Source organism: Nocardia amamiensis, assembly GCF_015477605.1.
Lineage (GTDB): Bacteria > Actinomycetota > Actinomycetes > Mycobacteriales > Mycobacteriaceae > Nocardia > Nocardia amamiensis_A.
The window spans coordinates 166,918-223,033 of the sequence record NZ_JADLQX010000007.1 but is presented as its reverse complement, the minus strand read 5'-3'; the positions used below and the strand labels follow the sequence as shown (position 1 = coordinate 223,033).

Genomic DNA, 56,116 nt, shown 5'->3' with positions numbered 1-56,116 from the left:
GAAGATCAGCGCGATCGCTGGAATCGCCAGCAGGCTCGCCGGTCCGAGATTGCGCCAGACGCCGAACGCGGCGAGCATCACCAGGTAGATGACCATGTTGTGGGCGAAGAACAGCAGCTGTCGCCACACCAGCCGGTAGACGTGCACGCTCAGCGCGGAGGGCAGCTGTTTGATCAGGCCCTCGTTGGCGATGAACACCTCCGAGCCTTCCAGGATGCTCGCGCTGATGACGTTCCAGATGATCAGCCCGACCGTCACGTAAGGCAGGTACTCCCGCAGCGGCTGGCCGAGCAGCGCCGCATAGAGCACGCCCATCGCGATGGCCTGCAGGCCGGTGGCGATGGTGATCCAGAACGGGCCGAGCACCGAGCGGCGGTAGCGCTGCTTGATGTCCTGCCAGCCGAGCGACAGCCACAGCTCCCGCTGGGCGAATCCGCCCGAGAAGTCCTGGAAGGCGCGCCGGAACGTCTGCGAGTCCGGCACGATCTTCGCCACGGTCGCCCCGGCGCGCGTGGCCTCGGTCTGCGGGGTGGCCGCGCTCACCGGAGCCTCCTGCGCCGAGTCGTCGCCGGAGCGCACGTCCTCGTTCGGGGAGGTCGGTGAGGTGTCGTCGGTACGCGCTTGGTCATCGGAACCAACTGGGCTCTCTTCAGGAGGCACCGCACTCGGATCGGATACCGAGTCGGGGCGAGCGGCAGCGGCGGGCACGGTGCACGAGACTACCCCTGCGGCTTGCCGCCACCGCGTGGCACACGCGCGTCGCCGGTCTCACAGGTACTGGCCGGAACCGCCGGTGACCGGACTGGACTGGCTGCCGCGCGGGTCGGCGGCGTGGATGCCGGGCGGCAGGGCGCCTTGACGCATCTGCTCGAGCTGGGCGCGTGCGGCCATCTGCTGGGCGAACAACGCGGTCTGGATGCCGTGGAACAGCCCCTCCAGCCAGCCGACCAGCTGCGCCTGCGCGATCCGCAGCTCGGCGTCGGACGGGACGGCGTCGTCGGTGAACGGCAGGGTGAGCCGCTCGAGTTCCTCGCGCAGCTCCGGGGCGAGGCCCTGCTCCAGCTCGCGCACCGAGGACGTGTGGATCTCCTTGAGGCGATTGCGGCTGGCCTCGTCGAGCGGGGCCGCGCGGACCTCCTCGAGCAGCTGCTTGATCATGGTGCCGATCCGCATGACCTTCGCGGGCTGCTCGACCATGTCGGCGAGCGATTCGCCGACGTCGTCGCGATCGTCCGAGTCGTCCTTCTTGTCGTCGTCGGTCACCACGTGGGCGGTGTACGGCGTGTCCGACCCCGGGGCCGCCGGGATGGCCAACGGCCTGCCGTTGGGACCGACGACGACGATGTGGTCCGGTGCCTCATCCGAGTGCGTCATGATCCCTATCATGTCGCGTCCGCCGCGAACGCGCTAAGCCGGTGCCCCTGGCCCCGGGGTGCAGAGGGACTGCGACGGGTTGCCCGGTCGACGCCGCCGCGCGGCCTCGGCGTTCTATTCTGTTCGCGTCGTGTGGTTCGGATCTGTCGAAAGTCGGTCACCATGCTGAGTCCCAGGTCGCTGTGCTCCCACCAGGTCGCGGAGGGGAACGCGGTTACACAGGCTCGCCCGCTGCCCTTAGAGTGGCCAACATGACTTACGACGTCGCGAGGGTTCGGGGCCTGATACCGTCCCTGGGCGACGGCTGGATCCACCTCGACCCGCAAGCGGGCATGCTGGTTCCGGATGCGGTATCCCGTGCCGTCTCAACGGGTTTCCGGACTTCTTCTTTTTCGCATACCGGTCGAACCAGTGCCGCGGTGCGCAGCGCGGCGATTCTGGACGCCGCTCGGGAGGCGGTGGCCGACCTGGTCGGCGGTGACCCGGCCGGTGTCGTGCTCGGCCCCGACCGCGCGGTCCTGCTCGCCTGGCTCGCCGAATCGCTGAGCTCCCGGCTCGGGCTCGGCACCGGCATCGTGCTGTCCCGGCTGGACGACGAGGCCAACGTCGCGCCCTGGCTGCGCATCGCCAATCGATACGGCGCGCACGTGCGCTGGGCCGAAGTGGAGATCGAGACCTGCGAGATGCCGTCCTGGCAGTTCGAGGAGCTGATCGGCCCAACGGCGCGATTGGTGGCGCTCACCGCCGCCTCGCCCATCGTCGGCTCGGCGCCTGCCGTGCGGGTGGCCGCGGACCGGGTGCACGAGGTGGGCGGGTTGCTGGTGGCCGACGCGTTCGGCGCCGCCCCCTACGCGCTGATCGACATCGACGAATTGAACGCCGACGTGGTCGCACTGAGCGCACCGGCGTGGGGTGGTCCGCAGATCGGCGCGCTGGTCTTCCGCGACCCCGCGTTCCTGGACCGGATTCCATCGATGTCGCTGAACCCGTATGCGAAGGGCGCCGAACGCCTCGAGGTCGGCGGGCATCAGTACGCGCTGCTCGCCGGCCTGACCACCTCGATCGACTTCCTCGCCGGCCTCGACGAACGGGCGCGCGGAACCCGGCGGGAGCGCTTGGAGATGTCGATCACCTCGCTGCAGGACTATCACGACGAGCTGTTCGAGCACTTGATGGCCGTCCTGAGCGCGATCCCGAGTCTCACCGTGATCGGCCGCGCGTCCACCCGGATCCCCACCGTCAGCTTCACCCTCGCCGGCATGCAGGCGGAGAAGGTCGCGGCCAAGCTGGCCGACCACCGGATCGGAACGGTCAGCGGCGTGCACGGCGGCAGCAGGCTGCTCGACGCGCTCGGCGTCAACGACGAGGGCGGCGCCGTGACCATCGGCCTCGCGCCCTACACCACCAAGTTCGAGATCGATCAGCTCGGCAGGGCGCTGCTGGCGCTGGAGTGAGCGGGTCGAGCGAAGGCAGCCGCTCAGAGTTCTTTCACGCGCAGCACCACTTTGCCGAACACCTCGCCGGAGTCCAGCAGCCGGTGCGCTTCGCCCGCCTCTTCGATCGGCAGCTCTGCCGCGATGACCGGGACGACGGTGCCGTCGGCGATCAACGGCCACAGATGCCTGCGTACCTCGGCAATGATCTCGGCTTTGCCGCCGACGCCGGTCGCGGGCCGCGCCCGTACGTTGGTGGCGTGGACGGTGCCCCACTTAGCCAGTAGCGCGGCCAGATTCAGCTCCGCACTCACACCGCCCTGCATGCCGATCACCACGAGTTTGCCGTTAGCGGCCAAGGCGTCGACATTGCGCTCCAGATAGGCCGCGCCCATGTTGTCGAGGATGATGTCGGCGCCGGGGCCGCCCGCGCCCGATTCCTCGGCGCGCACCGCGGTGACGAAATCGTCCTCGCGATAGTTGATCAGCACGTTCGCCCCCAGTTCCGCGCAGCGCGCCAGCTTATCGGCCGACCCGGCGGTCACCGCGACGCGCGCGCCGAGCGCCTTGGCGACCTGGATGGCATGCGTGCCGACACCGCCTCCGCCGCCGTGGATCAACACCAGGTGATCGGCGCGCAGGCCCGCGGTCATCACGAGGTTCGACCACACGGTGGCCGCCACTTCGGGCAGTCCGGCCGCCGCGCCCAAGTCGAGGCCGTCCGGGACCGGGAGCACTTGGGTCGCCGGAACCGCGACTCGCTCGGCGTAACCGCCGCCGGACAGGAGCGCGCACACCCGATCGCCGACCGCCCAGTCACGCACCCCGTCGCCGACTTCGGCGATGACACCGGAACATTCCAGGCCGATGACCGGGCTCGCGCCCGGCGGAGGAGGGTAGTGGCCTCGGCGCTGTAGCAGGTCGGCCCGGTTGACGCCGGCCGCGGCCACATCGATCAGGACCTCGCCGTGCCCGAGCGTCGGATCGGGCGTCTCGGCCCAGGACATCGTCTCGGGTCCGCCGAATCCGTTCAGATCGATCGCACGCACCGTGCCATAGTGCTCCGCCGGTGCGGACCAGCGCGCGCTGACCCCCGCCGAGCGGCGCTGAACCGGGGCGGTCCGCCTCGGCGTGGAGATGCAATCGTGGCAAGCGGCCTGCGGTGACCGGCGGCACAGACTACCGTTCCGGGGATGAGCGGCGGCTTCATCAATTTTCAGAACGAGATCTACCTGGGCGGACTGGGTGGCGCGGTGCCCGAATTGCCCATGACCGCCGCGGGTTTGGAGTCGCTCGCGCAGCAGCGGCTCGATCCGGCGGCTTTCGCCTACGTGGCGGGCAGCGCCTCTGCGGAGCGCACGGCCGCGGCCAACCGGTCGGCTTTCGATCGTTACCGCATCCTGCCGCGGATGCTGCGCGGCGCGACCGGGCCCAATGCCCGCGACCTCTCGGTCGAGGTGCTCGGGACCCGGCTCGCCGCACCTGTCCTGACCGCACCGATCGGCGTCCTCGAACTGCTACATGAGGGCGGTGAGGTGATCGCGGCCGAGGTGACCAAGGAGCTGGGCATCGGCACGGTGCTGTCGACCGCGGCCTCCTCGACCATCGAAGAGGTCGGCGCGGCGGCAGGCGCCTGGTGGTATCAGCTGTACTGGCCCGCGGACAACGAGCTGGCCCGTTCCTTCGTCCAGCGCGCCGAGCGAGCGGGGGCCTCGGCGATCGTGGTGACCGTGGACACCCCGACGCTCGGTTGGCGGCCACGTGACCTGGAGCTGGCGCACCTGCCGTTCCTGCATGGCAAGGGCATCGCCAACTACCTCTCCGATCCGGTGTTCCGCGCCAAGCTCCCGACCGCGCCGGAGGAGAGCGAGGAGGCTATGCGGACGGCCATCCTCACCTGGGTCGGGTTGTTCGGCAATCACACGCTGCGGCCCGCCGACCTCGCGCACCTGCGGGAATGGACCGACCTGCCGATTGCGGTGAAAGGCATCCTGCACCCGGAAGACGCGCGGCAGGTGGTCGATGCCGGCGCCGACGCGGTGGTGGTGAGCAACCACGGCGGCCGCCAGGTGGACGGCTCGATCGCGGCGCTGGACGCATTGCCCGCGGTGGTGGCCACCATCGGCGACCGTGCGGACGTGCTGTTCGACTCGGGCGTGCGCACGGGCTCCGACGTGCTGGTCGCGCTGGCGCTGGGCGCGAAGGCGGTGCTCTACGGGCGGCCCTGGGCCTATGGTCTGGGCCTCGCCGGCGCCGCGGGCGTCCGGCACGCGCTGCGGGTTTTGCTCGCCGACTTCGACTCGGCGCTCGGACTCTCCGGGTGCGCCGACTTGGCCGCGGTGGGCCGCTCGCTGCTGTCCACGGTGCGCTGACCTGCGGCACTCTGCCGATTTGCGCAGTTCGCCGCGCATAGAATGACCATCGTGTATCCCGAACCGAGCGGTCCAGCGGTGGCCGAACCGCGGTGGCTCACCCCAGCGCAGCAGCGCGCCTGGCGCGCGTACATGGACGGCCACCAGCGCCTGATGACGGCACTGAACCGTCAGCTGCAGCGCGACAGCGACCTGACCATCGCCGAATACCGCATCCTGGTCCTGCTCTCGGAGGCCCCTGATCACTCGCTGCGGATGAGCGAGCTGGCCGACGGCGTGCTGTCCTCGCGCAGCAAGCTGACCCATCAGATCCGGCGGCTGGAGGCCCAGCAGATGGTGCGCCGCAACACCTGCCTGGAGGACGGCCGCGGCGTGCTCGCCGAACTCACCGAAGAGGGCATGCGCCGACTGGAGGCCGCCGCCCCCGGCCATGTCGAAGCCGTCCGCCGCCACTTCATCGATCTGCTCGCCCCCGCCCAGCTCGAGGTGATCGGCGAGGTGTTCGGACGCGTCGACGAGGAAATCGGCAAGCACCCGGTCTGAGCGGTCCGCTACGATCAGGTCCCTGGAGACGTGGCAGAGCGGCCGAATGCACTCGCCTTGAAAGCGAGCGTCGCGAGAGCGACCGGGGGTTCAAATCCCTCCGTCTCCGCTCCACTCGTCGTCGGCTCATGCTCATGGAGAGCATGAGCCGGGCTCGTTTCGCCATGTCTTGTGGGGGTGCAACCCCCACACCCCGCCCGGCGGTCTTCGCCCCCGGACCCCCGCTTATGGTCGGGCCGCCCAAAGCTCCCTGCCTATGTCTGCGCTAGCTATGGTTCGATTCCCGTTGGGCCTCAGCTTCCCAAGCCAGGACTGCGTGGGGCGGCGTACCCGGTGGGTATCAGAGCCTGATGTCTACGCTGGAGTCCCTTCGGACGAAGTTGGGCCGGATATCCAGGTCGGGTGGGTCGTAGTAGCGGTGGAAGGTCGGGGTCAGGCCGGAGGATATCGGCGGATTGATCCAGGTCCAGTCGGTGGGGCAGGCGCGGCCTGCGGCCTCCTCGCGCCGGACGTGATCGCAGAACTGCTTGGCGACGGTGTGGTGGTCCACGATGTGGACGCCCGCCTTGCGGAAGCTGTGGAGCACCGCACGGTTGAGTTCGACCAGCGCCTGATCGCGCCACAGATTGCGCTCGGCCCTGGTGTCCAGGCACATCATCTCGGCGATCAGCGGCAGCATGTTGTAGCGATTGGCGTCGCTGAGGTTGCGTGCACCGATTTCCGCGCCCAGATACCAGCCGTTGAACGGCGCGAACGGGTAGGTCATGCCGCCGATCTCCAGGTTCATATCGGACACCGCTGGCAGCGCGTGCCAGCGTAGGCCGAGGCCGGCGAACCACTCGAATTCCGGATGCTCCAACTGCACCTCGCGAGCGAGTTCGGGCGGTATGTCGAACCAGCGTATCGGCTCGTCGGGCGTGCTGATGAGCAGCGGGAGGATGTCGAAAGGAGTTCCGGCCCCGCGCCATCCGAGCTTCATCGCGAATTCGGTGAGCGCGATGTTGGCCGCGTCGCCGGTGACCGTGCCGTCACCGTTGCGGTAGCCCGCGTAGCGGATGAGCTGCGGGCTGACGATGCGGAATTCGCGCCCGTCCGGCTGGCGCGGTGGGCCGACGGTGATCATCGACTGGATCGCTCCGCCGTTGGTGGCCATGTGCAGGTGCTGCCAGCAGACCTCGGCCAGATCGCGTGCCGATCGCACGCGGCGGGCGTCGAGCAATTTCAGCGAGCGCCAATGTTTCCGGCCCACGCAGCGAGCGTGATTGCGCCAAGCGAGTCTGGCTCCGATGAGGATCTCTTCGGCGGTCTGCAGATAGCCGCCGGTCTGTTCGAGCTGCTCCAGTGCGCTGCGGCGACGATGGGGAGACAGATGGGCCAGCTCGGGCAGCCGGAAGAACTCGTCGCACTCGCGCAGCCGGCGTTGCAGATCGGTGTGGAAAGGTTCGGTCTCCGGGTCGTTGTCGAGCGAAGACACAGGTGACACTGGATTCACGATTTTCTCCGGTCGGGCATAGGTGCTGTGGTGAAACAGACGGGTCGAGCAGAGAATTCGCGCGAGTGCACAGCCGGTGCCACCCATCCGGATGGACCGCGAAGTCGCGCGGAGCAGATTAAGCCACGAAATAGCTTCCGGCCGAAAACTGCTCGGATTACGCCGGGCCGATCCCGGCCATGACCGAGCGGACGGTTCGCTTACCGCGTCGAACAGCAGCGCGGTGACCTCGACACCGGTGGTGTGGATACGCGATCCCGCCCGTCCTGGTCAGATGCCCGGAAAAGGCCTGACGAACAGGGTACGGCCGGTGTGCTGGCGATGTGCCACGATTCGCTGGATTTGCTGGATCGATTGAACACGCGGCCCGGAATCGGCGCTGTCGAGTATCGTTGACATGATCTGCTTTTCGAGGATTCGAGGGGGTCGCTCGTGCGGAGCGTCATCGGGATGGCGGTCACCGTAGTCGCGCTGCACGTCGTCGGCTGGGGCACGCTTCTGCTCTTCGTGGCGCCCGGCCATTATCTGATTCAGGGATCGGTATTCGGCGTCGGACTCGGTGTGACCGCGTACACCCTCGGCATGCGGCACGCCTTCGACGCCGACCATATCGCCGCGATCGACAACACCACGCGAAAACTGGTGGCGGAGTATGGGAAACAGAATGCCCGAACCGTCGGTTTCTGGTTCGCGCTCGGCCATTCCACCGTGGTGTTCGTGCTCGTCGCGCTGCTCGCCTTCGGTGTACGTGCGCTCGCGGCCGACCTGGAGAACGAGGATTCGGCGCTGCAACGGTGGGCCGGTCTGTGGGGTACCAGCGTCTCGGGCACGTTCCTGATCCTGATCGGCCTGCTGAATCTGGCCTCACTGGTGGGGATCTGGCGGGTATTCCGGCAGATGCGCCGCGGCGAGGTCGACGAAGCGCACCTGGAGCGGGAGCTGGACAGCCGGGGGGTGCTGAACCGAGTGCTGCGTCCGGTGATCGGCTTGGTTCGCAAGCCGAGGCACATGTATCCGGTGGGTGTGCTGTTCGGTCTCGGCTTCGACACCGTCACGGAGGTCGGGCTCTTGGTCATCGCGGGTGGTGCGGCGGCGACCGGGCTGCCCTGGTACTCGATTCTCGTTCTGCCCGTGCTGTTCTCGGCGGGCATGGCGCTGTTCGACGCGCTGGACGGCTCGTTCATGAGCTTCGCCTACGACTGGGCCTTCGCCAAGCCGGTCCGCAAGATCTACTACAACCTGGTGATCACCGGACTGTCGGTCGCGATCGCACTGCTGATCGGCGGGCAGGAGATCGTCTCGATCTTCGCCGAGAAACTGGAGGTCGAATCGGGCGTCATCGGCTGGGTCGGGAACCTCGATCTGGGTGATCTCGGTTACATCATCGTGGGACTGTTCGTAATCACCTGGGCGGTCGCGATCGGTGTATGGCGGTTCGCCGGAGTGGAACGGCGCTGGCAGGCCGGCCTCGCCACGCGATGAGCGCGACGAACGGGCTTCGACACGGATATGGCCTACGGCGCACCCATGGTGGCTCTGGCAGGATGGTTCGCATGCTGTCTCGCCGCGGGGTGCGGCGTTGGGTTTCCAGCGCCCTGGCAAGCGCCGCACTTGTTTCGGGTGTGGTGGCGTTCGGCGCCCCGCAGGTGACGGCAGCCCCGGGTGCTGCTCCGCCGGTGAACACCGGCTCCTCGGACGGCCCCGGGCCGGCCGAGCCGACCAGTAAACAGCCCTCGACGCCCAAGATCGACCACATCGAACCGATCAACGACCGGTGGCTGCGGGTGTTCGTCGCGTCGCCGTCGATGAGCCGGGTGGTCGAGGTACAGGTACTGCTGCCGCGCGACCAGTCCCGCCCGCGCCCGACCATCTACATGCTCGACGGCCGCAGCGCGAGCCCCGAGAGCAACAACTGGACCGAGCTCGGGCACGCGGACCGCTTCTACGCGGACAAGGACGTCAACGTGGTGCTCACCGTCGGCGGGCCGGCCAGCTTCTACACCGACTGGCAGCAGCCCGACCCGGTGCTCGGCACCAACATGTGGGAGACGTTCCTCACCAAGGAGTTGCCCCCGCTCATCGACGCGAAGTTCGACGGCAACGGCACCAACGCGGTCATGGGCGTCTCGATGGGCGCAGAGGCCGCGATGATGCTCGCGTTCCGTCAGCCGAAGCTCTACACCGCGATCGCCGCGCACAGCGGCTGCTTCTCGATGGGCACCGATATCGGGCAGGCGCAGGCCCGCGCGGTGGTGGCCACCTACATGGGTGAGCCGGACAACATGTTCGGCAAACAGGACGATCCGGCGTGGCTGGCCCACGACGTCACCTTGCACGCGGACGCGTTGCGAGGCAAGACGATCTATCTGTCGGTGGGCAGCGGCCTGCCCGGCGTGCACGATGTGCCCGGCACCCCGAATGTCGACCTCGCCAGCGCCATCGGGTTCGGCGGCCCGCTGGAGGCCGCGACGAATGCCTGCACTCGACGACTCACCGACCGGCTTCGTTCGCTCGGCATCCCGGTCACCGCGCACTTCCGCGGCACCGGCACACACTCCTGGCCGTACTGGGCGGATGAGCTGGCGCTGTCCTGGCCGACGATCGCGGGTGCGATCGGCGTCCGCTAGCCGCCGAACCGGGACAGCGCCGCGGGCTCGGTGGCGAAGCCGAGGAACAAATCGTTCTCGTGCGGGTCGCCGACCGTGACCCGGACCCCGTCGGTGCCGTAGGGCCGTACCAGCACTCCCGCCGCCGCGCTCGCTTCACCGAACTCGGCGCTGCGCTCGCCCAGCGGCAACCAGACGAAGTTCGCCTGACTCGGCGGCACCGGATACCCGGCCGCCACCAGCGCATCGCGCATCCGTTCGCGCTCCGCGACCAGAATGTCGGTGCGATCCAGCAATTCGTGCCGTGCCTCCAGCGACGCGATCGCCGCCGCCTGCGCGAGCCGGTTGACGCTGAACGGGATGTGCACCTTCAGCAGCGCCGTGATCACGGCGGGATCGCCGACCGCGTAGCCGACCCGCAGGCCGGCGAGCCCGTAGGCCTTGGAGAAGGTGCGCAGCACAACCACATTGGGCCGGGTCCGGCCGAGCTCGACGCCGTCCGGATGATCGGCCAGCCGCAGGTATTCGTAGTAGGCCTCGTCCAGCACGACCAGCACGTGCGGCGGCACCGCGTCCAGGAACCGGACCAGTTCCGCCTTGCCGACGGCGGTGCCGGTGGGGTTGTTCGGGTTGCAGACGAAGATCAGCTTGGTTCGGTCGGTGACCGCCGCGGCCAACGCGTCCAGATCGTGCACCTGGTCGGCGGTGAGCGGGACCTGCACGGCGGTGGCGTTGCCGACCTTGGTCACGATCGGGTATGCCTCGAACGAGCGCCACGCGAACAGCACCTCGTCGGACGGCGACGCGCAGGTGATCTGCACCAGCTCCTGGCACAGGGCCACGCTGCCGCAGCCGACCGCCACGTTGTCGAATCCCACCCCGAGGAAGTCGGCCAGCGCCGCGCGCAACTCGGCCACCTGGTTGTCCGGATACCGGTTGGCCAACTCCGCCGCCTCGGCGATGGCCTTGGCGGCGGCGGGCAGCGGACCGAAGGTCGTCTCGTTGCTGGCCAACTTGACCGCGCCGGGATGGCTGCGGCCGGGGGTGTACGCCGGGATCGAATCGAGGTCCGGCCGGATCTGCGCTGTCACACTCCAACCCTAATCCGAGGCACAGATGACCCGGTCGGCGTACCGGAAATTCTCTGGGCTATAGGCCCTCACGTGCGATTTTCTACCGAAGAACCGCAACTCGCCCTACGCTGGTTTCATGTCGGGCACCTACGACGATATCGCCCCGCTACGGGGAAGCGACCAGGAAGACGAGCGACGACCGACTGCCCGTGGGCAGGTGCCCATCACCGTGGTGGAGCCCGAGGGCAATGCCCGCGGCGGGATCGTGGTGCTGCACGAGTCCAGGCAGACGACCGGCGCGCTGCGCGACCTGATGAACGCGTTGGCCGTGGAGGGCTGGACGGTAGTCGCGCCCGATCTCTTCCACCGGCTGGACGGCGAACCGGGCGCCGGAGTCTTCGGCGACGAGCTGTTCGACGACTTCGACGCCTGCTTCGACTGGCTCACCCGGCGCGGGGTGTTCCCCGACACCATCGGCGTGCTCGGTTTCGACTCCGCGGGAACGGCGGCGTTCCTGGTCGCGACCAACCGTCCGATCGGGGCCGCGGTGAGCGTCGCGGCACGCGGCATCGTCGAGCCGCTCACCGAGCAGGCCGACGCCCTGGTGCGGGCCGCTCCCAAGCTGCAGGCACCCTGGCTGGGCCTGTTCGGCGAAGACGACCCGGCCACCCCGCCTGCCGATGTCGAACAGCTGCGCGACGCGACCGCCCGCGCGGATGTCGCCAGCCTGGTGGTCACCTACCCCGGCCTGCATCACCGCGCCGACAGCCCCGGCGACGACGACACCGACGCTGCCGATTCGCAGACCAGAATCTTCGACTGGTTCGACAGCAACCTGCGCTGACCAGCCGTTTTGTGATCTGGACGGTAGCTCCTGTAACCTTTCTGCTCGGCGGTTCGAAAGGACCGGTGCCCTCGAAGAGAAGGCTCCAGGAGGCGTGCCAGAGCGGCCGAATGGGACTCACTGCTAATGAGTTGTCCCTTCACGGGGACCGGAGGTTCAAATCCTCTCGCCTCCGCCACACCCGGGAAACCGGGTACAACTGAATAACACCTGCGCCCGTAGCTCAACGGATAGAGCATCTGACTACGGATCAGAAGGTTAGGGGTTCGAATCCCTTCGGGCGCACATAGTAGAAGGCCCCTCCGGTACAAAACGGAGGGGCCTTCTCGCATTTCTGACGACACCATCTGACGACAATGTCACAACCGGGACGTGTTCTACGTGATGGCCACTCGCTGCGACCAGCAGTTGACCACGCGCGCCGACGAGCCGGTCGCCGAGTTCGGCGCGGCGTCCTGGCAGCGGTTGTCGACCGGTGCCGGCGCGCACGGGCCACGCGAATACGACTGGGCTCGCCGCCAGATCGACGGCACCTGAGCCTCCGGGCGCGACGCGGCCACCCACTCACCTGAGTGCAGTTGCAGTATTGGTCCGCGGAATTCAGGCACGCAGGGGGAGCCGTGGACGAGGAAGAACGCGAGAGATACAGCAAATATGTTGGGCGACAATGGTTTCGTGGACTACGTGCGCGCCAGCCCGGCGGCTGTACGGCCCTTGCTCCTCTCGGAGCGGTGGTGGCGGTCCTTCGACCGCTCTAGCGGGTTTTCGGAAGCGCATGGGCTACGCCGAGCGTGATGATCGCAGGACATCGATCCGAGGAGAGTTATGCGACGACATGCCGGGCGGGCCTTGCTGGCCGCCGCAGGGCTGCTCAATACCGCGCCTGCCATCGGAGCGGTCGCACCACAGGGAATGTACGCGGCCTACGGCATAGCCGCGGCAGACCGCGATCTCGAGGTGGTGCTGCGGCATCGGGCCGTGCTGTTCGCGGTCGTCGGTATCGGTTTGCTGCTGGCAATCCTGCGCCCCGCGCTGCGTCCGATCGCGGTGTGCGCGAACGCGATCAGCTTCGGCGGCTTTCTCGTCCTGGTGATCGTCGGAGGTCCGGTCGGCCCGGGATTGATGCGCGTCGCGGCATTCGACGTCGTGGGACTGGTTGCACTCGGCGTCGGAGTCGCGTGCCTGCGGGATGAGCGCGCTGTCGCGCAGGGTCGCTCGATTGCCGGGCGGCGATGAGAACCGCCATGTTGACCGGAGGACCGCACGCGGAAACTCCAAGACCGAGGCACTCGGAGCCTGCGACGTCATTTGGCCGGGGCTCCGGCCACCCGAGGCCGGGCGCATGCCAACCCGCTGCCGCTTGACATGGGGGATACGCCACCACCGCAGAACACCACACCGCGGTGCTCCCCACCGGACTTGGAAACACGGTTTAGTGGTTGATGACCGGAGGAATGCGTGATGACTTCTCCGCTGCCGAACGATCCGGACGTGCATCTGTCGGTGTTCCTGCACGGCGTGCGGTTGGACTTCGCCGCCTGCCTCACTGCCGCTTTGCTGTTCGTTCAAGAGCATTGGGAACGGCGCTACGTCGACGCCGTGAACCTACCCTCTGATGGCGCTGAGGGCTTGTTCGATAGAGAGCTCGTTGTGCCAACCCCGCCGGTGGCAGCCGGGCGCGATGCCTACTTCCACGCCGGAAGGGCGGGGAGGTTGCCGGTGAGGTCGGAGCCGGGGCTGCGGCCGAGAAGCCAGGCGGCCAGGGAGGATGCGGAGCCGGTGATGGTGTTGGTGGCGGGGGAGCGGCCGATGACGGCGGTGAAGTCGGTGTCGGTGGCGTGCAGGGTGAAGGGTTCGAGGGGGTTGTCGGCGGTGAGGCGGATCAGATCGCTGGCGGCTTGCGGGAGGATCCGGGCGACGAAGGAGGGGGGCCAGTCGGACGGGTGGTAGCCCGCGTTCAGGTCGACGTGGTGAATTTCCACCTCTTGCAGGCGCATCCAGGGGACTTCGGTCGCGGGGATGGGGCGGCCCTGGCGGGTGCGGACCTCTGCCTGCCAGGCAGTGTCCGATAGTGAGCGCGCCAGGCCGAGCCACCGGGTCGCGGCGGCCTCGTTGTCGGCCAGCTGCTCGGCGAGCGGACGAGGTGCTCCCGCCTCGATGTCGCTGTCGCGCAGGAAAGCGCTGGCGTACTGCGGGATCTCGATTCCCGTGTGGGCCCACAGCAACAGGTTGACCAGGCTGTCGGCATTGCGGGCCAGGTGGGCGAGAACATGGCCGCGGGTCCAGCCCGGCAGCAGGGACGGCTCGGTCACCGCGCTTTCGTCGAGTCCGCGGATGGTGTCCAGAAGGCGTGCGGTCGCCTCGGCGACGGTGTCGAGCTGCACGGGGGTCTGCGAAGCGGCGGCAGTCACGTTTCCGACCCTAGCGACAGCGAACCCCGCCCGCCGCGCACGACGGGCCTGGTTCGAGTGGAATCGGGCCAACCGGTGGCCACCGAGTCCGGTTGTACGTACCCGGGGTCCACCGACTATCGGGCAGAGACGGACCGGCCGATCCCGCGGCCTATCCGGCGACGATCGCGTCGGCCTCGATCTCCACCAGCAGCGCCGGGGTGATCAGGGCCTTGATCTCGTACATGGCCGTCGCGGGCCGGATATCGCCGAACACTTCGGCGTGCGCCTTGGCGACCTCGGGCCAGCGCGCGATGTCGGTGAGGAAGATGCGGGTGCGCACCACGTCGGCCAGGCTCGCGCCCGCCTCCGTCAACGCGGAATCGATGCGGCGCAGGGTTTCTCTGGTCTGCTCGCCGATGTCGTCGCCGCCGACGGCGGTGCCGCCGGGGGCCGAGGCGGTGGTCCCGCTGACCGCGACGACATTGCCGAGCCGGACCGCCCGCGAGTATCCGACGATGTCTTCGAACTCCGAACCGGAGGAGATGTTCACGCGATCACTCATGCGCGACAGCATCGCACGGGCCGCCGTCGTGGCCGCAAATCAGCTCGGCTCGGTCCACTCCCTGGCCTCCACGATCACCGCGGCGGCCAGTGCGAGCAACCACAGCGACATCGCGCCGACCTGGATGCGCTGGGCGATCCCGAGGGCGTAATTCCCGGGCAAATTGTCGGCGACCAGCATCCAGACCGTCGCCACCGCTCCGATCCCCAGCACGACCAGTCCGAATTCGCGCAGGATCCGCCAGCGCCGATAACGGAACGCGGCGAGGCTGAAGGCGAAGGCCGCGACCGCGATCGAGGTGACCGCCAGCGTGCTCGTCAGCGCATGCGGCTGATGCAGCTGCGGGAACAGCTCGCTGGGCCCGCCGCACCCGGCCTCGCCAGGGGTGCAGTCACGCAGCGGCAGCAGTACGTCGGCGATGGTCGACGCGCCGAAGCAGAACAGCGCCACCCAGCCGGTCGTGGTGAGCCTGCGGCGTGGGAACAGCAGCAAGCCCGCGATCGCGGCGGACATCAGCAGCGCCCCGCTGATCACGTCGGCGGTCGCGAAAACCAGCCGGTACGGCTTGCCCTCCGCGTCCAGTTCGCTGAGGAAGGAATCGACCGGGTCGAGCTCGATCTTCAGCACGAACTGGAGCACCCAGGACGAATAGCAGAGTCCCGCGAGCGCGATCGCCAGCGCGACCACCCACGGCACCGGTCGCACGCGCTGGTCGGCGGTCTTCGGGCCACGCGTCACGACATCATTGTGCTGCTTACCTCTCGCCCCCGACCTAGGCACGGGCCTTTACCACCCCGCACACAGCCTTCTGTCAGCTTCGCGGGGCACGCTGGACCGCAAGTGCAATTCGAGGAGGTCCCCATGCTCGGCTTCGCGACTGCCGCCGCCGGAATCGCGGTCATGGCGGTGATGGCGGTGTCCGGCTACCTGGCCGCACACGCTCCACGCTCACTCGTGCGGGTCCGTCACCGTTAACGAGCGCCGTCCGGCCAGTCCGTCGGCAGCCTGTCCTGCGCCGAGCGCCGAGGTAAGGGGCAGGCGGTTGGATGACCGTCGCCCCGTGGCGGGCGGTACGAAGGCGCGAGGTAACCGCAGAATGGATGGCCGGACGAGTCAGCCGCAGAATGGGCCCCGCCGTAGTGAAGGCCATCGGCAGACCTGCGCCGGGACTAGAGGCGGTCTAACCCGACTGCAGCGCCGCCTGCACGCGGTCGGCCGCGCTTACCGCGTCCTCGTGCTCCCATACACGGACGACCTGCCAGCCCGCCGCGATCAGTGCCGCGTCCGTGGCGCGGTCCCGTGCCACGTTCCCGGCCAGCTTGGCGGCCCACCATTCCGCGTTGTTCTTCGGGTCGGTGGCGTGCTGTGGACAGCGGTGCCAGAAGCAGCCGTCCACGTAGACCGCGACCCGCCGGCGCGGAAACACCAGATCGGCGCGGCGGCGCTGTCCGCGGATCGGTGCTCGATCGACGAAAAAGCGCAGTCCGCGCCGGTGCAGCTCCCGGCGTAGCGCGAGTTCCGGATCGGTTCCGGTGCGCCGCTGGCGCGCCATCCGCGCGCTGGTGGCCGCGTCCGTTTCGGGCCGCCGGGTCATGCCGCCCAGCCGCCCATCCGGTCGAGGTGGCTTTCCACGTCGGCGAGGAAACCGGGTGGAAAACGCAGGCTGCCCATGCTGGTTCGGCGCAGAAACCCCGCGGTGGCGCGGGCGGAGAGCAGTCGCGCGTCGGTGAGGAAGTGGGTCAGGTCCTCGTAGGGCTCGTGCACCGGCCAGGTGGACACGGGCACCCGATAAGCCGCGCCGGCGCGTCCCCACGCGGCCACCGGCCACGGCGTGCCCGGCGCCAGCGGCTGATCGCCGGGTACCGGGTCCAGCGGCGCGGCCAGCCGCGACCCGACCCAGGCCGCCATCCGCACGCTCACCGCGTTGCCGACCAGTTTCCAGCGATGCCCCTTCCGCACACCGGGCACATCGGTCGCCGGTGCGGTCCAGCCGGGATCGAATCCCTGCAGGCGTTCGGCGTCGGCGATGCCTGGCGTGACGATCTCGCCGGACGGCAGCCGCACCGCGGGCGGGCTCGCGATACCGAGCGCCGATCCACCCTTCAGCGTCGGCACCGCGTTGACCGCCCAGCCCAGCCCGCGCACTCCCTCGGTCCAGTAGAAGCCGCACGGATCGAGCGCGGGATCGCCGATCGTGCGCGGACCGGCGTCCTCGCCGAACAGCACCCGGCGCGGGTCTTCGGTGCGTGAGGCCAGCATCAGCACTCGTTGCCGCCGCTGCGGCAATCCGAACGCGCGCGCGTCCACCACCCGGTAAGCCCAGGTGTAACCGAGTTCGTCGAGCGCGCCGGTGATGTGCCGCATCGCCGCGCCTCGGCCGAGCTGCAGCATGAACGGCACGTTCTCGATCAGCAGCCAGCGCGGACCGCGTTTGCGGCGCACCAGCCGGAACACCTCGTCGACCAGACCCGATCGGGTGCCGGTGATGCCGGCGGTGCGTCCGGCCTGAGAGAGGTCCTGGCACGGGAATCCCGCCGCGACCAGCTCCGTTCCCGCCGGGATGGCGCGCAGGCGGGTGATGTCGGAATGCAGTGACACATCGGGGAAGCGAGCCGCGAGCACGCCTCGAGCGCCGGGCTCGATCTCGCACAGCAGTTCGGTGTGCCAGCCGTGCCTGCCGAGACCGAGCTCGAGTCCGCCGATTCCGGCGAACAGCCCGACCATCCGCGCGCCCGTCAACGACCTTCCCTTTCTCGCGTCCACACCGGCCGCCGCCCGCGCGTCCAGTGCCCGGGAGCAGGGTACTCGAGTCGTCCGAGGCGATCGACGAACATCGCGACCAACGCGGAGGGCACCTGGTACGGTCCGCGTGTCACGCAGTGCTATCGGTGCGCTTGTTTCCAATAATCACAGGAGCGGTCGCGCGATGTCGTGATGATCGATCGTTCCGCCTGCGCTCCAGTGCCATGCGCGCGGGCCGCCGCACGATCCTGGTGGCGCGCTCGCGCAGTGCTTTTGCTCGACGACGTTCCTCAAGCGACGCTAGGGAAAGTGAGCGAACATGCAGACTGCTTCCACCAAGAACGGGAATTTCCGCCCTGTCGTGGTCACCAGTCTCGCGGCGACCACGTCCATCGCCGGCGACGTGGACTCCACGTGGAAGGGTCTGCTCAATGGTGAGAGCGGCATCGACCTCCTGGACGACGGCTTCGTCGACCAGTTCGAGCTGCCGGTGCGGATCGGCGGTCATCTGAAGGTCACGCCCGCCATGTGCCTCGGCAAAGGCGAGACGCACGGGCTGTCCTATGTGGAGCAGATGGCGATCGCGCTCGCTCGTGAGGTCTGGCGCAACGCTGGGAGCCCGGAGGTGGACAAGAACCGTCTCGGCGTGTCCATCGGCACCGGCCTCGGCGGCGCCGAGGCGATCATCGCCGCGCGGGACAAGCTGAACAACGGCGGCTACCGCAAGATTTCGCCGTACGCCGTGCAGGCGGCGATGCCGAACGGCGCAGCGGCGTGCGCGGCGCTGGAGATCGGAGCGCGCGCCGGTGTGTCGACGACGGTATCGGCGTGCGCGTCGGGCTCGGAGGCCATCGCCAACGCCTGGAAGATGATCGTCATGGGTGAGGCCGACATGGTGCTCACCGGCGGGGTGGAGGGCTCGATCCAGGCCCTCGCGGTCGCGGCGTTCACGATGATGCGCGCCATGAGCACCCGCAACGACGAACCCAAGCGCGCGTCGCGACCGTTCGACGCCGACCGCGACGGCTTCGTATTCGGCGAGGCAGGCGCGTTGCTGGTGCTGGAGACCGAAGAGCACGCCAAGGCGCGCGGTGCGACGATCCACGCACGACTGCTCGGCGCGGGCATCACCTCCGACGGCTTCCATCTCGTCGCGCCTGATCCCGAGGGCTCCGGAGCGGCGCGCGCGATAACGCGGTCGCTACAGACGGCCGGTCTGACCCGAGCCGACATCACGCACGTCAACGCGCACGCGACGGGCACGCCGGTGGGCGACACGGCGGAGGCGCGCGCGATCAACAAGGCCGTCGGCAACCACCCGTCGGTCTACGCGCCGAAATCCGCCCTCGGCCATTCCATCGGCGCGGTGGGCGCGCTCGAATCGGTGATCACCGTGCTGAGCCTGCGTGACGCGATCGTGCCGCCCACGCTGAACCTGGACAACCAGGACCCCGACGTGGATCTGGATGTCGTCTGCGGCCAATCCCGGCCCGGCCGTATCGATTACGCCGTGAACAACTCCTTCGGCTTCGGCGGGCACAACGTCGCGCTCGCCTTCGGCCGATACTGACCGCGGGTGGCCGGGACACCTGCTAGCCTTCCCGACGCTTCGTTATCGACCTGTGTTCGGTGTCATTGCACGGCCTGAGCGCCTGTGCGTTGGAAAAGGATAAGGCGATGATCGACGAAACCTTCGACGACTATCTGGATGATCAGGGCAATATCAAAATCAGGGGGGACAAGACCCTGATCGACTTCGTCGACAAGCACTGCACGGAGAACGGCGACGACCTCGCCTACCGCTACATCGACTACTCCCGCGAACGCGACGGTGAATACCTCGAACTCACCTGGCGCCAGTTCGGTGTGCGGCTTCGCGCGGTGGCGGCCCGGTTGCAGCAGGTGACGCGGCCGGGCGACCGGGTGGCGATTCTCGCTCCGCAAGGGCTCGACTACGTCGTCTCGCTTTTCGCCGCGGTGTACGCCGGCAATATCGCGGTTCCACTGTTCGATCCGGAGGAGCAGGGCCACACCGACCGGCTGCACGCGGTACTGGGCGACTGCACGCCCGCCGTGATCCTCACCGTTGGTCCCGCGGCGGGCGGTGTGCGGAAATTCTTTCGTCATCTACCGGCGCCGGAGCGTCCGCGCATCATCGCGGTGGAGGCGATCCCGGACGGCGTCGGCGCGTCCTGGGTGCGGCCGGATATCAACATCGACAGCGTCGCGTACCTGCAGTACACCTCGGGGTCGACCCGGACGCCCGCCGGCGTGGAGATCACCCACCGGGCGGTGGGCACGAACCTGTTGCAGATGATCGACGCCATCGGCGTGACCGAGCATTCGCGCGGGGTCACCTGGTTGCCGCTGTTCCACGACATGGGCCTGCTGTGCGTGATCCTGCCGACCGTCGGCGGCGGGTTCATCACGATCATGTCGCCGAGCGCGTTCGTGCGCCGCCCCTATCGCTGGATCAAGGAACTGGCCGCGGCGTCCGACGGCGCCGGGACTTTCGCCGCCGCCCCGAATTTCGCGTTCGAGCACGCGGCGGCGCGCGGGAAGCCGAAGCCGGGCGAGAAATTGGATCTGTCCAACGTGATCGGGTTGATCAACGGTAGCGAGCCGGTGTCGGTTTCGTCGATGAAGAAATTCAACGAGGCGTTCGCGCCGTACGGGCTGCCGGAGACGGCGATCAAACCGTGCTACGGCATGGCCGAGGCGACGCTGTTCGTGTCGGCGACCAAGGCCGAGGACAAGGCGAAGGCCGTCTACGTCGACCGCGCCGAGCTGAGCGCCGGGCGGATGACCGAGGTAGCGCCGGATGCCGACAACGCAATCGCCCAGGTGTCCTGCGGTTACGTCGCGCTGTCGCAGTGGGCGGTGATCGTCGATCCGGAGCACGGCACCGAGCGAGGTGACGGCGAGATCGGCGAGATCTGGCTGCACGGGGAGAACATGGGCACCGGATACTGGGGCCGTCCCGAGGAGACCGAGGCCGTCTTCCGCGCCAAGCTGGCGGCACGGCTGCCGGAGGGCAGTCATGCGCAGGGCACGCCGCAGGACGGAAACTGGATGCGCACAGGCGATCTCGGCGCCTATCTCGATGGCGAGCTGTACGTCACCGGCCGGGTGAAGGATCTGGTCATCGTGGACGGACGCAACCACTACCCGCAGGATCTGGAGTTCTCCGCCCAGGAATCGAGCCAGGCGTTGCGCCCCGGCTTCGTGGCGGCGTTCTCGGTCCCGGCCAACGAATTGCCCGCGCTGGTCTTCGAGCAGGACAGTCACTCCGGACTGACGTTCGACGCCGAGGACACCTCCGAGCAATTGGTGATCGTCGCCGAACGCAATACCGGCGCGGGCAAGCTGGAGCCCGAGCCGGTCGCCGACACCGTGCGCGCCGCGATCGCGCGACGCCACGGCGTCACGGTGCGCGACGTACTGCTGGTGCCCGCGGGTTCGATCCCACGCACGTCCAGCGGCAAGATCGCGCGCCGCGCCTGCCGCGCGGCCTACCTGGAGGGCACGCTGCGTGGCGGCCATCAGCAGCAGGCGTTCCCGGACGCGCCGCAGGAGTGGGAGTCCGAATCCGTGGTCGTCGTATAGGAGGCGCGGCGGCGAGGCAGCCGCCTAGATCCGGATTTCGGTGTGGTACTCGAATTCCCGGATGTCGGCGCCCACGATCTGGGCGGCGAGGTCGCTCGATGGGCCCGTGCCGCGGAATCGCTCCATAGCGGCGCGGGTCGCCCAGCGCTCGTAGACGTTGACTCGATCGGGCTCGATCAGATCCGCGCCGAGATCGAAGTCCAGGCATCCTTCCGCGGCGCGCGCCAGCCGCACCACCTCGCGGCAGTTGCCCAGGTAGTGGTCGCGATCGGTGACGCGCAGATATCCGGCGACGATGAGCACGCTACCGAGTCTAGATCCCCCTGCCTTGACCTCGAGGTAACTCGAGGTTGTTGGCTCGGTGGATGAGCCACGATCTCCCCGCGACCGCGTCATCCAGCGGGGATGCGCGGCCGCAGGCAGCGGAACGGCCGGAAAATCGGTTGGCCGACGCACGCTCCGGTGCGACCCTGAGATGTCGGACCTCGATGCGAGCATCACCGAGGGGCCCGTTCCGCGCCAGTCATATACCACGAGGGGGAGTTTTGTCTGTCGCAGTGGATATTTCATCGGCCGAACCGGAGGCGGACAGACCGGAGCGGTCGCCCGCCGCGGGCCGCGGACATTCGCTGCGGCGGTTCTGGCCGTACCTGCGCCCGCACGTCGGGATGCTGCTCGCCGCGAGCGGTCTCGCGATGGTCGCGAACCTGACGTCCATCGTGATTCCGCTGATGATCGCGCGGATCGTCGACGGCCCGGTCGCGCAGCGCGATCTGCTGGGCGCTATCGGTCCGGTGGCCGTCGTCTTGGTGCTCGGTCTGGCGGAGGCGGTCGGCGTGTGGGGCCGCCGCTGGCTGATCGCCGCGCCGGCCACGCGCTTCGAAATCAGCTTGCGTGCCAAGATCTTCCGCCAGTTGCAGGCACTGTCCATCGGCAGGCACGACGCGTGGGAGTCGGGTCAGCTGCTGTCGCGTGCGGTGGACGACCTGTCCACCATGCGGCGTTTCGTGTCCTTCGCGGGCCCGTTCCTTCTCGTCCACACCGTGATCATCCCGATCGGGCTCGTCACGCTGGTCGCGCTGAGCTGGCAGATCGGCCTGATCTTCGCGATCGTGTCGATCCCGTTGGTGGTCATCTGCCTTCGCTTCGAGCGCCGGTACTCGGTGGCCTCGCGGCGTTCGCAGGATCAGGCCGGTGACCTGGCCACCACGGCCGAGGAGTCGGCGCAGGGCGTGCGGGTGCTGAAGGCGTTCGGCCGCGGTGTGTTCTTCGGCCGCCGGTTCACCGCCCAAGCGCGTGAGCTGCGGCAGACCGAGATGCTGAAAGTGCGATTGGACGCGACGCTGTGGTCGGGCATGGTGAGCCTGCCGCAGTTGGCCATCGCGTTCGCGCTCGGCTACGGCGGCTACGCGGTCGTGCACGGCACGATGACACTGGGCACCCTGGTCGCGGGCATCACGCTGGCGACTTTCCTGCAGTGGCCGATCATTTGGACCGGCTTCCTGCTCGCCGAGTTGAACGACGCGCGCACCGCCGCCGACCGGTATTGGGAGATCATCGACACTCCGATCGATATCACCGACCCGGCCGAGCCGGTCGACCTGCCGGAGCGCATCGTAGGCGAATTGCGTTTGAGGGGAGTGCATTTTGCCTTCCCGGACGCGGAAAATGCGGTGCTGGAGGATGTTTCGCTGAAGGTGCGTCCCGGTGAGACGGTGGCATTGGTCGGCGCGACAGGCAGCGGGAAGACGGCGCTGCTCAACCTGATTCCGCGCCTGTACGACGTAACCGGTGGCGCGATCACCATCGACGGCATCGACATCGCGACGATGCGGGTCGCGGACCTGCGCTCGCTGGTATCGGTGGCGTTCGAGGACCCGGTGCTGTTCTCGGCGAGCGTGCGGGAGAACGTCGCGCTCGGCGATCCGTCCGCCACCGACGCCGATGTGCGCCGCGCACTGGAGGTCGCCCAGGCGACCGAATTCGTGGACAACCTGCCCTGGGGATTGGACACCAGGATCGGCGAACAGGGCCTGAGTCTGTCCGGCGGTCAGCGCCAGCGACTCGCGCTGGCCCGCGCGGTGCTCACCGGCGCAGGAAAGCGCAGCCGGATCATGGTGCTCGACGACCCGCTGTCCGCGCTGGACGTGGAGACCGAGGAGCGGGTGCAGGCGCGGCTGCGCACCGTGCTGGCCGACGCGACGACGTTGCTGGTCGCGCACCGTCCGTCCACTGCGGCGCTGGCCGATCGGGTGGCGGTGCTCGCCGACGGCCGGATCGTCGCCGAGGGAACCCACGACCAGCTGCTGCGGACCAGCAAGAGGTACCGAGAACTGATGGGAGGTGAGTAGCCATGAGTACCGAGACGATCGTTTCGGAAGACCAAGCAGCACCGGATGATTCGGGCCGCAAGGACGAGGCGGCCGACTGGCGCGGTATCGCGAGCGAGGACAAGGAGGTCACCGAGACCGGGAACCTGGTGCTGGCCGGTCGGTCCCGGCGGCTGCTGCTCGACCTGGTCCGGCCCTACCGCAAGCTGGCCGCGCTCGCGCTGGTGCTCATCGTGGTGGACAACATCGCCATGGTGTCGGCGCCGCTGTTCGTCGCACGCGGTTTGGACACCGGCATCGCGCGGGGCGGCGCAGGCGACTGGGCGCCGCTGGCCTGGTCCGTGGCCGGGTACCTCGGGTCGGTGCTGGTCGGCGTGCTCACCACCTTCTCCTTCCTGCGGGTGTCCGGCAGGCTCAGCCAGAGCGTGCTGTTCGACCTGCGGGTGCGCTCGTTCACGCATATGCAGCGCCTCAGCGTCGCCTTCCACGAGAAGTACACCTCGGGCAAGGTGGTCGCCCGGCTCACCGGCGATATCGAGACCCTGCAGGATCTGCTCGAGAGCGCGCTCAACCAGGCGCTCAGCGCGATCCTCTCGGTGCTGACCATCGCGGCGTTGCTGATCTACCTGGACCAGGTCCTCGCCGCGATCGTGCTGGCCGGTTTCGTCCCGCTGGTGCTGGTCACCCGCTGGGCGCAGCGCAGGCAGCGGGCAGGCTATCGCCGCACCCGCGGCGCGATCGCGAAGGTTGTGGTGCAGTTCGTCGAGTCGATGGGCGGCATGCGAGCGGTGCAGGCGTTCGGCCGCGAGCAGCGCAACGAGTCGGTGCTCGCGATCGAGGACGCCGAGTTCCGCGAGGCGACCACCGCGGCCATGCGCGGCATGGGCGACTACGCCGGATTGACCAAACTGCTCGGCAACCTGACCACGGTGACCATCATCGTGGTCGGCGCGTGGCGGGTGATCGAGGGCGACCTCGCGGTCGGCGTGCTCGCCGCCTACCTGCTGTATCTCAACGAGTTCTACGGCCCGCTGGACCAACTCGCCCAGGTGTTCAACGCCTATCAGTCCGCCGCGGCGGCGCTGGAGAAGATCTCGGGCGTGCTGGAGGAGGCGCCCTCGGTGCCGGAGCCCGCGAAGCCGGTGGCGTTGGGGAAGGCTTCGGGCGCGGTGCGGATGGACCAGGTGTGGTTCGGATACGGCGCGGAGTCCCGACCGGTGCTGCCCGAGTTCACGTTGGACATGCCGGCCGGGCAGGTGATCGCGCTGGTGGGCGCGACCGGTGCGGGCAAGTCGACGCTGGCCAAGCTGCTGACGCGGTTCTACGACCCGTCCGGCGGCACGGTCACCCTGGACGGCGTCGACCTGCGCGACCTGTCCGACGCCGAGTTGCGGCGCAACGTCGTGATGGTCACCCAGGAGTCCTACCTGTTCTCCGGCTCGGTGGCCGACAACATCCGGCTCGGCAGGCCCGAGGCCACCGACGCGGAGGTGTTCGCGGCGGCGCGCGCGGTCGGTCTGCACGACTTCGTGCGGGCGCTGCCCGAGGGCTTCGCCACCGACGTGCGCAAGCGCGGCGGCAGGCTCTCGGCGGGTCAGCGGCAGCTGGTCGCGTTCGCGCGGGTGTTCCTGGCCGATCCTGCCGTGATCGTGTTGGACGAGGCCACCTCGAGCCTGGACATCCCGAGCGAGCGGCTGGTGCAGCGGGCGCTGGAGACCGTGCTGCGCGGGCGCACCGCGGTGATCATCGCGCACCGGTTGTCCACGGTCGCGATCGCGGACCGGGTGCTGGTGCTGGAATCGGGCCGGATCGTCGAGGACGGCGCACCGGATGCGCTGATCGCGGGTACCGGCCGGTTCGCAGGCCTGCACGCCGCGTGGCGGGAGTCGCTGGTGTGATGCGCGAGGTATGCGGGTGCGGGCTGAATGTCGCTTACGGTAGATACGTGACAACCCAAGCCTCCGACCCCGAGAGCCGCGCCGAGAGCCCGCAGGAATCCCGGTGGCCGGCGATCCTGACCTGGCGCGCCCACGACGCGTCGCGGATGGAGTCGGTGCGGGTGACGCTCAACGGCAACCGCATCCGCGCCGCCGGGCGCATGATCGGCGGCGCGTGCGCGGAACATCCCGCGTTCAGCGCCTCATATGACCTGGTCACCGACGAGAACGGCGCGACGAAGCGGCTCTCGCTGCGTACCACGACGGCCGCCGGTGAGCGGCACGCCTCGATCGCACGCGACGAGGAGAACTACTGGCTCATCGACGCGGGCGGCAACCACGTCCGCTCGACCTTCGCAGGCGCGCTCGACGTGGACGTGGTGCTCAGCCCGTTCTTCAACACCCTGCCGATCCGTCGCTACGACCTCCAGCACGCGGTCGAGGACGTGCAGGTCCCGGTGGTCTACGTCCGCCTGCCCGACCTGCTCGTCCAGGAGGCCACGCTGATCTACAGCAGCGCGGCCGACGGCATCAGCGTGCTCTCCCCGGTCTCCAGCGCGACCGTCACGGTCGACGCCGACGGCTTCCTGCTGGACTACCCAGGCCTGGCCGAGCGCATCTGAGCGCGTCGCTCAGCCCAGTCGGGTGATGACGCCGCCGCGTTTCCCGGCCGCACGCAAGTCCTCCAGCCAGTTGGACGCACCTGGTCGGACATCGGTGATCTCCCAGCGTCGCGCCGATTCGTAGCGTTTGCGTGCGTCATGCCCGGTGGCGACCAGGTCGGCGAGGGATTGCTCCGCGCGCAGGCTGTCGCGGGCCGAGCCGAGCACTCGGAGCGTTTCCTCCAGAACTTCCAGCAGCGCGGCGGAATTCGGCTCACAGATCGCGCGCACCAGATCGGGTGCGGTGCCGGCGACCCGGGTTCCATCGCGGAACGATCCGGCCGCGAGGCCCAGCGCGAGCTCGCCGCCCGCGGCGCCGGCCGCAGCCAGCGCCTCGGCGAGCACATGCGGAAGATGGGAGATACGGGCCACGGCGCGATCGTGCTCCGCGGCCACGACCGGGACCACCACCGCGCCGCAATCCAGGGCGAGCCGCACCACGCGGCTCCATGATTCGGCGTGCGTTCCCTCGTCCACGCCGATCGCCCACACCGCATCGCGGAACAGTTCCGGATCCGTCGCGGCCCACCCGGATTCGGCGGTGCCCGCCATCGGATGGCCGCCGACGTACCGGTCGGCCAGACCGTGCGCGTGCACGGCCGCCGCGACCGGCTCCTTCACGCTCACCACGTCGGTGAGCGTGCAGCCTGGCGCGAAGGTGGCGATCGCGGAGAGTATGTGCCCCACCGCGGGCATGGGCACCGCGACCACGATCAGCGCGTCCGTTTCCGCGGCGCGCCGCAGTGTGGTGGTCAAGTCTTCGGTGACGTCGAATCCGTCGGCGCGCGCGGCCTGCGCACCCGCGGCGGAGCGGTTGTATCCCCAGCCGTCATAACCCGCGGCAGCAGCCGCGCGCAGCAACGACCCACCGATCAGGCCCGTTCCGAGGACGCATACGGGTGCGTTCTTCGCCGAAGTCACCGGAACAGATTGGCATACGACTTCAACATTTCAGCTCGAGCAGACTACCGTTGCGGCCATGGCAGCACAGCGCTCGGGCACGAACAGGGCGGCGTCGGAAGACTACGACGACGTGGAAGGGTTCGCAGTGGCGGTTGTCCGCGAGGAAGGCAAGTGGCGATGCAGCCCGCTGAGCCGGGAGGCGCTCACCGATTTGTCCACCGCGGAAAACGAACTCAAGGCTTTGCGCAGCTCCGGTGCGGTATTCGGTCTGCTCGACATCGACGACGAATTCTTCATCGTGCTACGGCCCGCGCCGAGTGGCACCCGGATGCTGGTGTCGGACGCGACGGCCGCGATCGATTACGACATCGCTGCCGACGTCCTGGAGGCGTTGAACGTCGATATCCCCGATATCGACCCGGACGAGCTCGACGACGTCGAGCCGTGGGAGGAGGGCGACCTCGGTGTGCTCGCCGATCTCGGCCTGCCCGAACCGGTGCTGAGCGTCATCCTCGCCGAGACCGACCTCTACCCGGACGAGCAACTCGGCATGATTGCCCAGCGGCTCGGCTTCGCGGGCGAATTTTCCGCGGTGCTGGACAAGCTGCCCCGCTGACGTGGGCGTTCTCCCGGACGACCCGATTCCCTCGGACGCGGACCTGATGCGCGTCGCCATCGACGCAGCGGCCGCCGCGGGGGAGCGGGACGTCCCGGTCGGCGCGGTCGTCTTCGATTCCGCCGGAAGGGAACTCGCCCGCGCGGCCAATGCCAGGGAAGCGCTCGGTGATCCAACCGCGCATGCCGAGATTCTGGCGCTGCGCCGCGCGGCCGCCGTCCACGGCGACGGGTGGCGGCTGGAGGGCGCCACCCTCGCCGTCACGCTGGAACCGTGCACCATGTGCGCGGGCGCGCTGGTGCTCGCCCGGATCGGCCGGTTGATCTTCGGGGCGTGGGAGCCGAAGACCGGCGCGGTCGGCTCGCTGTGGGACGTGGTGCGGGATCGTCGCCTCAATCATCGACCGGAGGTGCGCGGCGGCGTGCTCGAGGCCGAGTGCGCGGCGCTACTCGACGAGTTCTTCCGCGCCCAGCGCTGAGCCCGGCATCAGCGGAGGTCACCAGGCGATTTAGCGATCCGGTGACGGTCCGGTATGGTTGTCGGCGGTGGCGTGTCCGAGCGGCCTAAGGAGCACGCCTCGAAAGCGTGTGAGGGGTAACCCCCCTCCGAGGGTTCAAATCCCTCCGCCACCGCTCCACTCTTGCCCGGCTCATGCTCATGGAGAGCATGAGCCGGGCTCGTTTCGCCATGTCTTGGGGGGGTGCAACCCCCACACCCCGCCCGGCGGGCTCCGCCCCCGGACCCCCGCCTATCGTCGCGCTGAACTAACGTCCTGGTACGTCCCTTCCGGCCCCTCATGGGACTGGCGCTACCAGGCGAAGGAGGCCATGCGGTGACCGGAGCCGACCATCACTACTGGATGCGGCGGGCCATCGAGTTCGCGCGCCTGTGCCCGGTGGTGGAGGGCGCGTTCTCGGTGGGCGCGGTGATCGTCGCCGACGGCGCGGAGATCTCGGCCGGATACTCCCGCGAGACCGACCCGAAGGAGCACGCCGAGGAGGCCGCGCTGAACAAGCTCGACGCGGACGACTCCCGATTGGCGCGGGCCACGCTCTACAGCACGCTGGAGCCATGCTCGGAGCGCGGCACCAAGACCCGGCTGCCCTGCACCGACCGGATACTGCGGGCCGGCATACCGGTGGTGGTGATCGCGTGGCGGGAGCCGTCGACGTTCGTCGCGAATTGCGTCGGCGTGGAAAAACTCCAGCAGGCAGGCGTCACGGTGATCGAGCTGGCCGAGCTGGCGGACGAGGCGATGTCGATGAACCGGCATCTCGACCTGTCCTGACGGCTCACTGGTCGTAGTCCCAGTACTGCAGCCATTGCACCGAAGCAAACAGCAGCAGCGTCAGCCCGTAGAGCACGACGATGACCGCGGCACCTGCCGTGCTGACCCGGAAACCCGCACCGTCGATCGGATCGAGCCAGCGCCGGAATCGCGCCGCGACCGCCGGTGACAGGAAATAGCTCATCAGCCCGACGCTGACGATCTGGCTCAGCCACATCGCCAGCCACGGCTGCGCTCCCATCCGGTCCAGCACCGGCCCCAGGAATCGCGACAGCGTCATCACCGTCGGATACAGCACAAGCAGCACCAGCATGGCCGTCTTCCACGTCGGCGTCATCCGGGTCTTGCCGTCGACCGTCCGCACCGTGGACCCGAACGGCGTGGTTTGCGCGTCCACGGTGAAGTCCTCGGTCAGTTTCGCGCGCAACTCCGGCAAGGCGGCGGCGCGCTCTTCCGAGCGCATCCAATCCGACAGCTGGGCTCCCGTCCGGAACCGGAGCACCGAGAACCAGCGCCCGCTCTCGCCGGACGGGAAGAGGGCGGCGCCCTCGAATCCCGGAAACCCGGAACTCACCGCGACAAGCCGCGCTTCGGTTGCCGCGAATTCGGCTTCTTTACCGTGGGCGACGCGGTGCCGGAATACCCCGATTCCTGGTGGCGGCGATTCTCCTTCGACGATGATCAGGTCCGAGCTCTTGCGGCGAAATCCGAGCGACTCGCCTTCGCTCAGCGAGCGTGCTCGCTCGGTCGAGTCCAGGAAGTGGTGCAGCAATTCCTCGGATCGAAAAGTGACGCTGAAAGCCGGCTCCAGCCGGGGATCTTCGGTCACCGCAATGGCGGAATACACGAATCCGTCGGCGGCCTCGGCGAGTTCGGCGGTCCGTGCCAACCAGGATTGGAAACCCGCGTCGTCGACGGGATGGTGGAAGAAAATGACGGCGGTCGCGGCAGCGTTCATGGACGGCTTCTAGTGGAGGTCGATGCGGCGACCCCGCACATAAACCTCGGCGATCGCGGGCTCGCGGAGACCCATCAGCAGTGCGAACAACGTCTGATCCCGTGCCAACGCGGAGTCTTCGGAACGGATCCCCTGTGCCAGCGCGCTTTCCAGCGACGGAACCCGAGCCGGATCGACCACGACGAAATCGGCTTCCTTGCCGAGGTCGAAGTTCCCGAACCTGCTTTCCATATCCAGGGCCCGCGCGCCCGCCAGCGTGCCGGTGAAGAGCATTTCCGCCGGATGCATCGACACCCCGTCTTCGCCCGGTTCGGAGATGTGCACTTTGAACGCGGCCGACAGCACCTGGGGGATCAGCCATTCGTCGCCGCCACCGAAATCCGTGCCCGCGGCCACGGTGACGCCCGAAGCGATCGTCCGCTTCCACGGCATCGTGCCGGATCCGAGGAACTGCTGAGACACCGGGCAGTGCGCGATCGACGTGCCGGTCTCGGCCATCCGCCGCAGCTCCACGTCCTGGCAGTGCACACAGTGGGCCAGGATGCTGCGCCTGCCGAGCAGGCTCTTGCCGCCCTCGGCCGATCCCGGGAGGAACTTCCCGTCGTAGGTGTCCAGGTAGGTGGCCACGTCGTACGCCTGCTTGGTGCTGTCGACCTCCCCGGTTCCCGGGCGGTTGTTCTCGTTGAGATGGCTGTGGAAGTAGACGCCACGGTCGCGCACCGAATCGTACAGTTCACCAAGGTTTTTCAACGTCTCGCGGGTGACCGCGAGCGAGAAACGCGGTACGACGGCCACATGCAGCAATGCCGTGCCGACATCGCCGGTATCGGCCGCGTGCCATTTGCCGATTTCCTCGCCGGTCAGCCGGATGGCGTCGTCCTCGGTGGTGAGCAGCGGCGCCGCCGACTTCTCCCCTGTCGTTTGGATGCCGCGGCCGCTGACCATTCGCAGACCGCGCCGCTGCGTCTCGGCGAACAGTGCGTCTTGCGCATGGGGAAAGGCGGAGCCGAAGACCATCGCCGCCGTGGTGCCCGCCGCGACGCGTCGCTCGCAGAATTCCGTGGCCGCCAATTGCGCGAATTCCGGTTCGGCGAAACGAGATTCCGCGGGATAGATGCACCGTTCGAGCCACTCCAGCAGTTGACCGCCGCCGTACGCGTCGCCTGCGAAGGTCTGCGGGAAATGAATATGGGTGTCGACGAACCCCGGCAGCAGGAATCCCGGGCGATGATCGAACACTTTTTCGGCGCGGTAGCCGGCCGGAATATCAGCTCTGTTTCCGCAGTATGCGATGCGCCCGCCGTCGTCGATTACCAGCGCCCCGTCCGGCTCGGCGACCAGCGCGTCGGCAACTTCGCCGGTAACGGGACTACCGGCGATATGAAAAATGTGCCCCAAGTGGACTTGGCTCACTCCACGAGGAGAACACAAATCAATCCGCGCGGCAGCGGATCGGCGGAAATGGAGTCAGACGCCGCGGGAGAACAACGTCACCGGCGGAGGCATGCGGTAGCCGACGAGCTTGATGAATCGCGCGCTCAGCGGGCGTTGCTTCCCGTCCAGAGGACCGGCTCCGACGGTGTTCATCATCCGGTTGATCACGTTGAAACAGGTTCCCACCCAGACCGCCTCCTCGAACGCTTCCTCGGAAACGCCCGCCAGACGCACCAGCGCGGCGTCCTCGGCGGTCAGCCCGTCCGGATCACGGGCCATTTTCGTCAGGAAGCCGAGCATGACGCGCGCTTCGGGGCGCAGCGGGGAGTCGGCGCCATCGGCCAAAGCGCGGGTCACCACGTCGGCATCTACGTACGCGCCCGCGATGGCCTCGTGGGAGGTCGCGCAGAACGGGCACTCGTTGGCCTGGGAGGTCTGCGTCGCGAAGATCTCGCGTTCGGCGACGGTCCAGTAAGACGGTCCGCGCATCGCGTCCTGAATCAGATCCGACAGCGGCGAACCGAAGAACCGATGCCGGTAGAACAGCACCTTCAGTACCGCGGGTACCTCGACGCCGCTGAACCGCCGCATCGTCCACAGCACGAACTTGGTCGGCCGGTCGTGTCCGGATTTCACTGCTTCGAGCCACATTTCAGCGTTCCTCCCAGGCCAGGCGCGCCGCCCGGTAGCGGCGATCGGCCGCCCCGTATGCGGCGACCGCGGCCGCCTCGAAGATCTCGTCGTCGCTGTGCCCGGCCGCCTTCAGTGCCGCGATGGTCTGCTCGGTGACCCGGTAGGACCGGTTCGCCACCAGATCGGCGAACGCGGCCAGCTCCGGTGTCGCCTCCTCGCCCGATTCCGCCCCGCCCGCGGCTTTGGCCCGCAGGGCTCGCCGGATTCCGCTCGACAGCCGCCCCGGCGCGGACTCGAGATGTTCGCCGAACCGCTGCCACTTCGCACCCATCGAGCCTCGCATGGACCCATTCTGGCCGACCGATGCCGTGCCCGCTCTATCTGCGGCTACTTTTATGCGGCAACACAACTCGCTACCGGTGCTCGTCCTTGCGCAGGACGACGGTGCGGCGGTCGAAGTCGAGGCCGACCAGCGGCGGCGCGCCTTGCTCCTGCTCGTCACGCAGCATGGACACCGATTCGCGATGGTCGAGCTCCAGGCGCTTGGTGCCGTAGAACATCGCGGTGAACTCATCGGTGAACGTGCCGGAGATGGGGGTGCGGCGGCGCTTGCGTCGTTTGTTCACGGTCAATTCGTAGACCGCGACGAGCACGAGGAGGATCACCCAGCCGGGAATCGACCACTGCAACACCGATGCCATGCATACCGAAGCTACCAGTGGTCCTGCGAGGTTGCCGGCCTGGTGAACCGCTCGAGAAATGTCCTTCTGGGGGCGGATATTCAGTGCGATCGCGGGTATACGCCCGATACGGAAGTGCGGAAGGATGTGACGCGAATGCAGCGTCGAACAGTCCACGCGGGAATGATGCGCGAGAGAACCATGAGAATCGGAAGTGTCATCGTATTGATCTGGTTGCTGATCGGCGTGATCGCCGCAGCACAACGCAACTATTTCGACAGTGGGCCGGTGAACTGCGCCGGCTTCGGCACGATCGCCGTCACGGTCATCGCGGGACCGCTCAACTACATGGGCGTGAACCCGAAGGTCGCGGATTGCAATGTGCCGCAACCGAGCCCGTAGTCGGCCGGGTGACGGTGACCGACGATGGCCGGGCGGGTACCCCGCCCGGCCGTCAACAGTCAGGTCTCTCAAACGTCGTGCGCGTCCCGAGCCGGACGATGCCGGGGCCATCGCATCTCGACCGACGCCACGTGCGGAGTGAACTGAATCTTTGCTGAGAATGGTGAATAGCTTGTCGGCCAGCGGTTTGGAAAGGTAGCTGTCGGAAATTCCGGGTATCCCGCTCTCGGGGAGCACGGAAGGAACCGATGAGATGCGCGACCAGGAACCTCGCACGCCGGACCGGCGCGGAACAGGCTCCCGAGTTCTCGGGTTCCTGCTGCTGATGTGGCTGGCCATCGGGCTGCTCGCGGCCGCTCAGCGGCACGATTTCGACAGCGGGCCGCCGATCGACTGTGCTGGATGGGGCACGATCGCGGTGACGGCGGTGGCCGGACCGCTCAACTACGTGGGCGTGAATCCGAAGGTCGGCGCCTGCGAACTTCCGGAACCCAGCGGGTAATCGCGCACGGCTTGCCCGGACGAATCGGCTACGTGTGGCCCGGACTCGGGCCGGGAAACGAACTCGGCCCCGCCCCCGAGGTCCGGGGTGCGGGGCCGAGTGAACACTTGCCGGATCAGCGGACGCCGACCGGCACCTTCGCCGTCTCGGCCGAACGCTGCTGCAGCTCACGCAGCTTCGAGCCTTCGACGTCGATGTCGGGCAGGATCCGGTCGAGCCACTTCGGCATCCACCACGACCACTTGCCCATCAGCACCAGCAGCGACGGGATCAGCACCATGCGGACGATGAACGCGTCCAGCAGCACACCCGCCGCCAGCGCGAAGCCGAACGACTTCGCCGTCACGTCGCTCTCCAGCAGGAACGAACCGAACACCGAGATCATGATGATCGCCGCCGAAGTCACCACGCGCGCGCCGTGGTGGTAGCCGGAGACCACCGCGTCCTTGGCCGACTTGCCGTGCACGAACTCCTCGCGCATCCGGGTCACCAGGAAGACCTGGTAGTCCATCGCGAGGCCGAACACCAGGCCGATCAGCATGATCGGCAGGAAGCTGACCAGCGGATGCGGGTCCTCGATCAGACCGAGCTTGCCTTCCTGGAAGATCAGCACGGTCGCGCCGAAGGTCGCGCCCATCGACAGCAGGAACCCGAGCGCCGCGGTGAGCGGAACCAGGATCGACCGGAACACCAGGATCAGCAGGACGAACGCCGCGCCGGCCACGATGGCCAGGTAGGGCACGATCTTGCTGAGCAGCACGTGGTCCACGTCGGCGTAGATCGCCGTGGTGCCGGTGATGCCGTATTCGATGCCGTACTCGGCCTTCAGCTGGCCCTCGGCGTTCCTGGCGTCGCGCACCAGGTCCTTGGTGGCTTGGTTGTTGGGTCCGGACTTCGGCACGCCGTCCAGCAGCACGCCCTGCTGGTCCTCGCTCCACTGCGGCTCGGTGACATAGTCCATGTCGGGGTAGGACGCGAGCTTGTCGCGCAGCGCCTTGACCGCGGCCTCCCGGTTCTCGGCGGGCACGCCGCTCAAGTCCGCGGCCACGTTCAGCACGCCGTTGCTGCCCTCGCCGAAGCCTTCGGTGCGCAGCTCGTAGGCCTTACGGATGGTGGAGGTCTTCGGCATGCTGTCGTCGCCGGGCAGGCCGAGGTTCAGTCCGGCCGCGGGGGCGGCGAGCGCACCGAGCACCGCGACGCTGAGGATCAGCGCGGCCCAGGGCGCCCGGCCGATCAGCCTGCCGAAGCGCATGCCGTTGGTGACCGAGGTGTCGTCCTCGGGGTCGTGCTGGGCCACCACGGGCAGCTTCGGCTTGAACAGGAAGCGGCCGAACGCGCCGAGCAGCGCCGGCATCAGCGTGATCGCGGTGAGCACCGCGAATCCGGCGGCGATCGCGCCACCCAGGCCCATGAAGGTCATGAACTCGACACCGACGATGCCGAGGCCGGCCAGCGCGATGATGACCGTCAGACCGGCGAACACCACCGCGGAGCCGGCCGTGCCGAGCGCGGTGCCCGCGGCCTCCTCCGGCGAATCCTGCACCGCCAGTTCGTGCTTGTACCTGGACACGATGAACAGCGCGTAGTCGATGGACAGCGCGATGCCGATCATCGAGGCGAGGAACGTGGTGAAGCTGGGAACCTCGATCACCGAGGTGCCGAGCATGATCACCGAGGTGGCGGCGCCGAGGCCGATGATCGCGGTGACGATCGGCACGAACGCGGCGACAATGGCGCCGAACGCCACGATCATCACGACCAGCGCGACGCCCATGCCGATCAACTCGGACTTGCCGCTGGGGGCCTCCTGCTTCTGCGCGATCGAGCCGCTCATCTCGACCGTGAGCCCGGCATTGCGGGCGTCGGCGGCCACGTCGTACGCGGCGGCGCGATTCTCGTCGGTGACGTCGGTGAACTTCTTGATCGTGAACGGGACGTTGATCACCGCCACGGTCTCCGGCGCGGTCTTGCTGAGCACGTTCAGCGGTGCGCCGCTGCACTGCGCCGGGTCGGGGGTTGCCAGGCAGCCCATCTTGTCGGCCGCCTCGACCGGGTTGGTGATCGGCTTGCCGTGCTCGATGAGGTCGAACTGGCCGAGCTTGGCGATGAACGCTTCCAGCGCCGCGCGGTTGGCCGGGTCCGTCAGCTTCTGCCCCTCGGGCGCGGCGACGACGTAGATGCCGGTGACCGCGTCGAACTTGAACGCGTCGGAAGCGCCGGGGAAGTGCTTGTCGAGGATGTCATTGGCACGGGCGGATGGCAGGTCCGGCATGCTGAAGTCGTTGGTCATCGGCTTGCTGAGCTGTGCGCCCAGGCCACCGAGGAGCACGAACAAGACGAGCCAGACGGGAAGGACTATCCATTTCCGGCGGAAAGCGAACTTTCCCCATCTATACAGGTAAACGGACACGAGTGGTTACTCCTAGCGATGACTGGGACCGTGCTGGTTCTGCCTGTAGACAGCACTCGCGGGGCGCCCTGCATGTCCCCGCCTCCACTGACGCTTTCTGCCTACCGTGCGGTAGGTAGACTACCTAGGAAGTAAGTGGAGGTTCAACCTCTATTTTGCGGGTGGCGTTCGCCCGGCGCGCGAGTGATGAGAGGATTCTCCAATGGTTGTCCGTGACACACCCGGCGCTGTTTCCCCAGGTGGAGGCACTAAAGCTGCGATTCGCGACGCCGCGGTGAAGCTGTTCGCGGCCAAAGGATTCGAGCAGACGAGCCTGCGCGAGGTCGCCGATGCGGTAGGAATCACAAAGGCGTCGCTCTACTATCACTACGCCTCGAAGCTCGATCTGCTCTTGGCGATCATCGATCCGATCGTCGATCACATGCGGTCGGTGACCGACGAGCTCGACCACGTGCAGCACGACGCGGCCGGCATCCGCCAGGTTCTGCGGACCTATCTGCGGGGTCTCATCCATCACCGTGACGCCGGTGCGCTGGTCGTACGAGACACGGTGGCGATCATCAACGCCATGGCCGACCGCTACCCGGACTTGATGGACGCCAGTCAGGTCCTGCGCACCTGGCTGGCCGGGCCGGAGGCCACCGTGGAGGCGCAGCTGCGCGCGTGCGCGGCGCTCGAGGTGATCGGCGTCGCGCTGATCTCCAAGGAACTGGTGCCGGGCGCGGACGACTCCCTGGTCGAGTCGTCACTGCTGGACGCGGCAACCTCTGTGCTCGGCGCGGGTGACGCCGCGTAGATTCGAGCTACCCACCTCCGGACGCCAGGAGTCACCGCTGTGCACATCACCGCGAAGATCGATTACGCGGTGCGGACGCTGCTCGAGATCGCCAGTGCGCCGCCGCTGAATCACGCTGTGGCCGGGGGCGGTGCACCTGTGGTGCAAGCCGCTCCGGTGGTCAAAGCCGAGGCCATCGCCACCGCCCAGCGGATCCCGCCCAAGGTGCTCGAGTCGGTGCTCGGCGAGCTGCGCCGCGCGGATCTGGTGATCAGCAGGCGCGGTCCGGACGGCGGCTACTGGCTGGCCAGGCCCGCGTCCGAGATCTCCATCGCCGACGTGATCCGCGCGATCGAGGGCCCGCTCGCATCGGTGCGCGGGGCGCGGCCGGAGGACGTGCGCTACTCCGGCTCGGCCGAGGCGTTGCAACGGGTGTGGATCGCGCTGCGGGTCAACATCCGTGCGGTTCTGGAGAACGTGACCATCGACGACATCGCGCGCGACCGGCTGCCCGGATTCGTCGAGACGCTCACCGAGGACCCGGGCGCCTGGGCGCGGAGATAACGCTGGACGGAAGGGCATTCATGCTGGTCAGGAAACCCCGCGACGCATCGCGCCGATTGCCGGTAGCCTGCGATTCATCATGCTGATCAGACTGCTCCGCACGTATCTGCAACCCTACCGCTCCCAGCTGGCGGGGGTCGTTGGACTGCAGCTGATTTCCGTCATCGCGATGCTGTACCTGCCGAGCCTGAACGCGGATCTGATCGACAACGGCGTGACCAAAGGTGATCTCGGCTACATCTGGACCACCGGTGTGTGGATGCTCGCCGTGACCGGCGTGCAGATCGTCGCCTCGGCCGCCTCGGTCTATCTCGGCGCGCAGGCGGCGATGGGCGCGGGCCGGGATCTGCGCGGCGCGGTGCTGCACCGCGTCGGCACGTTCTCCGCCCGCGAAGTGGGGCTGTTCGGCGCGCCCTCGCTGATCACCCGCAATACCAACGATATTCAGCAGGTTCAGCTGCTCGTCGTGATGTCGGCGACCATCCTGGTGATGGCGCCGATCATGTGCGTCGGCGGCATCGTCATGGCGTTGCGCGAGGATCTCGGCCTGTCCTGGCTGCTGTTGATCGCGGTGCCCGCATTGGGTCTGTCCATGGCCGTGCTGATCTCCAAGATGGTGCCCGGCTTCCGCGACATGCAGGCCAGGATCGACGAGGTGAATCGGGTGCTGCGCGAGCAGATCACCGGTATCCGCGTGGTGCGGGCCTTCGTGCGGGAGCGGCAGGAGACCTGGCGATTCGGCTTGGCCAACACCGAACTGACCGACACCGCGCTGCGCGTCGGCCGGTTGATGGCGCTGATGTTCCCGACCGTGATGCTGATCAGCAATGTCACCGCCGTCGCGGTGATCTGGTTCGGCGGACGCGAGATCGACGCCGGGCATATGCAGATCGGCTCGCTCACCGCGCTGCTGTCCTACATCATGCAGATCCTGATGGCGGTGATGATGGCCTCGTTCCTGGCCATGATGGCGCCCCGCGCCGCGGTTTCCGCCGACCGGATCGGCGAGGTGCTGGACACCGAATCCTCGGTCCATCCGCCGCGACTGCCGCAGCCGTTCACCGACGACCCGGCCGTTGTGGACTTCCAGTTCGCCGAATTCGCCTTCCCGGGCGCGGAGAAGCCGGTGCTGAAAGCCATTCGGTTCCAGATGCGGCCGGGCACCACCACCGCGATCGTGGGTTCCACCGGTTCGGGCAAGACCACATTGGTCAACCTCGTTCCCCGGCTGATGGACGTCACCGACGGCGCGGTCTACGTGGGCGGCACCGACGTCCGTCACATCGATCTCGAGCTCTTGCGCTCGCAGATCGGGCTCGTGCCGCAGAAGGCGTACCTGTTCTCCGGAACGATCGCGAGCAATCTGCGCTATGGCAATCCGGACGCCACCGACGAGGAGCTGTGGCGCGCCCTGGAAATCGCGCAGGCCGCCGATTTCGTACGGGAGATGCCGCACGGGCTGCAGACGCCGGTCGCGCAAGGCGGGACGACAGTCTCCGGTGGCCAGCGTCAACGGCTCGCCATCGCGCGGGCGCTGGTGAAGAAGCCGAGGGTGTACCTGTTCGACGACTCGTTCTCCGCACTCGACGTCGCCACCGACGCCAGGCTCCGGGAGGCGCTGAAACCCGAGACCGCCGACGCCTCGGTGCTCATCGTGGCCCAGCGCATCGCCACCATCCGGGACGCCGATCAGATCGTGGTGCTCGAGGACGGCGCGATGGCGGGCATCGGCACGCATGAGCAGCTGATCCGGGACTGCTCGGAGTACCGGGAGATCGTCGAATCGCAGCTGAGTGCCGAGGAGGCGCGATGAGACCGGGAATGCCCAGTCCGGGTGCGCCGGACGCCAAAGCGAAATCCTTCGGACCCTCCCTGAAACGCCTGCTGCGCAGGCTCGCTCCGGAACGGGTCTACGTCGGGCTGATCGTGCTGCTCGTCATCGCCTCGGTGGTTTTGAACACCCTCGGGCCCTACATCCTCGGCAAGGCCACCAACCTGGTCTTCGACGGCGTGGTCGGTAAGCAACTCACGCCGGGCGTCACCAAAGATCAGGCGATAGAAGCCTTGCGGGCCAAGGGCGACGACACGTTCGCCGACATGCTCAGCGCCATGGACGTGGTGCCCGGCGTCGGTGTGGACTTCGACGCGGTGGCCCGGGTCCTCGGGCTGGTGCTGGTGCTCTACCTCGGCGCCGCCGTCTTCGGCTGGCTGCAGGGATACCTGCTCAATATCGTGATCAACCGCACGGTGAAGCGGCTGCGCAGCGACGTCGAGGACAAGATCCACCGACTTCCGTTGCGCTACTTCGACTCCGCGCCGCGCGGCGACGTGCTCAGCCGGGTGACCAACGACGTGGACAATGTGTCGCAGAGTTTGCAGCAGACCATGAGCCAGCTGTTGATCTCGGTGTTCTCGGTGCTCGGCATCCTGGTCATGATGTTCTGGATCTCCTGGACGCTCGCGGTGATCGCGCTGCTCACCGTGCCCGCCGCCATCGTGGTCACCGCGCAGATCGCGAAACGCTCCAAGCCGCATTTCGTCAACCAGTGGAAATACACCGGTCTGGTGAACGCCCAGGTCGAGGAGGCCTACACCGGGCACGAGGTGGTCACCGCGTTCGGGCGCAACCGAGAGGTCGGCAAGGAGTTCGACCAGCGCAACGAGGAGCTCTACCAGGCCAGCTTCAAGGCGCAGTTCATCTCCGGGCTGATCATGCCCGCCATCATGTTCCTCGGGAACGTGAACTTCGTGCTGGTCGCGCTGGTCGGCGGCCTCAAGGTGGCGACGGGAACCCTCTCACTCGGCGAAGTGCAGGCGTTCATCCAATACTCCCGGCAGTTCAGCCAGCCGCTGACCCAGCTCGGCGCGATGGCCAACCTGTTGCAATCCGGGGTCGCCTCGGCCGAGCGGATCTTCGAGATCCTCGACGCCGAGGAGCAGACCCCGGATCCGGTGATGGACGATGCCCGTCCGGTCGATCGCGGCCGGGTGGAATTCGAGGCCGTATCCTTCCGCTACGAACCGGACAAGCCGGTGATCGAACGGCTCTCGCTGGTGGCCGAGCCAGGCCATGTGGTCGCGATCGTCGGCCCGACCGGCGCGGGCAAGACCACGCTGGTGAACCTGCTCATGCGGTTCTACGAACTGGACGCCGGCGCCATCACCGTCGACGGGGTCGACATCACCCAGATCACCCGCGACCACCTGCGCTCGCGCATCGGCATGGTGTTGCAGGACACCTGGCTGTTCCGCGGCACCATCCGGGAGAACATCGCCTACGGCAACCCGAACGCCGGCGAGCAGGACATCCTCGCCGCGGCGCGCGCCGCTTACGTGGACCGCTTCGTGCACGCACTGCCCGACGGCTACGACACGATCATCGACGAAGAGGGATCCGGTGTCAGCGCGGGCGAGAAACAGCTGATCACCATCGCACGCGCGTTCCTGGCCAAACCGTCCATCCTCATCCTGGACGAGGCCACCAGTTCGGTGGACACCCGCACCGAGCTGCTGGTGCAGCACGCGACCGCCGCACTGCGCCGGGACCGCACCAGCTTCGTCATCGCCCACCGCCTGTCCACCATCCGCGACGCCGACCTGATCGTCGTCATGGAATCGGGCCGGATCGTGGAACACGGCACACACGAACGTCTCCTCGAGGAGCGCGGGGCGTACTACCGGCTCTACAACGCCCAGTTCGCCGCGGCTGTGTGAACGCGCCCTGTCAGTGGCCTGGTGTGGGCCGGGTCTGGGGAACTGCGAGGATAGCGGGGTGTCCGGTCCCGAATCGTTCTCCTTCACCGTTGGTACGCGTCTGGACGGGCGGCACGGCCGGTCCGGCGTGATCGGTACGCCGCACGGCTCGATCGCCACGCCCGCGTTCATCCCGGTGGGTACCAAGGCGACGGTCAAGGCGGTGCTGCCGGAGACCATGCGCGACCTCGGCGCCCAGGCGTTGCTGGCCAACGCCTACCACCTCTACCTGCAGCCGGGCGCCGACATCGTGGACGAAGCGGGTGGGCTCGGCGCGTTCATGAATTGGCCGGGGCCGACCTTCACCGACAGCGGCGGTTTCCAGGTGATGTCGCTGGGCGTCGGTTTCAAGAAGGTGCTCGCGATGGAGGCCGTCGACGTCCGCAGCGACGACGTGATCGCCCCCGGCAAGGAACGGCTGGCCACCGTGGACGACGACGGTGTCACCTTCCGCTCGCACCTGGACGGCTCCGTGCACCGGTTCACCCCCGAGGTGTCCATGGGCATTCAGCACCAGCTGGGCGCCGACATCATGTTCGCCTTCGACGAGCTCACCACGCTGCTCAACACCCGTGCCTACCAGGAGCAGTCGGTGCAGCGCACGCACGAGTGGGCGCAGCGCTGCATCGACGAACACGAGCGGCTGACCGCAGCCCGCGCGCACCGCCCGTATCAGGCGCTGTTCGCCGTCATCCAGGGCGCGCAATACGAGGACTTGCGCCGCAAGGCCTGTCGCGGCCTCGAATCGATTCGGGGCAGCGCGGGAACGGGTTTCGACGGCTACGGCATCGGCGGCGCGCTGGAGAAGCACAACCTGGGCGCGATCGTCGGCTGGTGCTGTGACGAGCTGCCCGAGGACAAGCCGCGACACATGCTCGGCATCAGCGAGCCGGAAGACGTCTTCACCGCCATCGAGAACGGCGCGGATACTTTCGACTGCGTGAACCCGTCCCGGGTCGCTCGCAACGCGGCGATCTACGTCGACACCGGCCGGTTCAACATCAACACCAGCCGCTTCCGGCGCGACTTCACTCCGATCGACGAGGCCTGCGACTGCTACACCTGCGCCAACTACACCCGCGCATACATCCACCACCTGTTCAAGGCCAAGGAGATGCTCGCGGCCACGCTGTGCACGATCCACAACGAGCGGTTCACAGTGCGCATGGTCGACCGCATCCGGCAGAGCATCGAGGGCGGCTACTTCGACGAGCACAAAGCGGAAGTATTGGGCCGCTGGCGGCGGAATGGTGGTTGATCTGCACCGGCTGCGAACATCGATCGACCGGCGCTGTCCGCATGCCCCACTCCGGCTTTTCTAACGAAGCAAGACCTGACCAGCGGCTCGGCCGTAGCCGGGCGAGCAAACCGCCAGGTGCCGCACTTGACCTTCTACGCAACAACGCCGGCCCAACTCCGCGTTTCGAGCGAAGCGAGATCGAGCACTCACCGTTCGCGGCCCGGCTTGTGTCCGACTGGCCGACGCGCAAGCGACGAAGTCGCAAGCGGCGGTCGCTCGGACACAAGCCATAAGGGGGCCGCGAACACGCAGCGCCGCAGGCACTGCAAAACAAACAGAACTCAGGCTTGCAGCGGCGCGATTTGCATTGGGGCGTAAGTAGGTTCGCGCTTCTTCAGGAACGCGATCACGCGATAGGTGATCGGAAGCACCAGTATTTCGACAATGGTCTTCCAGAGGAAGCCGACGATCACGTAGTTCACGAACTGCTGCCAGGTGTCGATGCCGATGGCGGCCGCGGCGATCGAGCAGAAGATCAGCGTGTCCGCGAACTCGCCGACGATGGTCGATCCGATCAGCCTGGCCCACAGATACTTCTCCTTGGTCCGCTCCTTGATCAGCACCAGTGTCGCGGAATTCAGTAACTGTCCGACGAAGTATCCGGCCAAGCCTGCGATGACGAGCCGGGGCGTCGTCCCGAGAACCGTCCGGAACGCCTCCTGGTTCTCGTAGAAGCCGGCGGCGGGCAGCCGGATCGCGATGGCGAAGCAGGCGACCGTCAGCAGCAGGGCGGCGAAGCCGTAGTAGACCGCGCGCCGCGTGGCACGGAAGCCGTACACCTCGCTCAGCACGTCGCCGAGGATGTAGGCCAGCGGGAACAGGAAGAAGGCTCCGTCGGTGGCGATGGGCAGGATTTGCAGCGGACCCAGCGACACCGAGTGATCGCCGAGGAACTCCACCCCCTTGGTGGCACAGATGTTGGAAATGATCAGCGTCGCGGTGAACAGGGCCACGATCGGTGCGTAGTACCCCCGCGCCACCTGGGCAAATGCCGCATGGTTCGACGCGGGGCGCCCAGGCCCGTGTTCTTCAGTGGTATTCGACTCACTCACCCGCATCATCAAACCAGGTTGTGGAATACGCTGTAGCAATGACGAATCCCGGGGACTCCGACGAGTGGTGGAAGCAGTACGGCGGCCAAGGCGTGTCGCCGGAGTCCGCTGGGCAGAGTTCGCTGCCGCAGTACCCGAGCGCCGAGCAGCCGTCGGGTTATCCGTCGGCGCCGCAGTACCCGGTGCAGCCGCCGTCGCAGCCGATGACGCCGCCGCCACAAGCGCAGTACCCGTCTTACCAGCAGCCCGCGCAGCCGTATCCGCAGCCGAATTACGGCTACCAGAGCCCTTACCAGCCCTACGGCGCTCCGGTGCAGGGCACCAACGGCGTCGCGATCGGCGCGCTGATCTCGTCGCTGGTCGGGTTCGTCACCTGCGGGCTCGGCTCGATCATCGGCGTCATCCTCGGCGTGGTCGCGCTGAATCAGATCAAGCAGTCCGGCCAAGAGGGGCGCGGGATGGCGCTAGCGGGCATCTGGATCGGTGTCGGCGCGTTCGTGCTGGGCTTGCTGTATTTCATCGTCGTGATCGTCGTCGGGTTCTCCAGCGCGTAGTCGCCGGGCTGGGAAAAGCAGCAGGGGCGCACCCGAACGGGTGCGCCCCTGCGCATTTCGGACGACTTACGAGGCCTTGACGACCTGGGTGCCGCCGGCGAACTTGTCGTGCCAGCCCTGCTTGTTCGGGTCCTGGGAGATGGTGATCATGATGTAGATCACCAGACCCAGCGACACGAGGCCGCCGACGCACGGAATGATGTTCGCCGCGATGAACAGGTTGCGCTTCAGCGAGGTGACCGGGTCCACATTGCCCGCGCCGCCGGGTGCGACCACCTTCAGGCCGAGGATCTTCTTGCCGAGCGTGGCGCCCTGCGAGGTCTCCAGGCCGACGAAGTAGCCGAGCTGCACCAGGGTCCAGACCAGGCTGAGCCCGATGGTCAGGCCGAAGGAGTCGCTGACCAGGGCGTACAGGATGAAGTAGGGGATCAGCAGGATGATCGCGTCGATAACGCGGGCACCGATGCGGGTGCCGAGGTCACCCGGCTGACCGCCGTAGTTGTTGAAACCAGGCTGCTGCGGGTACTGGCCGTAGGGCTCCTGCCCGTACTGCGGCTGCTGCTGCTGGCCGTACTGGGGCTGCTGGCCGTACTGCGGCTGCTGCTGCTGGCCGTACTGGGGCTGCTGGCCGTACTGCGGCGGCTGTTGCTGCTGGCCGTACTGCGGCTGCTGTCCATACTGGGGCTGACCGTACTGGTCGCCACCCTGCGGGTACGGCTGCCCATACGGCTGCCCGCCCTGCGGATACTGGTTGGGGTCGTACCCACCGCTTGTCATAGTTATTTGTCCTCGTCGATTGATCAGTAGTTGGACCAGTGCGTACGTTACGGACATCCGCTGTGTTGCAACAACCCATTCACGTCGAGTGTCCACGGTTCGCGGGGTAGTAATAGCGGGTCGAAATGCGAAAGTAGCTCGGAGGACGAGGTCGCGGTGTAGCCGAGCGAAGCGGCGAGTGCCGCGACGACTTCCTCGGGCGTGTTGCCGAGTTCCTGTCGGTCGGTAAGCGTCACGGCGCCATCCCGTTTCGCCAGCCGCCGTCCCTCCGGGTTGAGCACCAGCGGCACGTGGGCGTACCGCGGCACCGGAAGGCCGAGCAGCGTCGCGAGGTATGCCTGTCGCGGTGTCGACGGCAGCAGATCGTCGCCGCGCACCACCTGGTCGACGCCCAGTGCCGCGTCGTCCACCACAACCGCGAGGTTGTAGGCCGGGACGCCGTCGCCGCGGCGCAGCACCACGTCGTCGACCGGGCCGCGGTAGCGGCCGTGCAGGTCGTCGTTCACCTCGAATTCGGTGGCCGTCGCGCGCAGGCGCAGCGCGGCAGGGCGGCCCTCGGCGCGCAGGCGGGTGCGCTCGGACGCGCTCAACCCGCGGCAGGTGCCGGGATAGGCGCCCATCGGCCCGTGCGGCGCTGTCGCCGCCTTCTGAATTTCCCTTCGGGTGCAATAACATTCGTAGGTGAGTCCGCCTGCGGTGAGGCGGTCGATGGCCGCCTCGTAGAGCGGCAGCCGTTCGGACTGGCGTACCACGGGGCCGTCCCAGTCCACGCCGATCGCGGCGAGGTCTTCCAGTTGCCGCCGCTCGGCGCCGGGACGCACCCGATCCAGATCATCGATCCGGACCACGAAGCGGCGGCCGGTGGAGCGGGCGAACGCCCAGGCGAGCAGTGCCGTGCGGAGATTTCCCAGGTGCAGGTCACCGGATGGGCTCGGCGCGTACCGGCCCGCGCCCGGGTCAGCCACGGGCTCGGCTGGTAAACGAGGAGGTGCGCACTCCTGCCATGGTAGGAGCGAGGCGATCAGCCACGCAGCCGCGGCCTCAGGTCGGCCTCCGACAGTTCTTCGCCGGCCTCCAGCGCCGCGAGCAGAGATTCCGCGTGGGCGATCAGTCCGGCGCGGTCGATACCGTAGGGAACGCTATCTTTTTCCGGGGTATAGGCGGTCAAACGGGACACCGCGCGGGCGAGGAGTGTACGCGCGCCTTTGGGATTTCCACGTTGTATGTGGGTCAGACCGACAGCGAACTGCGCCAGCGCCTGCCACAGCATCCGCTCGGCGAACGGTCCGCTCTTCCATGCGGCCTCTAAAACCTCATGTGCATTGAATGCTAGTCCGTCGTCCAGCAGTTGCTGGGCGAAGGTCAAGGTTTGCTGGGGTGGCAGATCTAGATCATCCGGAATTCGGGCGACTCCGGCGCTGCCCGGCGGCAGTGGGCGCCCGAGGCGGTCGCGCGGACGAGCGTTACGGGCGCGACCTGCGACGTCGCGATCGCGTTCGACCATAGGCTCCATGATGCACGGCCGCGGCGGCGCCGTCGACGCCGGCCGCGGCGGTCGCCGAATTGTCGGCCGATAACAGAGCAATCACATCCGTCAAAAAGATTGTGGTACGCCAGTGCGAAGAATGAATGCCAGCGCCTGGCAATGTTCCCGCAACTTCCTTCCTTCGCAAACGTGTGTGGCTGCGCTGATTGAATAGGCAAGAGACGGGCAAACTTTCGATGGACCTGCTAGTGTTGGCCCGCGGGGAGAGGCCCCGCGCGAGGTTAATTTCCTCTCGAACTCCATGTGCTATATCGACGCACCGGGAAAGTGCGCTCTACCAAGGGTGCACTGCGGGATTCGGCTTTCAGCCGAGTGCCGAGGCTAGCTGGAACAATGTCAGGAGAAATCTATCTCGCTCTCGACGCAGCAAAGGAGCTAGTACCGTGGAAGTTGATTGGGCGGGCGCTGTGTGGCGCAAGAGCACATACAGCGGCCCGGATGGGAACTGCGTAGAAGTCGCTTTCCTCGGGGACGGCAATGTCGCGGTTCGTGACACCAAGGACAACGGATGTGGTCCGGTCCTGGCCTTCGTGCCGGGCGAGTGGGATGCGTTCCTAGTGGGCCTCTCGGCGGGGGAGTTCCGGCGCGGATAAACCGCACTGGAGCAGCCTGAGCCAGGCAAAGCGGGCCCCGGGTCGCATGGACTCGGGGCCTTCGCGGTTTTCCGTGGACGACTTTCGCCGTCCGGTCATCAATGGGCGGATCCGTTTCCGCTGCCATTCGACCGCTCTTGGACCTTGCGCAGCACGGCGAGCTGCTTGCGTTCCTCTTCGTGTTCGGTCGCGAAGTGCCGCTGGCTCTCTTGGCGCGGGTCCGCGCGCAGGAAGCTGCCGGTACCCGGCTTGCCGGCGGCGCCGAGCTTGCTCATCTTCTTCGGGACCGGGGCGCCCTGGTACTCCAGCGGAATCGGGTGACCGTGCTCGTCCACCGGGCCGAGCGGCTGATGGATCTCGATGTACTCGCCGTGCGGCAATCGCTTGATCACACCGGTCTCCACGCCGTGCTCCAGCACCGCGCGGTCGCTGCGCTGCAAGCCGAGGCAGATGCGGTAGGCGAGCAAGTAGGCCAACGGCGGCCCGAGCAGAAGCCCGATCCGCCCCACCCAAGTCGTCGCGTTCAGCGAGATGTCGAACTTGTAGGCGATGATGTCGTTCACGCAGGACAGCGTCAGTACCACGTAGAACGCGATCGCCATCGCGCCGATCGCGGTGCGGACCGGCACGTCACGGGGGCGCTGCAGCAGGTTGTGGTGCGGGGCCCGGTCGCCGGTCAGCCGTTTCTCGATCCACGGGTAGGCGATGAGCAGGACGAATACCAAGGTCATGATCACCGCGACCCAGAACACCGCGGGCACGGTGTAGTTACCGATGTATATCTCCCATGGCGGCATCAACCGGGCCATGCCGTCGGTCCACATCATGTAGAAGTCCGGCTGCGAGCCCGCCGACACCTGCGAGGGGTTGTAGGGCCCGAGGTTCCAGATCGGGTTGATCTGGAAGAGGCCACCCAGGATGCCGACGATGCCGAGGGTGAAGGCGAAGAACGCGCCCTGGTCCGCGGCGAACACGGGCACGATGCGGGCGCCGACCACGTTGTTCTCGGTGCGGCCCGGGCCGGGGAACTGGGTGTGCTTCTGGTACCACACCAACGCGATGTGGGCGGCGATCAGCGCCAGGATGATTCCGGGGAACAGCAGCACGTGCGCGATGTACAGGCGCGGGATGATGATGTCGCCCGGGAAGTCGCCGCCGAACATCAGCCAGTGCATCCACGTACCGATGATCGGAATCGAGATCGTGATGCCGGAGAACGCCGCCCGCAGGCCGGTGCCCGACAGCAGGTCGTCGGGCAGCGAGTAGCCGAAGAAGCCTTCGAACATCGCCAGGATCAGCAGCAGCGAGCCCATCACCCAGTTTGCTTCCCTGGGTTTGCGGAACGCGCCGGTGAAGAAGATCCGGAACAGATGCACGATGATCGACGCCGCGAACAGCAGCGCCGCCCAGTGGTGCACCTGGCGGACGAACAGACCGCCGCGCACCTCGAAGGAGATGTTCAGCGCCGTCTCGTACGCCCGCGACATCGTCACGCCGCGGAGTGGCTGGTACGAACCGTCGTAGACCACCTCCGCCATGGAGGGGTCGAAAAACAACGTCAGATACACACCGGACAGCAGCAGGATGATGAAGCTGTAGAGCGCGATCTCACCGAGCAGGAACGACCAATGTGTCGGGAAGACCTTGTTGATGGAGCGCTTCATGAACGCGGCGCCCTTGTACCGCTCGTCCGCCTCATGGGCTTGCGTAGCGATTGTGCGAGCTAGATCTGTAGCCATGGCCGACACCCCGCCCTGGGTGAGAGTGGTATCTGTTCCTACTACAGACGGTAGCAGAGCTTTGCGGCGGAATCGATAAGGTTTTCCGGCCGGTTGTGGAACAAGATCGTCCACTCCTACTCCGGGTTTGCCGGTGTGGTCACAACCGAGTCGATATCGTTTTACTTGTGAGCGCGATGGCACCGCAGGACGCGACGATGTACTGGTTGTCCAGACGCACGCGCAACGATCTGTTTCTGCTGTATTGCTTCGCGGATTCTGGACAATCGACCGAAAAACTGCGCGCCGCTGTCGCCGAACGCAGCGAACGGCTCGCAGACCTGCGGGTGCGCCTGCGCGAACTGCCCGCGGACATCGATTACCCGTCCTGGACGCCCTGTGAATTCGCCGCCGAGCAATTCGTGGAACACCAACTGGCGGATCCTTATTGGCCGCGGCTGCTGGATGCGCTCGGCGATGTACTCGCCTCCGGGGTCGACGCCGCCGTGCGTCCGTGGCGATTGCATGTGTTCCGCGGGATCGTCGATGCGCCAGGGCCGGGGAACGGTCCTGCGCTGGTGGCGGTGCTGCAGATGTCGCATGCGCTTGCCGATGGACGGCGGGCCTCGGCGATCGCGCGTGCGCTGTTCAGCGAGTCCGCCCCGGACGGGGATGTCGCGTTTCGGGACGGTCGTCGGGCGGGGCTGGTACCTGGAGGTGGCGGTGTACTGGTCGATTCGGCTCTGGGACTGCTGCGTATGCCGGTTCGGCTGGCGTCGACCGCGGTGCGGGGTTACCAGGCCTTTCGGGCGCAGCAGCAACTCGCGAAGTTGACCGAGACGGGCAAACTTCCCCCACCCGGAGCGGGCTTCCCGCCGAGCCCGGTGAATCGGCCCGTGGGCGAGGGGATCTCGCGGCATACGGTACGGATGCTCGTATTCTCGGCCGAAGACCTGCGAGTATCCGGTCGCACCGTGACCGTTGTCGTGCTGACGGCGGTGTCGTCGGCGCTCGGTCGCTATCTGGCCGACCAGGCGGAACCCGTGCGGCGCCTTGGCGCACAGGTGCCGATGGCTTTGCCGGAGTCCACCGAGCGTGGCATCCACCCGCGCAACAATTACCGCAGTCTTGGCGTCGACCTGTTCATCGACGAGCCGGACCTGCGTCTGCGCGCCGACAAGATCGCCGCCGCGCTGGCCGAGCGACGTCTGCGCGCTCAGCACCCGCTGTTGTGCGCGCAGGATCGGGTCACCGCGACCATCCCGGCCCCGTTGCTGCGCCGCGACATCGATCGCTATCCGCTCGACACCGTCCCCGACTCGATCGCGGGTCACACCGTCGTCTCCAGCGTCGACCGCGGCCCCGCCGACCTCTCCTTCGGCGGCGGCCACGTCCGGTTCACCGCGGGCTTCCCGGCTCTGGGCTCCGTCATGCACCTCACCCATGGCGTGCACGGCCTCGGCGACACCGTCACCGTCTCCGTGCACGCGGACGCCGCGGTCGTACCCGATCTCGACGCCTACGCCGACCTGCTCCGCACCGGCATGAAAGAAGTCGTCGCCGCACTGTGAAGACGAGCCGGTCTTCGCACGCGAAGGCCAGGCTCAGGCGAGGGCCGGTTGGGGCGCGGCATGCGCGAGTTCGCTGGAGACCTTGATCTCGAGTTCGATCCGCGTCGCGCTGATCACGGAGCGTTCTTCCTCGACCGTGTTCTCGATCGCCCGCGACCACAGTGCTTGGATTTCCGAGATTTCCGCGCCGGTGGCCTCGCCGTCGAGTTCGATGCCGCGGCGCTGCAAGGTGATGTTCAGCGCCGCGCTGAGCGTGCGCATCAGATCCGCACAGCGATTGGGCAGTTTCCGGTGCGCCACGACGCGCAGGCTGCTGATGAAACCGACTGATTCGGCGATGGTTTGGCGCAACTCCTCGCCCACCCGGTCCAGCTCATCGTCCGCCCATCGGTCGCACTGCATCAACTGCTGCCGGACCTCACTGGAGATCGCCAGCACGGAAGAGACCGCGCTAAGAACGGATTCCCGCCGCCACTTGTCGTGTTCCCGGCGTTCCGCCGCCGCGTTCGTCAACTCCACATTCCGGTGCGCGGCATCGAGTGTGACGCGGTTCCGCTCGTCCGCGGCGCTGACCGCCGCACGATTCGTGCGGTTGTTGAGCAGCACGCCGACCAATGCCGCAACGGCGACGATGAGGGAACCGAAGAGTGGAAGCCACTGAGTCACGGGGAGATCATCCCATCGTAATCGGAAGTCGCACAGTCACGATCGCACGATTCCGAATCGCCGCCGAATCCGAACCCGGGTCTGTTCCCGCTGCCCGCCGAGGTCCGCTACCGGATCATCCACAAGCCGAGGAGCTTTCGGCTCCGAGTCCTCGGGCTTGCCATCCCCGGAGCGCGTGTGCCGGAGCAATCCAACGGCCGCGATGGAGAGTAGAGCGGCGACTGCCGCGCAGCTGAGGGCGGCGGTGTTGAGGCCATTCGTGAAAGCTTCGCGGGCTGAAGCAAGCAGCGCGTCGCCGAGTTGCCCGGGAAGGTCCGCCGCGGCCGTGCCGGCACCGGCGAGAGAATTCCCGGCCATGTTGTCAGCGGTGATCGGAACCCCGGCCGGACTGGTACGGGCGATGTCGGTGCGGTAGATCGTGGTGCCGAGGACACCCAGGACGGCGACACCCACGGCAACGCCGAACTCCATGCTGGCCTCCGACATCGCCGCTGCCGAGCCTGCTTTCTCCGGCGGGGCGGTCCCGATGACCAGATCGGTACCGAGCACCATGAGCGGGCTGGTGCCGATGTAGACCAGAACGAAACCCGACACCAGCATCGGCAGTCCCCCCGCGCTGTCGACGAGGGCGAGCAGCAGGTACCCGATCGTCGCGATCGCCAGGGCCCCGCCGACGATGTATCCGGGCTCGATCTTGCGGGCGACGACCGGCGTCAAGATCGACGTGACGATCAACGCGAATGCCGAGGGCAACAGCCACAGTCCGGCTCCCAGCGGAGACAAGCCGCGGACCAATTGCAGATACTGCGTGATGAACAGATAGATTCCGCCGACCAAGCCAAGGCTGAGGAGCAGTATCAGCAGCGCCGCGCAGAACGACCGGTCGCGGAACATGCGTAGATCCAGGAGTGGTTCGGTGAGAGCGCGTTGCCTGCGCCCGAAGATCCAGCAGAAGACGCCGCCGGTCACGATCGCCGCAGCAGGCACGGCGGACGGGCCGGCTTCCGAGAGCTTCTTGATGCCGTAGACGACGGGCAGGATGGCGCACAGCGACAGCACCACGCTGGGCAGGTCGACCCTGCCCGCCGCGCTGTTCCGGTATTCCGGCAGTAGCGCAGGAGCGGTTATCAGCAGCAGCGCCATCACGGGCACGCCGAGCAGGAAAACCGAACCCCACCAGAACGACTCGAGCATCAAACCGCCGATTATCGGGCCGGCAGCCATCCCGGCGGACATGCAGGTGGCCCACACGCCGATTGCCATCCCGCGCTGCCTGGCGTCGGGGAACATGCTGCTGATCAGCGCCAGGGTCGATGGCATCAGGGTGGCACCCGCGATGCCGAGAACCGCGCGTGCGGCGATCAGCAGGAGAGGACTGGTCGCGAACGCGGCGAGCACGGAGGCGGCGCCGAACGCGGTCGCACCCAGCATCAGCAGTTTGCGCCTGCCGATACGGTCCCCGACGGTGCCCATCGTGATCAGGAATCCGGCGATCATGAACCCGTAGATGTCGGCGATCCACAGTTGCTCGATGCCGGTGGGCCGCAGCTCCGCTGTGAGATGCGGCATGGCCAGATAGAGCACGGTGACGTCCATAGCCAGCAGCAAAGTGGGCAAGGCGAGTACAGCGAGACCGATCCATTGGCGTGGACCGGCGGACGGGGACTGAATCCGTGCTTCGTGCAACGGTTCTCGATCGTTCATGCCGGTTACGCTAAAGTCTCACATCTATGTGAGGGTCAAGTGTGCTCGGGAGGTTCGATGCGAATCGGAGTGTTGCAACGGCGAACCGGGGTCAGTCAGCGGCTGCTGCGCTACTACGAGGAACAGGGCCTTCTTCGGCCGACCCGGCAGGCCTCGGGTTACCGCGAATACAGTGAATCGGACGTCGCGACCGTCCTGCACATTCGCAATCTGCTCGCCGCCGGCCTGTCCACGACCACCATCGCCGATCTGCTGCCCTGTATGGGTTCCGAGGGTGGACGGCTCATCGCCGACTGCCCGGAATTGCTGATCGACCTTTACCGCGAACGCGAACGCATCAGCTCCAACATCCGTGAACTGGAGGCCGCCCGCAGCGCGCTCGACGCAGTCATCGCGACCGCGCCACCCGAGATCACGCGAGAAGCCGCGGACGTATATGCAGCCGGTTGACGCACTCCGACGTTCGGTCGACGGCGGACTTCCCGTGAACAGGTGCACCGGGCAATGGCAGCGTCCGCGAAGTCAGCCCGGGCTCCGTGCGGCGCCTTCCGGCCACACGACATCGACTGGCACACCACGTTCCCGCGCGAGTTCCACCACGCTGCCGGTGCCGGCCTTCTGTCCCGCGTCGCCGTCCCACACGGCGACGAGCCGATCCACCGACCCCACCACGGCGTCGTTCGCCGCCTCGTACGCTTCGCGGCCCGCGTCGTCGAAGTCCATCACCCGCACCTGTGCGGCTCGGCCGATCAGGTCGTCGAACGTCTCGGCGTGATCCGGCTTCACCTTCGTTTCACGGTAGTTCCGTGACGGCAGTACCACCTCGAGTTGTCCGCCCGCGTCGAGCACTGCTTGCGCGAACACGGAATCCGAGCCACGCGCGATACAGCTGACCCCGACCAGGCTGTCCGGGTCGTGCTCGTCGAGTAGCCCCCGCACTGCTTTGTAGACCAATGGCGCTGTCGCTTCGGTGATGTTCATGTGCCCGGTGACACCGATCCGCATCTCCATCTGCTCCCATGCTGTCGCGGCGAGGGTCCACATCCGCTCTCGGAGGTCGGCGGCCACGTGTACCGAAGCGAACCTTCCAGTGTGGGTGCCCTCCGTCGCCGGATTCTTGCTGACATGGTCAACCACGACAGCAAGTATGTCGGCGCCGCGTTACGGTCGAATGGTGAGCCGCACCCAGTGGACGATCCATGGCGAGACCGTGGTGGACGAGAACCGACACATCAAGCTGTCGACCGTCGATGTCGAACTGCCCGACGGAGTGAGGTTCACCCAGTACTTCGCGAGGATGCCGCGATGTGCGATGACTCTGGTACTCAATGAGCACCGCGAAGCCCTGCTGATGTACCGGCACCGGTTCATCATCGACCCGCTGGGTGTGGGAGTTGCCGGGCGGCTATGTCGACCACGCCGAAGACGTCACCTTCGCCGCCGCCCGGGAGGTCGAGGAAGAAACCGGATGGCGGCCGAGAACTTAGCCACGAGCCCCCGATACGACCGCTGACAGTCGAGCAAGCCAACCAACAGTGGCCGCGGCATCTCGCATGCCGACTCGGCCACTGTGCGCGCAAGCGGGCCATCCTGCGCACGCTACGGTCGGCGGGCGTGGCACCGGACATCTACGCCACGCCAGGGCCAGGCATGGCGCCGACCCGCCGAGGTGGTCGGCACGCCAGAAGAAGGAGATAGTGACACCGAACGGCCCGGGTCGGAAGCCGGAAAGGCTTCCTGCCGAGGCCGTTGTGGCGGAGGATAGCGGATTTGAACCCGTCCATTTCGGCAGAAGGCTTGAGCCTTCACCCAAATCCGCTGCGTTTCTGGCTGTTTCGGCGCTGCTGACAATGCAAACGTCAGGCCCGGGTGTTGACGCGGTCGACGGCACCACGGGGTTATTCGTCAGTTCCTCACGCAAGCGTGGCAAAGACCTCGGCTAACTCCGTGGACTGCGTCGGCGGTTGGAGAAGGCTCAGAGTTGTTCACCGCCGCTCGAGCGGTGCGAAAAGTGTCCCTTTTCTGCCTGCTCCATCAGGCGCATGAACTGATCCGTACTCAGATGGACGAGCGCCTCGTGGTCTCCGGCCTCGAAGTAGATATCGGGCACCGTGGTGAGACTTTCGTCCATCAGCGTTTGTACGCCGTACGCCGTACAAACGGCGGGGATCGCGCCGACCTCGCAATCCGGGAACACGTTGCGTAGCTCGGATTCCTTGGCCAGTACCAGATGGCGCCCGGTTTGCTTCCACAGCTTCGATAGACGCAGGTGATGCGTAGACGGCACCACTGCGCCAACATAGCCCTGCTCGTCTTCGAGCATGATCGTCTTGGCGAGACGGTCGCCGGGGATATGTGCCGCTTCCGCTGCCTGGGCGCTGGTAAAGCTGTGCGGATGTCGTACGACTTCATAGGTGACGCCCGCATCGCGCAAGCATGCTTCCACAGTCGACGAAACAGACATTGCGGACCTCCACTGATCGGCTCGTGCACCACCGAACGCGGTGGCAATGGGCACTCGGACACGCAGCGTTAGACCGTTCTGCGGGATAGTCTGCGCTATTGAGCGGTCGGTGTCGGCCAAATCCGCCAAATCCCACACGAGTGGCGGTCGGCTGCGCAGGCTGCTGGGCTTGTCGCGCCGACACCGCACGCGACCGCGCCGGTGGTGCTCGGTAGAGCCTGCCGGCGCGGCGTGGTGTCGTCATCGGGGCGTTCCTGGCCGCCGTACGCCTTCGCCGAGCACCACTGGTGGGGCTGCGGTCTGCCGTTCTGGTTGGTAGCGGACCTGCGACTGTGCGGCGTCGTGGTCCAGGCATGCGGGTGGGCTCGGCAGCCATGGCGAGCATCGGTAGCGCCGGTAGCCCTGCTCGAGCGTGATTGGTTCGGCCTCGATGGCGAGGGACGGCTGCGCATCGCCATCGCGCCGCCGCCGATTTATATCGTGGGCCTCGTTACGGTAGCAGCCAGACATCGCCTCGAGTGTTCTCCGGCAGAGTGAAGGCTAACAATCGGTGGGCTTCGGCCTCGACCTCGGCGCGGTCCGTCGCAGACAGCGGACGCAGCGGACGTACTCTCAGCAGCTCGACATCGTCAGTCCGCGAACGGGTCCACGTCGCGGCGACCGTGCCGTCGACCAGCACCGTTGCGGCAATGGCCGCTCCGACACAAACCTGTGCACGCACCTCGTCGGTCATGATCCTGGTCCGGTCGGTGTGTCCGAGCAGCGTCGCGTCGAACTCTGGCAGAAACCGCACCGGCGCGGGGATATCCGCCGACGGCCGCGGCGCGTCCGGCAAGTCGAACAGCTCGCTGCCGAATTCATCGGCGTATAACCGCAGTTCGGTGCGCAACTGCTCGAACACCTCCCGCAGGCCGCTCACCCCGGACCAGGCCCTGGCGTCTGCGACGGTGGCAGGGCCGAACGCCGCCAGGTACCGACGGATCAATTGACGCCGGTCCTCGTCCGTGGCCTCCATTCGCATGCCGATCCATTCGGTGCCGGCGAACGGCGTCGCACCTCGGACGTCCCAGGTGCCACTCGGTGCCGGGTGCACGAACGGTGTCAGATACTGCACCGTCCAGCCCAGCGCGGTCGGGTCCGCGCCCGGCCGTCGCCGAGCGAGCAGTTTGCCCAGCTCGGGCCGGGTCAAAACTCGCCCGTCGGCCACCAACTCCCTGGCCTCGGCGACCAACGCATCGAGGTCGACACCAGCGGTCCGGCGCCCGAAGGCGTTGTGCTGCACCC

The 56,116-nt window shown here is 67.4% G+C and carries 55 protein-coding genes, 4 tRNA genes and 1 pseudogene (2 of these 60 running past the window's edge); 32 read left to right on the top strand and 28 right to left on the bottom strand.

The genetic code is table 11. From position 1 onward, the window contains the following. Both wzm and IU459_RS12390 read right to left on the bottom strand, forming a co-directional pair. Positions 1–543, bottom strand: partial view of a galactan export ABC transporter permease subunit Wzm/RfbD gene (wzm, locus tag IU459_RS12395; protein ID WP_195129708.1) — the 5' portion only. It extends 339 nt beyond the left edge of the window; the window shows 543 of its 882 coding nt (coding positions 1–543); it begins with the start codon at positions 541–543; the stop codon falls past the left edge of the window. Positions 544–768: 225 nt separating this feature from the next. After that, on the bottom strand, positions 769–1,374 hold the full coding sequence (locus IU459_RS12390) for a bacterial proteasome activator family protein (protein WP_195129640.1): 606 nt from the start codon (positions 1,372–1,374) through the stop codon (positions 769–771). Positions 1,375–1,625: 251 nt separating this feature from the next. Here IU459_RS12390 and IU459_RS12385 point away from each other — a divergent pair, with 251 nt between their 5' ends. Further along, positions 1,626–2,828 (top strand): cysteine desulfurase-like protein, encoded by a 1,203-nt coding sequence (locus tag IU459_RS12385; protein WP_195129639.1) that lies wholly within the window; start codon positions 1,626–1,628, stop codon positions 2,826–2,828. A gap of 23 nt (positions 2,829–2,851) precedes the next feature. Here IU459_RS12385 and IU459_RS12380 read toward each other — a convergent pair whose 3' ends face one another. Next, positions 2,852–3,856 carry an NAD(P)H-quinone oxidoreductase gene (locus IU459_RS12380; protein WP_195129638.1) on the bottom strand — a complete coding sequence of 335 codons (1,005 nt, stop codon included), beginning with the start codon at positions 3,854–3,856 and terminating at the stop codon, positions 2,852–2,854. A 144-nt stretch (positions 3,857–4,000) separates the two neighbouring features. Here IU459_RS12380 and IU459_RS12375 point away from each other — a divergent pair, with 144 nt between their 5' ends. From IU459_RS12375 to IU459_RS12365, 3 genes are all read left to right on the top strand, one after another. Beyond that, positions 4,001–5,179: a lactate 2-monooxygenase gene (locus IU459_RS12375; RefSeq protein ID WP_195129637.1), complete on the top strand. Its 1,179-nt coding sequence runs from the start codon at positions 4,001–4,003 to the stop codon at positions 5,177–5,179. Between the two features lie 42 nt (positions 5,180–5,221). Further along, positions 5,222–5,722, top strand: a complete 501-nt coding sequence (locus IU459_RS12370; RefSeq protein ID WP_195129636.1) for a MarR family winged helix-turn-helix transcriptional regulator — start codon at positions 5,222–5,224, stop codon at positions 5,720–5,722. 24 nt (positions 5,723–5,746) lie between these two features. Then, positions 5,747–5,831: transfer RNA gene (locus IU459_RS12365), tRNA-Ser, on the top strand. 231 nt (positions 5,832–6,062) lie between these two features. On the opposite strand, the gene IU459_RS12360 is transcribed toward IU459_RS12365, so the two are convergent. Next, a complete protein-coding gene (locus IU459_RS12360; RefSeq protein WP_324198841.1) occupies positions 6,063–7,196 on the bottom strand; it encodes a nitric oxide synthase oxygenase in 1,134 nt (377 codons plus the stop codon). Between the two features lie 468 nt (positions 7,197–7,664). On the opposite strand from IU459_RS12360, the gene IU459_RS12355 reads away from it, so the two are divergent. Continuing rightward, entirely contained in the window at positions 7,665–8,696 is a 1,032-nt protein-coding gene (locus IU459_RS12355) for a HoxN/HupN/NixA family nickel/cobalt transporter (RefSeq protein WP_195129634.1), read from the top strand. A 71-nt stretch (positions 8,697–8,767) separates the two neighbouring features. Further along, entirely contained in the window at positions 8,768–9,841 is a 1,074-nt protein-coding gene (locus tag IU459_RS12350) for an alpha/beta hydrolase (RefSeq protein WP_195129633.1), read from the top strand. On the opposite strand, the gene hisC is transcribed toward IU459_RS12350, so the two are convergent. Then, positions 9,838–10,911 carry a histidinol-phosphate transaminase gene (hisC, locus tag IU459_RS12345; protein WP_195129632.1) on the bottom strand — a complete coding sequence of 358 codons (1,074 nt, stop codon included), beginning with the start codon at positions 10,909–10,911 and terminating at the stop codon, positions 9,838–9,840. The genes IU459_RS12350 and hisC overlap by 4 nt on opposite strands. 118 nt (positions 10,912–11,029) lie before the next feature. Between hisC and IU459_RS12340 the strand changes: the two genes are divergently transcribed. The 5 genes and pseudogenes from IU459_RS12340 to IU459_RS12320 all read left to right on the top strand — a co-directional run bounded on the left by IU459_RS12340 (position 11,030) and on the right by IU459_RS12320 (position 12,973). After that, entirely contained in the window at positions 11,030–11,737 is a 708-nt protein-coding gene (locus IU459_RS12340; RefSeq protein WP_195129631.1) for a dienelactone hydrolase family protein, read from the top strand. Positions 11,738–11,825: 88 nt separating this feature from the next. Further along, positions 11,826–11,915 (top strand) — tRNA-Ser (locus tag IU459_RS12335). 34 nt (positions 11,916–11,949) lie between these two features. After that, positions 11,950–12,022: transfer RNA gene (locus IU459_RS12330), tRNA-Arg, on the top strand. A gap of 78 nt (positions 12,023–12,100) precedes the next feature. Then, positions 12,101–12,271: pseudogene (locus IU459_RS12325) on the top strand (IS701 family transposase); the annotation flags it as partial. A 291-nt stretch (positions 12,272–12,562) separates the two neighbouring features. Next, complete coding sequence (locus IU459_RS12320) at positions 12,563–12,973, top strand: hypothetical protein (protein WP_195129629.1); 411 nt, start codon at positions 12,563–12,565, stop codon at positions 12,971–12,973. A gap of 449 nt (positions 12,974–13,422) precedes the next feature. Here IU459_RS12320 and IU459_RS12315 read toward each other — a convergent pair whose 3' ends face one another. The 5 genes from IU459_RS12315 to IU459_RS12295 all read right to left on the bottom strand — a co-directional run bounded on the left by IU459_RS12315 (position 13,423) and on the right by IU459_RS12295 (position 17,416). After that, positions 13,423–14,148 (bottom strand): maleylpyruvate isomerase family mycothiol-dependent enzyme, encoded by a 726-nt coding sequence (locus IU459_RS12315; RefSeq protein WP_195129628.1) that lies wholly within the window; start codon positions 14,146–14,148, stop codon positions 13,423–13,425. Positions 14,149–14,299: 151 nt separating this feature from the next. Then, positions 14,300–14,692, bottom strand: coding sequence for a RidA family protein (locus IU459_RS12310; RefSeq protein WP_195129627.1), 393 nt, complete (start codon positions 14,690–14,692; stop codon positions 14,300–14,302). Positions 14,693–14,731: 39 nt separating this feature from the next. After that, positions 14,732–15,430, bottom strand: a complete 699-nt coding sequence (locus IU459_RS12305) for a DUF998 domain-containing protein (RefSeq protein WP_195129626.1) — start codon at positions 15,428–15,430, stop codon at positions 14,732–14,734. Between the two features lie 442 nt (positions 15,431–15,872). Continuing rightward, positions 15,873–16,286, bottom strand: a complete 414-nt coding sequence (locus IU459_RS12300; protein WP_195129625.1) for a very short patch repair endonuclease — start codon at positions 16,284–16,286, stop codon at positions 15,873–15,875. Next, on the bottom strand, positions 16,283–17,416 hold the full coding sequence (locus tag IU459_RS12295; RefSeq protein WP_195129707.1) for a DNA cytosine methyltransferase: 1,134 nt from the start codon (positions 17,414–17,416) through the stop codon (positions 16,283–16,285). Before IU459_RS12295 ends, IU459_RS12300 begins: the two co-directional genes overlap by 4 nt. A gap of 337 nt (positions 17,417–17,753) precedes the next feature. On the opposite strand from IU459_RS12295, the gene IU459_RS12290 reads away from it, so the two are divergent. Together IU459_RS12290 and fadD32 are read left to right on the top strand one after the other, a co-directional pair. Continuing rightward, positions 17,754–19,004 carry a KasA/KasB family beta-ketoacyl-ACP synthase gene (locus tag IU459_RS12290; protein ID WP_195129624.1) on the top strand — a complete coding sequence of 417 codons (1,251 nt, stop codon included), beginning with the start codon at positions 17,754–17,756 and terminating at the stop codon, positions 19,002–19,004. 107 nt (positions 19,005–19,111) lie between these two features. Then, positions 19,112–21,040, top strand: a complete 1,929-nt coding sequence (gene fadD32 / locus IU459_RS12285) for a long-chain-fatty-acid--AMP ligase FadD32 (protein WP_228837773.1) — start codon at positions 19,112–19,114, stop codon at positions 21,038–21,040. A gap of 24 nt (positions 21,041–21,064) precedes the next feature. Here fadD32 and IU459_RS12280 read toward each other — a convergent pair whose 3' ends face one another. Further along, positions 21,065–21,343 carry a putative quinol monooxygenase gene (locus IU459_RS12280; protein WP_195129623.1) on the bottom strand — a complete coding sequence of 93 codons (279 nt, stop codon included), beginning with the start codon at positions 21,341–21,343 and terminating at the stop codon, positions 21,065–21,067. Positions 21,344–21,528: 185 nt separating this feature from the next. Here IU459_RS12280 and IU459_RS12275 point away from each other — a divergent pair, with 185 nt between their 5' ends. From IU459_RS12275 to IU459_RS12265, 3 genes are read left to right on the top strand one after another with little or no spacing between them, the layout of a single operon-like run. Then, positions 21,529–23,391, top strand: a complete 1,863-nt coding sequence (locus IU459_RS12275; RefSeq protein WP_195129622.1) for an ABC transporter ATP-binding protein — start codon at positions 21,529–21,531, stop codon at positions 23,389–23,391. A gap of 2 nt (positions 23,392–23,393) precedes the next feature. Next, entirely contained in the window at positions 23,394–25,268 is a 1,875-nt protein-coding gene (locus IU459_RS12270; protein ID WP_195129621.1) for an ABC transporter ATP-binding protein, read from the top strand. 47 nt (positions 25,269–25,315) lie between these two features. Continuing rightward, positions 25,316–25,930 carry a putative glycolipid-binding domain-containing protein gene (locus tag IU459_RS12265; protein WP_083889061.1) on the top strand — a complete coding sequence of 205 codons (615 nt, stop codon included), beginning with the start codon at positions 25,316–25,318 and terminating at the stop codon, positions 25,928–25,930. A 9-nt stretch (positions 25,931–25,939) separates the two neighbouring features. Here the strand turns inward: IU459_RS12265 and IU459_RS12260 are convergent, their stop codons facing one another. Continuing rightward, complete coding sequence (locus IU459_RS12260; protein WP_195129620.1) at positions 25,940–26,890, bottom strand: prephenate dehydrogenase; 951 nt, start codon at positions 26,888–26,890, stop codon at positions 25,940–25,942. A gap of 58 nt (positions 26,891–26,948) precedes the next feature. On the opposite strand from IU459_RS12260, the gene IU459_RS12255 reads away from it, so the two are divergent. The 4 genes from IU459_RS12255 (at position 26,949) to IU459_RS12240 (ending at position 28,776) form a co-directional block, all read left to right on the top strand. After that, the gene (locus IU459_RS12255; RefSeq protein WP_195129619.1) at positions 26,949–27,488 is read left to right on the top strand and encodes a tRNA adenosine deaminase-associated protein; all 540 of its coding nucleotides are present in this window, start codon (positions 26,949–26,951) and stop codon (positions 27,486–27,488) included. A 25-nt stretch (positions 27,489–27,513) separates the two neighbouring features. Further along, positions 27,514–27,966 carry a nucleoside deaminase gene (locus IU459_RS12250; protein WP_195129705.1) on the top strand — a complete coding sequence of 151 codons (453 nt, stop codon included), beginning with the start codon at positions 27,514–27,516 and terminating at the stop codon, positions 27,964–27,966. A gap of 66 nt (positions 27,967–28,032) precedes the next feature. Next, positions 28,033–28,120: transfer RNA gene (locus IU459_RS12245), tRNA-Ser, on the top strand. A gap of 200 nt (positions 28,121–28,320) precedes the next feature. Further along, the gene (locus IU459_RS12240) at positions 28,321–28,776 is read left to right on the top strand and encodes a deaminase (protein ID WP_324198840.1); all 456 of its coding nucleotides are present in this window, start codon (positions 28,321–28,323) and stop codon (positions 28,774–28,776) included. 4 nt (positions 28,777–28,780) lie between these two features. Here IU459_RS12240 and IU459_RS12235 read toward each other — a convergent pair whose 3' ends face one another. The 5 genes from IU459_RS12235 to IU459_RS12215 all read right to left on the bottom strand — a co-directional run bounded on the left by IU459_RS12235 (position 28,781) and on the right by IU459_RS12215 (position 32,502). Continuing rightward, complete coding sequence (locus IU459_RS12235) at positions 28,781–29,734, bottom strand: antibiotic biosynthesis monooxygenase (protein ID WP_195129617.1); 954 nt, start codon at positions 29,732–29,734, stop codon at positions 28,781–28,783. 9 nt (positions 29,735–29,743) lie between these two features. Further along, positions 29,744–31,147, bottom strand: a complete 1,404-nt coding sequence (locus IU459_RS12230) for an amidohydrolase family protein (RefSeq protein WP_195129616.1) — start codon at positions 31,145–31,147, stop codon at positions 29,744–29,746. 54 nt (positions 31,148–31,201) lie between these two features. Further along, positions 31,202–31,819, bottom strand: coding sequence for a carboxymuconolactone decarboxylase family protein (locus tag IU459_RS12225; RefSeq protein WP_195129615.1), 618 nt, complete (start codon positions 31,817–31,819; stop codon positions 31,202–31,204). Between the two features lies 1 nt (position 31,820). Next, complete coding sequence (locus tag IU459_RS12220) at positions 31,821–32,144, bottom strand: hypothetical protein (RefSeq protein ID WP_195129614.1); 324 nt, start codon at positions 32,142–32,144, stop codon at positions 31,821–31,823. A gap of 70 nt (positions 32,145–32,214) precedes the next feature. Further along, the gene (locus IU459_RS12215) at positions 32,215–32,502 is read right to left on the bottom strand and encodes a DUF6191 domain-containing protein (protein WP_195129613.1); all 288 of its coding nucleotides are present in this window, start codon (positions 32,500–32,502) and stop codon (positions 32,215–32,217) included. Between the two features lie 180 nt (positions 32,503–32,682). Between IU459_RS12215 and IU459_RS12210 the strand changes: the two genes are divergently transcribed. Together IU459_RS12210 and IU459_RS12205 are read left to right on the top strand one after the other, a co-directional pair. Continuing rightward, entirely contained in the window at positions 32,683–32,883 is a 201-nt protein-coding gene (locus IU459_RS12210; RefSeq protein ID WP_195129704.1) for a hypothetical protein, read from the top strand. Between the two features lie 253 nt (positions 32,884–33,136). Next, entirely contained in the window at positions 33,137–33,385 is a 249-nt protein-coding gene (locus IU459_RS12205; protein WP_195129612.1) for a hypothetical protein, read from the top strand. Between the two features lie 115 nt (positions 33,386–33,500). Here the strand turns inward: IU459_RS12205 and IU459_RS12200 are convergent, their stop codons facing one another. Then, the gene (locus tag IU459_RS12200) at positions 33,501–35,795 is read right to left on the bottom strand and encodes an MMPL family transporter (protein WP_195129611.1); all 2,295 of its coding nucleotides are present in this window, start codon (positions 35,793–35,795) and stop codon (positions 33,501–33,503) included. A 202-nt stretch (positions 35,796–35,997) separates the two neighbouring features. Between IU459_RS12200 and IU459_RS12195 the strand changes: the two genes are divergently transcribed. The 5 genes from IU459_RS12195 (at position 35,998) to tgt (ending at position 42,145) form a co-directional block, all read left to right on the top strand. After that, positions 35,998–36,591, top strand: coding sequence for a TetR/AcrR family transcriptional regulator (locus IU459_RS12195; protein ID WP_195129610.1), 594 nt, complete (start codon positions 35,998–36,000; stop codon positions 36,589–36,591). A 39-nt stretch (positions 36,592–36,630) separates the two neighbouring features. After that, positions 36,631–37,134 (top strand): RrF2 family transcriptional regulator, encoded by a 504-nt coding sequence (locus IU459_RS12190; protein WP_195129609.1) that lies wholly within the window; start codon positions 36,631–36,633, stop codon positions 37,132–37,134. Positions 37,135–37,213: 79 nt separating this feature from the next. Next, positions 37,214–38,947: an ABC transporter ATP-binding protein gene (locus IU459_RS12185; RefSeq protein ID WP_195129608.1), complete on the top strand. Its 1,734-nt coding sequence runs from the start codon at positions 37,214–37,216 to the stop codon at positions 38,945–38,947. Then, entirely contained in the window at positions 38,944–40,848 is a 1,905-nt protein-coding gene (locus IU459_RS12180; RefSeq protein WP_195129607.1) for an ABC transporter ATP-binding protein, read from the top strand. The genes IU459_RS12185 and IU459_RS12180 overlap by 4 nt, the downstream gene beginning before the upstream one ends. 58 nt (positions 40,849–40,906) lie before the next feature. Then, positions 40,907–42,145 (top strand): tRNA guanosine(34) transglycosylase Tgt, encoded by a 1,239-nt coding sequence (gene tgt / locus IU459_RS12175; protein WP_195129606.1) that lies wholly within the window; start codon positions 40,907–40,909, stop codon positions 42,143–42,145. Between the two features lie 323 nt (positions 42,146–42,468). On the opposite strand, the gene IU459_RS12170 is transcribed toward tgt, so the two are convergent. After that, positions 42,469–43,245, bottom strand: coding sequence for a queuosine precursor transporter (locus IU459_RS12170; RefSeq protein WP_228837816.1), 777 nt, complete (start codon positions 43,243–43,245; stop codon positions 42,469–42,471). Positions 43,246–43,277: 32 nt separating this feature from the next. Between IU459_RS12170 and IU459_RS12165 the strand changes: the two genes are divergently transcribed. After that, on the top strand, positions 43,278–43,793 hold the full coding sequence (locus IU459_RS12165; RefSeq protein ID WP_195129604.1) for a DUF4190 domain-containing protein: 516 nt from the start codon (positions 43,278–43,280) through the stop codon (positions 43,791–43,793). A 66-nt stretch (positions 43,794–43,859) separates the two neighbouring features. Here IU459_RS12165 and IU459_RS12160 read toward each other — a convergent pair whose 3' ends face one another. From IU459_RS12160 to IU459_RS12150, 3 genes are read right to left on the bottom strand one after another with little or no spacing between them, the layout of a single operon-like run. Next, positions 43,860–44,570, bottom strand: a complete 711-nt coding sequence (locus IU459_RS12160; RefSeq protein ID WP_195129603.1) for an RDD family protein — start codon at positions 44,568–44,570, stop codon at positions 43,860–43,862. A 47-nt stretch (positions 44,571–44,617) separates the two neighbouring features. Then, positions 44,618–45,535, bottom strand: a complete 918-nt coding sequence (gene gluQRS / locus IU459_RS12155; protein ID WP_195129602.1) for a tRNA glutamyl-Q(34) synthetase GluQRS — start codon at positions 45,533–45,535, stop codon at positions 44,618–44,620. A 56-nt stretch (positions 45,536–45,591) separates the two neighbouring features. Further along, positions 45,592–46,074 carry a DUF309 domain-containing protein gene (locus tag IU459_RS12150; RefSeq protein WP_195129601.1) on the bottom strand — a complete coding sequence of 161 codons (483 nt, stop codon included), beginning with the start codon at positions 46,072–46,074 and terminating at the stop codon, positions 45,592–45,594. A gap of 425 nt (positions 46,075–46,499) precedes the next feature. On the opposite strand from IU459_RS12150, the gene IU459_RS12145 reads away from it, so the two are divergent. After that, a complete protein-coding gene (locus IU459_RS12145; RefSeq protein ID WP_195129600.1) occupies positions 46,500–46,709 on the top strand; it encodes a DUF397 domain-containing protein in 210 nt (69 codons plus the stop codon). Between the two features lie 98 nt (positions 46,710–46,807). Here IU459_RS12145 and qcrB read toward each other — a convergent pair whose 3' ends face one another. Beyond that, positions 46,808–48,448, bottom strand: coding sequence for a cytochrome bc1 complex cytochrome b subunit (gene qcrB, locus IU459_RS12140; protein ID WP_195129599.1), 1,641 nt, complete (start codon positions 48,446–48,448; stop codon positions 46,808–46,810). A gap of 176 nt (positions 48,449–48,624) precedes the next feature. Between qcrB and IU459_RS12135 the strand changes: the two genes are divergently transcribed. Further along, a complete protein-coding gene (locus IU459_RS12135) occupies positions 48,625–49,998 on the top strand; it encodes a wax ester/triacylglycerol synthase domain-containing protein (RefSeq protein WP_228837813.1) in 1,374 nt (457 codons plus the stop codon). A gap of 33 nt (positions 49,999–50,031) precedes the next feature. On the opposite strand, the gene IU459_RS12130 is transcribed toward IU459_RS12135, so the two are convergent. Together IU459_RS12130 and IU459_RS12125 are read right to left on the bottom strand one after the other, a co-directional pair. Continuing rightward, positions 50,032–50,664 carry a hypothetical protein gene (locus IU459_RS12130; RefSeq protein WP_195129597.1) on the bottom strand — a complete coding sequence of 211 codons (633 nt, stop codon included), beginning with the start codon at positions 50,662–50,664 and terminating at the stop codon, positions 50,032–50,034. A 36-nt stretch (positions 50,665–50,700) separates the two neighbouring features. Continuing rightward, positions 50,701–52,368, bottom strand: coding sequence for an MFS transporter (locus tag IU459_RS12125; protein ID WP_195129596.1), 1,668 nt, complete (start codon positions 52,366–52,368; stop codon positions 50,701–50,703). Positions 52,369–52,425: 57 nt separating this feature from the next. On the opposite strand from IU459_RS12125, the gene IU459_RS12120 reads away from it, so the two are divergent. Beyond that, positions 52,426–52,818 carry a MerR family transcriptional regulator gene (locus tag IU459_RS12120; RefSeq protein ID WP_195129595.1) on the top strand — a complete coding sequence of 131 codons (393 nt, stop codon included), beginning with the start codon at positions 52,426–52,428 and terminating at the stop codon, positions 52,816–52,818. Between the two features lie 72 nt (positions 52,819–52,890). Here the strand turns inward: IU459_RS12120 and IU459_RS12115 are convergent, their stop codons facing one another. After that, positions 52,891–53,505 (bottom strand): hypothetical protein, encoded by a 615-nt coding sequence (locus tag IU459_RS12115; RefSeq protein WP_228837772.1) that lies wholly within the window; start codon positions 53,503–53,505, stop codon positions 52,891–52,893. A gap of 248 nt (positions 53,506–53,753) precedes the next feature. Between IU459_RS12115 and IU459_RS38440 the strand changes: the two genes are divergently transcribed. Continuing rightward, on the top strand, positions 53,754–53,855 hold the full coding sequence (locus IU459_RS38440) for an NUDIX domain-containing protein (protein ID WP_324198839.1): 102 nt from the start codon (positions 53,754–53,756) through the stop codon (positions 53,853–53,855). 488 nt (positions 53,856–54,343) lie between these two features. On the opposite strand, the gene IU459_RS12105 is transcribed toward IU459_RS38440, so the two are convergent. Together IU459_RS12105 and IU459_RS12100 are read right to left on the bottom strand one after the other, a co-directional pair. Then, positions 54,344–54,832, bottom strand: coding sequence for an aminoacyl-tRNA deacylase (locus IU459_RS12105; RefSeq protein WP_195129594.1), 489 nt, complete (start codon positions 54,830–54,832; stop codon positions 54,344–54,346). Positions 54,833–55,322: 490 nt separating this feature from the next. Then, positions 55,323–56,116, bottom strand: partial view of a winged helix DNA-binding domain-containing protein gene (locus IU459_RS12100; protein ID WP_195129593.1) — the 3' portion only. 334 nt of this gene lie beyond the right edge of the window; only the last 794 of its 1,128 coding nucleotides appear in the window; the start codon falls outside the window, past its right edge; its stop codon occupies positions 55,323–55,325.

What these genes read in the sequence shown, in the direction of transcription:
- IU459_RS12170 (WP_228837816.1), bottom strand. Translation starts at nt 43,245, where the DNA reads ATGCGGGTGAGTGAGTCGAATACCACTGAAGAACACGGGCCTGGGCGC.
- IU459_RS12135 (WP_228837813.1), top strand. Translation starts at nt 48,625, where the DNA reads ATGGCACCGCAGGACGCGACGATGTACTGGTTGTCCAGACGCACGCGC.
- IU459_RS12125 (WP_195129596.1), bottom strand. Translation starts at nt 52,368, where the DNA reads ATGAACGATCGAGAACCGTTGCACGAAGCACGGATTCAGTCCCCGTCC.
- IU459_RS12385 (WP_195129639.1), top strand. Translation starts at nt 1,626, where the DNA reads ATGACTTACGACGTCGCGAGGGTTCGGGGCCTGATACCGTCCCTGGGC.
- IU459_RS12225 (WP_195129615.1), bottom strand. Translation starts at nt 31,819, where the DNA reads ATGTGGCTCGAAGCAGTGAAATCCGGACACGACCGGCCGACCAAGTTC.
- IU459_RS12300 (WP_195129625.1), bottom strand. Translation starts at nt 16,286, where the DNA reads ATGACCCGGCGGCCCGAAACGGACGCGGCCACCAGCGCGCGGATGGCG.
- IU459_RS12165 (WP_195129604.1), top strand. Translation starts at nt 43,278, where the DNA reads ATGACGAATCCCGGGGACTCCGACGAGTGGTGGAAGCAGTACGGCGGC.
- IU459_RS12180 (WP_195129607.1), top strand. Translation starts at nt 38,944, where the DNA reads ATGAGACCGGGAATGCCCAGTCCGGGTGCGCCGGACGCCAAAGCGAAA.
- IU459_RS12390 (WP_195129640.1), bottom strand. Translation starts at nt 1,374, where the DNA reads ATGACGCACTCGGATGAGGCACCGGACCACATCGTCGTCGTCGGTCCC.
- IU459_RS12290 (WP_195129624.1), top strand. Translation starts at nt 17,754, where the DNA reads ATGCAGACTGCTTCCACCAAGAACGGGAATTTCCGCCCTGTCGTGGTC.
- IU459_RS12320 (WP_195129629.1), top strand. Translation starts at nt 12,563, where the DNA reads ATGCGACGACATGCCGGGCGGGCCTTGCTGGCCGCCGCAGGGCTGCTC.
- IU459_RS12120 (WP_195129595.1), top strand. Translation starts at nt 52,426, where the DNA reads ATGCGAATCGGAGTGTTGCAACGGCGAACCGGGGTCAGTCAGCGGCTG.
- IU459_RS12210 (WP_195129704.1), top strand. Translation starts at nt 32,683, where the DNA reads ATGAGAATCGGAAGTGTCATCGTATTGATCTGGTTGCTGATCGGCGTG.
- IU459_RS12370 (WP_195129636.1), top strand. Translation starts at nt 5,222, where the DNA reads ATGACCATCGTGTATCCCGAACCGAGCGGTCCAGCGGTGGCCGAACCG.
- IU459_RS12270 (WP_195129621.1), top strand. Translation starts at nt 23,394, where the DNA reads ATGAGTACCGAGACGATCGTTTCGGAAGACCAAGCAGCACCGGATGAT.
- IU459_RS12375 (WP_195129637.1), top strand. Translation starts at nt 4,001, where the DNA reads ATGAGCGGCGGCTTCATCAATTTTCAGAACGAGATCTACCTGGGCGGA.
- IU459_RS12350 (WP_195129633.1), top strand. Translation starts at nt 8,768, where the DNA reads ATGCTGTCTCGCCGCGGGGTGCGGCGTTGGGTTTCCAGCGCCCTGGCA.
- IU459_RS12235 (WP_195129617.1), bottom strand. Translation starts at nt 29,734, where the DNA reads ATGAACGCTGCCGCGACCGCCGTCATTTTCTTCCACCATCCCGTCGAC.
- IU459_RS12275 (WP_195129622.1), top strand. Translation starts at nt 21,529, where the DNA reads ATGCGAGCATCACCGAGGGGCCCGTTCCGCGCCAGTCATATACCACGA.
- IU459_RS12255 (WP_195129619.1), top strand. Translation starts at nt 26,949, where the DNA reads ATGGCAGCACAGCGCTCGGGCACGAACAGGGCGGCGTCGGAAGACTAC.
- IU459_RS12295 (WP_195129707.1), bottom strand. Translation starts at nt 17,416, where the DNA reads ATGGTCGGGCTGTTCGCCGGAATCGGCGGACTCGAGCTCGGTCTCGGC.
- fadD32 (WP_228837773.1), top strand. Translation starts at nt 19,112, where the DNA reads ATGATCGACGAAACCTTCGACGACTATCTGGATGATCAGGGCAATATC.
- IU459_RS12340 (WP_195129631.1), top strand. Translation starts at nt 11,030, where the DNA reads ATGTCGGGCACCTACGACGATATCGCCCCGCTACGGGGAAGCGACCAG.
- IU459_RS12355 (WP_195129634.1), top strand. Translation starts at nt 7,665, where the DNA reads ATGGCGGTCACCGTAGTCGCGCTGCACGTCGTCGGCTGGGGCACGCTT.
- IU459_RS12205 (WP_195129612.1), top strand. Translation starts at nt 33,137, where the DNA reads ATGCGCGACCAGGAACCTCGCACGCCGGACCGGCGCGGAACAGGCTCC.
- IU459_RS12160 (WP_195129603.1), bottom strand. Translation starts at nt 44,570, where the DNA reads ATGACAAGCGGTGGGTACGACCCCAACCAGTATCCGCAGGGCGGGCAG.
- IU459_RS12105 (WP_195129594.1), bottom strand. Translation starts at nt 54,832, where the DNA reads ATGTCTGTTTCGTCGACTGTGGAAGCATGCTTGCGCGATGCGGGCGTC.
- IU459_RS12220 (WP_195129614.1), bottom strand. Translation starts at nt 32,144, where the DNA reads ATGCGAGGCTCGATGGGTGCGAAGTGGCAGCGGTTCGGCGAACATCTC.
- IU459_RS12215 (WP_195129613.1), bottom strand. Translation starts at nt 32,502, where the DNA reads ATGGCATCGGTGTTGCAGTGGTCGATTCCCGGCTGGGTGATCCTCCTC.
- IU459_RS12310 (WP_195129627.1), bottom strand. Translation starts at nt 14,692, where the DNA reads ATGAGTGATCGCGTGAACATCTCCTCCGGTTCGGAGTTCGAAGACATC.
- qcrB (WP_195129599.1), bottom strand. Translation starts at nt 48,448, where the DNA reads ATGGCTACAGATCTAGCTCGCACAATCGCTACGCAAGCCCATGAGGCG.
- IU459_RS12185 (WP_195129608.1), top strand. Translation starts at nt 37,214, where the DNA reads ATGCTGATCAGACTGCTCCGCACGTATCTGCAACCCTACCGCTCCCAG.
- IU459_RS12195 (WP_195129610.1), top strand. Translation starts at nt 35,998, where the DNA reads ATGGTTGTCCGTGACACACCCGGCGCTGTTTCCCCAGGTGGAGGCACT.
- IU459_RS12150 (WP_195129601.1), bottom strand. Translation starts at nt 46,074, where the DNA reads ATGGTCGAACGCGATCGCGACGTCGCAGGTCGCGCCCGTAACGCTCGT.